The organism is Occultella aeris (genome assembly GCF_902703175.1).
Classification (GTDB): domain Bacteria; phylum Actinomycetota; class Actinomycetes; order Actinomycetales; family Beutenbergiaceae; genus Occultella; species Occultella aeris.
This window is the reverse complement of sequence record NZ_CACRYJ010000017.1, coordinates 1-57,671: the sequence shown is the minus strand read 5'-3', so window position 1 is coordinate 57,671 and position 57,671 is coordinate 1. Positions and strand designations below refer to the sequence as shown.

The window sequence follows — 57,671 nt, the reverse complement described above, 5'->3', positions numbered from 1 at the left end:
GGGCGATCGCGTTGACGGTGATGCCGTGCGGGGCGATCTCCTGGCGAAGCCGTCTACTGCTGCCTTCGCGGTGGCGTAGGGGGCGGAGCCGTTGCCGCCGCCGTTGGATCCCGCGAGGGAGGAGATGTTGATGATGCGCCCACCCTCGCCGAGGTGCCGCAGGGCGGCGCGGCTGACGTAGAACGTGGAGGAGACGTTCACCCGCCAGACCGCGTCCCAGTGCACGTCGGAGGTCTCGGCGATGGTGTGCCGGGCGAGCAGCCCGCCGGAGTTGTTGACCACCACGTCGAGGCCGCCGAGGCGGTCGGCGAGGAGGTCGACGGCGGCGGTCACCTGCTCGCTGTCGGTGGCGTCGAACCGGAGGCCGAGCACGTCCAGGCCCTCGTCGGCGAGCTCGGCGACGACGTCATCGGCGGACCGGGAGTGGGTGGTGAGGGCGACACGGGCTCCCGCGGCGGCGAAGCGGCGGACGATGCCGAGCCCGATGCCGACGCCACCGCCGGTGACGATGACGCGTCGTCCTTCGAGGGTGCGGGGCAAGGGGTGCTACTTAGGCGTCGTCCATCAGCCGACGATCGATCTGGCTCCTCACTCCCACCAGCTCGCCCAGCGCCAGCGACGGAGCAGCGTAGGGGCCTTCGGTCCGAGTCTCGCTGTCCCGCGACCGAGGCCTGAGTTCGTTCGCCGTTCCTGGGGGCGTTGGTGACGGAGTGGGCCAGCCGACCTCGATGAGGCCGGCTCCAGCTGTCCATCCCGCTGTCGTACGCGAAGCCGTGCGAGTCCGACGGCGAGTCGTTAAGCCGACGGAGGGACAAAAAGGAGCGCTGTCTAGTCCTACCTCCGACCGTGGTCAATCGGGTCGCAAGGCCCGAGAACTCGGGACGGGGCCGGTGGCCGATCGCTGGGTGCCGACAGCGTCGCCTCTCGACTCGACGGCAGAGCGTTCTTGACAATTAAGTCGCGCGGCGAACATACTGATCCAGCGACGCTCCCGTGAAGCGATCCGATGACGGACTGCCGACCGGAGCGCGTTGCTCGTTCTTTGGGCCGATTCGTCGCGCCCCGGAAGCGGAAGGTGCACCTTCTCAGCGTTCAAAGCCGCCCGTCTGACATTTGCTCCGCCCTTCGTCTAGCAATCCATCCCGAGGAGTCCCCATGTCCTTGTCTCGACGCACCGTCCTCGCTAGTTTCGGCGCCGCCGGCGCTGGCGTGATGCTGGCGGCATGCGGTGAGCAGCCTTCGACCAGTCCGAGCCCCGGCGGAACCGATGGCGGCCTGAGTGGCGAGATCACCGTGCTGACCCCGATCTTCACCGGGGCCACCGAGCGGAGAGCCGCGTACGACGCTGTGGTCGCTAGCTTCCAGGACCTGCACCCGGACGTTCGCGTGGTCACGGACCACACCGACTTTTCCAAGTTGAACGAGAAGTTGACCGCGTCGGTGGCCAGCGGCACGACCCAGGACGTGATCATGACCGGCGTCGGCTGGATTGAGCACTTCGCCGACCGGGGGATCTTTGCAGCGCTCGACCGCGGGGTCGTCGAGGGGGTTGACTACGTGGATCGGATCCTCGAGCCCTGCACGTTCCAGAACGAGCTCTACGCGCTCCCGTTGATTCTCGACACGCGTGCGGTGATCGTCAATCGGGCGATGTGGGAGGAGGCGGGCCTCAACGAGACGCCGACGACGTTTGACGAGTTTCGGGAGGCGGCCAAGGCACTGACCGCGGGATCCGGTTCCAGCAAGCGGTGGGGAATGATCCTCAATGGGATCGGCAGCCCATCACACATCTTGGCCATGCCGATGGGTGCGAACGGCGGACGGATGTTCAGCGAGGACGGCCGCACCGCGCTGTACAACTCGCCCGAGACGGTCGAAGCCATGCAGTTCCTCGTCGGCCTGATCGAGGATGGTTCCGCCACCTGGGACCTCAAGCCCGCCGAGGGCAGCCCGCATCCGTTCGTGACCGGCGCCGTGGGTATGAGTCTGTTCGGCGACCAGCACTGGAAGCCGTGGAGCGAAGCCAACCCGGAACTGTTGTCAGAGGAGGGAAGCCTCGTGTTTCGGATGCAGAACGCGCGTGAGTCGTCGTTCATGGGCGGCACGCTGGTATCGCGCAGCGCGACATCCCAGAACTCCGAGGCCGCCGACGCCTTCATCCGGCACCTCTGCTGTGGCCCGCAAGAGGTGCAGACCATCACGGAGGCGCTGAGCGCGGTGCCGCCGCTGCAGGAGGTGCTCGACGCGAGCCAGCCCTTGCAAGAGAACCGGTTCGTCTCCTTCGGTGTCGAAGGGCTGGAGTTCGCGACGTCGGAGGGCGGAACCCCGAACTACCTCGAGATCCGCGCTGCTGTGGTGCCGCTGCTGGAGGAGGCTTTCATCGGGTCCAAGGACGTGGAGACAGCCCTCAACGAGGCGAACGAGATCGCTCAGACGATGATTGATCGGGACGCGTGATCCGTACACTCCCGAGGGCAGCGTCGGACCGCCCTCGGCTCCACGCCTTCGGTGCACGCAAGAGCCGGCTACGGAGGAAGGAGGGGAGGGCTGGCCTGCTGCTGGCAGGTCCGGGCGCCCTTCACGTTCTGATCTGGGTCGGCCTTCCGATGGTCGTCGCTCTTGTCCTCAGCTTCACGCGCTACGACATTCCCGCGCCGCCCGAGTTCATCGGAGTGGACAACTATGTCGAGGCCTTCACCAGTCGGTCGTTCCAGCGCGCCGTCCTCAACACACTGTTCTTGACCATCGTCGCGGTGCCGACCGCGATGATCATCGCACTCGTGATCGCGGTTCTGCTCAATCAGGGCATGCGGTGGCAAGGGTTCTTCCGAACTGCCGTCTTCCTCCCGCATATCACCGCGACGGTCGCCGTGGCGGTCCTCTGGTTGTGGATCTTCAACCCGGATCACACCGGGCTGTTGAACAGGATCATCGGAACGATCGGCCTCGGTCCAGTTTCCTGGCTGGGATCGACCGAGTGGGCGATGCCGTCGGTGATCGTCATGTACATCTGGCAGAGCATCGGCATCAAGATGCTCATTTACCTGGCGGCCCTGCAGGGCTTGCCTCCGGAGGTGGGGGAAGCGGCACGTCTCGACGGTGCAAACTCTCTCGAGAGATTCTGGTACATGACGGTGCCGTTGCTTCGGCCAGCGACTTTCTTCGTGCTCGTGATTTCCGTCATCTCCTCCTTCCAGGTCTTCGACCAGATCTACATTTTGACCTCGGGAGGTCCGGCGAACGCGACAACCGTTATGACCTACCAGATCTACCAGTCGGCATTCCAAGCATCGCGGATGGGTTACGCGTCGGCGCAGTCGATCGTGCTCTTCGTCGTCCTGATCATCTTGGCGATCGTTTCGAGGCGAATCGTAGGAGGTACCGATGCGCACTAATACCCTGGAGGTGCGGCCTCGCCGCGAGGACCGTATCGCGGCTGACAGAAGCCGTTTGGCGCGGTCGCTCGCCTGGACGATCCTCCTGCTCGTGTCCTTGACCATGCTCGCTCCGTTCATCTGGATGGTGCTGACCGCACTCAAGACCGAGGGCGAGATCCTGCGAGGCGACGGGCTGTTGCCAACCGAGTGGCGATGGCAGAACTTTGCGGACGCACTCGATGCGGCGCCGTTCGGCATCTACGCACGCAACAGCCTCATCCTGGCCGCAGCGCACACCCTGATGACTGTGACTTTCGCGGCAGCTACCGGATATTCACTGGCGAAGCTCCGGTTTCGAGCTGCCCCGTGGATTTTCGGCGGTCTCTTGGCAGCCATGATGATTCCGGGATACGCCACCATCGTTCCACAGTTTCTGATGGTGCGGTTCATGCCCCTGTTCGGTGGCAACAATGTTTTAGGACAGGGAGGTATCGGCTGGATCGACAGTTGGTGGGGTCTGATCATTCCGGGCGGCGTGACCGCCTTCTCCATCTTCTTGTTCCGCCAGTTCTTTACATCGGTGCCCACCGAGCTGCTTGAAGCAGCGAGAATTGACGGAGTGGGCGAGGTGGGAATCTTCGTGCGAATTGCCTCACCGCAGGTGCTGCCAGCTTTCCTTACCGCGGGCTTGCTCTCCGCCGAGAACGCATGGAACAACTTCCTGTGGCCGCTCCTGGTCACGCGAAGCGAGGAGATGCGAGTCATCCAGGTAGGACTGGCCAGCTTTCGGCAGGAGACAACCGCGCAGTGGACTCTCATGATGGCCGGCACGACCCTTGCGATGCTCCCCATGATCGTGTTGTTCCTGCTCGCCCAGCGCTACTTCGTGCAGGGATTCGCACAGGTTGGAATCAAGTAGTGGGAGTCGTTGACGCTGATCGTGACGCTAAGCAAGCGATGATGTCAGGTCCCGCCGCGCACGCTACCGGCGGCGCGTCGCAGACCGTGATGGCGAACTGGCCCACGATTCGACCGAGGATCGAGGAGCTCTACCGGTGGCTGCATCGGCACCCGGAGTTGTCGAACCAGGAATGTCGGACCGCCCAGACCATCGCTGAGTTGTTGCAGAGCGCGGGGTTCGAGGTCCATGCCGATGTCGGCGGCACGGGCGTCGTCGGTATCCTCGCCAATGGGTCGGGACCGACCGTGCTGATTCGTGCAGAGCTCGACGGGCTGCCGGTGCGCGAGACGACCGGACTGGCATACGCAAGTCATGAGGTTGCGACGTCCGACGGCGTGGAAGTCGCCGTGATGCATGCGTGTGGCCATGACGTCCACATGGCTTGTCTGTTGGCGACTGCGGAGCTGCTGGCCACCCGGCCAGATCTCTGGTCGGGACGCCTGGTGGTGCTATTCCAGCCTGCCGAGGAGACCGGCGAGGGCGCCCGGCGCATGCTCACAGACGGCCTGAAAGGTCTTCTCGGCTCAGTCGACGTCGCGTTCGCACAGCACGTGATGGCACTCCCGGCGGGGCGCTTGTACCTTCGGGCCGGCCCCGTCCTGTCGGGAGCGGCGAGTGTGGCGGTCACTGTCTTTGGACGTGGGGGGCATGCGGCAGTGCCCCAAGAAACGGTGGACCCGATCGTGCTGGCGGCCGCGATCATCATGCGGCTCCAGACCATTGTTGCCCGGGAGATGCGCCCATGGGAGTTCTCGGTCCTCTCGGTGGGAGCCGTGCACGCCGGCGTCAGCGGCAACTCCATCCCCGATCGGGCCACGCTGGAAATCAACCTCCGAAGTTACTCCTCGCAGGGTCGAAGCCAGCTTCTCGCGGCCGTCGAGCGGATCGTTCGCGCCGAGTGCGCGGCCTCGGGGACGCCCCGTGAGCCCCTCTTCGAGTACCACGACACGTTCCCGGTCACCGTCAATAACCAAGAAGTCACAGACCGCCTTGGGTCGGCGTTCGCACAGAGTTTGGTGCGGGGGCAGGTTCGCGAACTCTCACGCCAAGCCGCCAGCGAGGACTTCGCGGCTCTCGCCGACGGATTGGAAGCCCCGTACTGCTACTGGGGACTGGGCGGCGTCACCTCATCGCTCTTCCGCGACGTTGACGCGCTGCCACCCGAACCGGTCGGGCCGATTCCCACGAATCACTCACCGCTTTTCGCGCCCGATCCTTCTGACACGCTCGAACTGGGCACTGAAGCACTCGTCGTGGCGGCGTTGGAATGGCTATGTTGAACGGTTTGGCCCAGAACCGTGGTCTCGCCCAGACCGCCATGCGGTGACAGACATCGGAGAGAGAATGAGCACTGAAGTGATGCCCCTGTCCTTCCGTGAACCGAGGCTGTTGGGGCGCACGGGCCTGTCGGTCAGCGCCGTCACGGTAGGCACGGGTCGATGGCGCCGACACGAGTTGGGTGCCGGGCCGTCCCTTGACGATGCCGTTGCAGTGATCGATGCCGTCGCGAGAGACGAAACAGTGACCGTCATCGACACCTCAAACAACTACGGCCGCGGTCAGAGCGAGCGCTGGGTCCGGCACGCCTGCGAGGCGGTCGGGCTCACCGGTCAGGTGCTCATTCAGACGAAGGCGGACCGCGACTATGCCAGCGGCGAGTTCTCGGCCAGCAGAATGCGCAAATCGGTCGATGAGAGCCTCGAACGCCTTGGTGTCGACCGGCTGCCCCTCCTGTTCCTGCACGATCCGGAGTACTCGACGGTAGCTGAACTCAGCAAGCCCGGTGGGGCGATCGACACACTGCTCGAACTGCGCGACGAGGGCATCATCAGAAGTCTGGGAGTGGCAGGCGGTCAGCTCGATGTGATGCTTGACCTCGTCCGCACGGGGTTGTTCGAGGTGCTTATCACCCACAACCGCTACACGTTGGTCGACCGATCGGCGGACCAATTGATCGGCGAGGCTCACAGGCGGGGCATGGGCGTGTACAACGCGGCCCCGTACGGCGGCGGCGCCTTGGCAACCTGGCCGAGGCGGACCGATCGGTACTGCTACCGGCAGGCGTCCCCCGAGCTCCTTCAGGCGGTCGACAACATCGGAGGGCTGACGGAGCGAGTCGGCATACCCATCGTCGCGGCCGCGCTGCAGTGGTCGGTTCGTGACCCGAGGATCGACTCGACGATCGTCGGCATGGAGTCCCGAGCCGACTATGAACGCACGATCGAGCTGCTCGAGGTTGCCATTCCGGAGGACATCTGGCGTCAGCTCGACGGCATGAGCGCCATTCGGTAGGGCATCTCGCTCTGTCCCCACAAAAGAGGAGAACAACGATGCAACGACGCACGTTCCTGCGCGCCGCAATGATCGGCGCTAGCACTGGCATCCTGGGCACAGGCCTCGGGATCGATGCACCGGCGCTAGCCGATCCGATCGCGTTTGCCGCGTTGCGCCAGCGCTGGCGCACTTACCTCACCGGCGGCACCGACTACGACCCGACTGATCCGGTTATCGCCAGCAAGATCGAGGACATTACCAGCACGGCTCAGGCCTTCTGGGACACGCTCAACACTGCCGCGAGTAGAACGTACCTGTGGACCGATCTCGCCAGCACCTCCAACTCCGCGCACGTGACCTCCAACTACAGCCGACTGCGATCGATGGCGACCGCGTACTGCACGCACGGCTCCAGCCTGCAGGGCAATGCGGGACTTCTCGCAGCCATCCACGGAGCGCTTGCCTGGATGCACGATCACCGGTTCAACACCACCCAAGCCACCTACGGCAACTGGTGGGATTGGGAGATCGGCGCTCCGACCGCACTCAACGACGTCCTCTGCCTGGTCTACGACCAGACCCCTGGCATCGACCGCACCACCTACCTGGCGGCTGTCGAACGGTTCAGCCCCGATCCGGCTATCCTGCACGCCGAGTACGCCCCGACAGCGGCCACCTCGGCGAACCGAGTCTCGATGTGCAAGGTCGTCGGCATCCGGGCAGCGATCGTGGAGGATTCCACCAAGCTCACTGCCGTCCGCAACGCACTAAGCGAGCCCTTGGCTTACAGCGACAGCGAGGACGGCATGCATCCGGACGGCTCGTACCTCTACCACCGATTCATCCCCTACAACGGCGGCTACGGGGTGCAGATGTATCAGAAGATCGGTGAGTTGATCGCCCTCCTGGACGGCACTACCTGGGAGGTCGTCGACCCCAACCGCGCCAACCTTGCCGACTGGGCGCGAATCGCATACGCACCGTTCCTATTCCGCGGCAGCCTGCTCGACATGGTCCGCGGCCGTGAAATAAGTCGCAACACCGCACAGGATCATCTCGCCGGGCACACGCTGGTCACTGCCCTGGTACAGGCCAGCGCCTTCCTGGACACAGCCAGCGCAAATGACGTCCGTCGGTTGGTCAAGCGGGTGATTCAATCTGACACCTACAGTGACTACTTCACCGAATCCGCCGCCCGGATCCCGGAGATTGAGGCGTTGCGCGCCATACTCGACGACCCGCTGATCGCCCCTTCACCTGAGCAGGTCGGCTATTTTCAGTATCCGTCGATGGCGCGCGCAGTCGCCCGCCGCAGCGAGTTCGCCATCGGTATCAGCATGCACTCTACCAGGGTGCACAACTTCGAAATGATCAACAATGAGAACATTAGAGGATGGCACACCGCCGACGGTGTCGTGTCACTGCACAACAGCGACCTAGGCCACTACAGCGGCGACTACTGGCCGACTGTCGACCCGATGCGACTGCCTGGTACCACCGTAGTTAGCGGCTCCACCACCACCACGCGACGGTTCAGCGACCAGGTCTGGGTTGGTGGCGCACAAATCTCCGGCCGTTACGGTGCCAACGGAATGTCACATCGGCCGTTCGGAGTAGACCTTGCTGCCAAGAAGTCGTGGTTCACGTTCGACGAGGAGGTCGTGGCCCTCGGCGCCGGTATTAGATCATCCGCCGCGCAGGCGGTTGAGACCATCGTGGAGAACCGCAAACTACTCGCAGCAGGCACCAACCCGCTGACCATCGACGGCACTGCGCAGCCGACAGCGCTCGGTTGGACGGCGACCCGATCGGCGTCGTGGGCGCACCTGGAGGGCAGTGTCGTCGGCGCCGGGATCGGCTACGTGCTTCCCGGCGGGGCCACTATCAGCGCCAAGCGGGAGACTCGCACCGGGCGGTGGAGCGACATCAACGACCGCAGCACCACCCCGACCAATCTGTGCACCAACAACTTCCTCACCATTTGGCTCGACCACGGCGTCGCGCCGACTGCAGCCGCCTACGCCTACTATGTGCTACCCGGCAAGAACGCGGCGCAGACCGCCTCGTATGCCGCCGCACCCGGTGTGGATATTCTGGCCAACACGACGCAAGTGCAGGCCGTTCAGGCGCCCAGTCTCGGCATCGTGGCGGCAAACTTCTGGACCGATCAGACCGTGACCGTTGGTCCGATCACCGTCGACCAGCGCTCCTCCGTACTAGTACGGGAGACCAACGGCGAGCTCGAACTGGCCGTCGCCGATCCCACGCACCTCAACCGCGGGCACATCGAGATCGAGCTGCAGTACGCTGCGACAGGTCTCCTGGCTGCTGACAGCCAAGTTCAGGTACTCCAGTACACGCCAGCAATCCGTGTTGCGGTGTCACTGGAAGACACCCACGGCCGGACTATACGCGCGCGGTTCGCCACGGCCTCACCCGGTGCGGCTCCGATCGTTTCCGCGCCGGCCCGGCCGACTACGACTGACGTGATCGTCGACAACAGCGACGCTGGATTCGTCGCGGAGAGCACCAACTGGCAGTCGCGCACGAACACGCCCGGCTACAGCGGAGCGGACTATCTTGTAGACGCCGGCTCGGGGGCGGACCCAACCATGTGGGCAATGTGGACGCCGTACATCAGTGAGCGAGGCCACTATGACGTGATGATGCGGTGGACCGCCGACGCTAACCGGCCCGACGCGGCTCCTATCGAGATCGGCCACGCTGGAAGTACTCCCTCGACCCGAACCGTCAACCAACGCAACAATGGTGGAGCCTGGATGACGTTGGGCAACTACGACCTCCTCGGCGGCACAAGCAACTACGTCAAGATCTTCGGTGGAGATGCCGGTTTCACCGTCGCCGATGCGGTCCGGTTCGTCCGCACGGGCGACGTCATCTCCGGGGAGTACGAGGCTGAGGACCTCCCAACGACCGTCAGCGGCGGGGTACTGACTTCACACGTCGACAGCTCCGCTAGCGGAGGCAAGTGGGTCAAATTCACACCAGCCGCCGGCGTCGGTGACTCATTGTCGCTCGAAGTCACAGTTCCGCGCGCGGGTCGGTTCCGACTACGCTTGGGCGGCAAAGCGCACAACACCCGTGGTCAGTTCCAGGCCTACGTGAACGGCTCAGCAATCCCGATCGGACCGGTTGTGGACCAGTACGCAACCACCGAACAAAGGCGCGTGCTCGACATCGGTGAGCACTGGTTCCGTACTGCCGGGGCGCACACGATCTCGCTTGCCATTACCGGAAAGCGCGCCGCCAGTCTGGGCTATTCGCTCGCCGCCGACGACCTGGTTCTGGTGGCGTTATGAGTATCTGACGACGGCCCAAACCAACTGCCACGAATTGTGCCGGCGCCTCTTCATAGCAACTGCCACCACGGATGCGCTGCGGACTATGTTCACCCAGCCAGCGCTCGGTTGAGGTGCTCGTGCACGAGCATGAACTACCTGTCGCCGAGGTAGGCGGCGTCGTTTCGTAGGAGTGCTTGAAGCTCTCGGGTATCGACGTCTCGGGGCGCGATGCCGTACCGGGTGGCCAGAGCCGCCGCCGTTCCCGCTGCCTGGCCCATCGCGAACGCCGGAGGCATCACCCGAATCGCCGCCAGCGCCTCATGAGTCGCGGAAACACACCGTCCCGCGGCGAGGACGCCGTCGAGCCGGGCCGGAACGAGTACGCGATAGGGGATCTGGTAGACGTTCGCCGTGGGGTCCTCTTCCAACCTGCCGCCCGCATCCGTCGGACTGTGGATGTCGACCGGATAGCCACAGAGCGCGATGACGTCGTCGAACTCTCGTCCCGTGGTGAGGTCGTCAAGGGTGAGCGTGTAGACCCCAGCGATCCGCCTGGTCTCGCGCACTCCGATCGTCGCAGCGGTGTCGATCAGGACAGCATCACGGAAACCCGCGATGCGATCTCGGAAGAAGGACATCAGCGCCTGCACCTGTCGCCTACCCTCCACCTCTGCACGCGTCAGGTCGTCCACACAGGTGCCGTCGACGCCCTGGACGCGCGTGGTGTTGACTCGCCACACACCAGGCTGAAGCGTGCGGTATATGCCGATTCCTCGCCGCTGGATGCTGTAGCGGCCCTCGGCGCGAGCGGCCTCGATCACGGAGGCAAAGGGACGTGTCTCGCCCGCCTGCCTCACATACGTCTCGACTGCGTCGTCGTCGACGTTGCCAACTCGGAAGAACAGAGTCATGGGTTGCGTGAGCCCATCCGAGTCACGACCGGTGCGGGTCTCACCACCGCCGCGCGCAATGACGTCGGCGTCTGCGGAGCAGTCCACCACGACCCCCGCCTGGATCGCCGCGAAGCCGGACTTGCCGGCGACAACGATGCCGGTAACGCGATCCCCAGAAGTCAGCGTCTCGACCATCGTCGAGTGGAGCAGAAGGTCTACGCCGGCCTCCTGGCACATGGCCGCTGCTTCCCACTTGAGTGCCTCAGCATCGAACGGCGTGACCTTGTCGTGGCCATAGGTGATGTAACCGCAATAGGCGCTGTTGGCGGGGACCTTGGAAGGGTGGATGGCGCCTCCATTGGCTTCCATCCGCAGCACGAGCTCCTCGAAAACCCCGCGAATCAACTGATGGCGCCCATCGAGGCTGTAGGAGGTCATGCACGGTCCAACGAGCCCTGCGGTGAGGTTTCCTCCGACGTAGCCGTAGCGCTCCACCAGCAGCGTCTTCGCCCCGTTCCTGGCACTGGACACTGCTGCCGCGATACCTGCCGGTCCAGCGCCGACCACGAGGACGTCCACGTTCGGACGGCGGACAGCCTCCACCTTGAATTCGAGGGTGTTCACCGAGTCACGCGACCTTCGCGGTTGCGGCGTGTGTCGGGCTTCGCCTGCAGGGTAGCCGTCTGATCCGATGACGTGTCACCCGGGCGCTGCTGCGCCGATCGACCAGGGTATATGTTCACGGGACGACTATATAGCCCTCTGCCGAGGCCGTGCGAGCGACTGGTCAGTGGGTGTGATCAGCGGGTGAGTGCACGAACGTAGGGTCGGCCAGAAGGTCGGTGAACGCGAAGTGGCTCGCTCCAGCGAGGACGTGGTCACCGCCGAGCTGCGGCGTCACGAGAACCGGGAAGGAATCGCTCTCCACGCTGCCCGTAGCACGGAGCGCATTCTCAAGCCGGAGTCGGTCTTCGTTGAGCAGCGTGGCGAAAAATCCACCGAGGATGACGAGCTCGGGATCGAAGGTGTGCACGGCGAGCCGGAGGGCGCGGGCGACGTAGTAGTACGTGGCCTCGAACGGGTCGTCACCCCGGTCGCTACTCACCCGATTGCGTAGAGCGGACTCGATCTGGGGCGCCGAGACCAGGCTGGTCAGACAGCCGACGGCGCCACACGTGCACTTCGGCCCTGATGTCGCAACGATCAGGTGACCCAGTCGTACGGCGTGGCCGCGTGCGCCCGAGAGCAGGTGCCCGTCGACGAGGGCGGCAGCGCCGATCCCGCCCGGGCCGCCGTAGAAGTACACGGCGTTCTCGGTCGCGCGCGCGCTACCCCAAAGGCGCTCGGCCGCCAGGCCGGCGATGGCGTCGTAGACGAGGCTCGTCGGGACTCCTGTTGCCGATTCGAGCATCTCCGCCAGCGGTACCTCACCCCAGCCAAGATGCGGCGCGCTCTCAACTCGCTGGAGTTCCTTGTTCACCCAGCCCGGAATCGCCGCGCACATGCCAACCAGACGTGAATCCGGTCGATCCTGCATCGCCCGATCGAGGAGGCGGCTCACCGTTTCGACCGTCCCCTGCGGCGAGAGCATGGTCTCGGAGGGTTCGAACCACCGTCGGACGACCGTGCCTCCGATCGTGTAGAGGCTCAGGTGCAGGCCGTCGGTGTCGGGATTGACCGCCGCGGCTAAGAACGCATCGGTTCCGCGAATCGTCGGGGAGGGGCGCCCCACGCGACGCGAAGCGATCGGCGCTCCCTGTTCGATCAGTCCGACACGCTCCAACTCGGCGACGGCCTCGGCAACAGCCGAGCGGGAGCGACCAGTGAGGCTAGGCAGGCGTGCCCTTCTGACCTGGCCGGCGCGGTGCACGGCGGTGAGCGTCACGGCGGCGATGTCGGTGATCTTCGCCAAATCTCCGTCAACGAGGTCGAACGTCCCAAGGCTGGTCACTGGATCACTCTGTCACACAGGCGTCGACATATGATCGCCAGGTAAATATACCGAGGCGCTGAAACTCAGGTCTACCGTGGGTGGGCGCGGGACGGGTGGTGGCCCCGGTGATCACAGCGACACGGCTGCGCGCACGGCGTGGTGGAGTGATCCTGTCTATGAGAAGTGCACCCCACCGTTGAGGTCGAGCACGGTCCCCGTGACGAACGCGGAGTCATCCCGCGCGAAGTACTCGGCCGCCGCAGCAACATCGTCCGGGAATCCGGCCCGCCCGACGGGGATCGAGGCGATCGTCTTCTCCTGGTCGGCCGGCGGCGTGAATGTCTCGTGGAACGGGGTGTCCAGGATTAGCCCGGGGGCGATTGCGTTGACGGTGATGCCGTGTGGGGCGATCTCCTTGGCCAGTGCTCGGGTGAAGCCGTCGACGGCTGCCTTCGCGGTGGCGTAGGGGGCGGAGCCGTTGCCGCCGCCGTTGGAGCCGGCCAGGGAGGAGATGTTGATGATGCGCCCGCCCTCGCCGAGGTGGCGCAGGGCGGCGCGGCTGACGTAGAAGGTGGAGGAGACGTTCACCCGCCAGACGGCGTCCCAGTGGACGTCGGAGGTCTCGGCGATGGTGTGTCGGGCGAGGAGTCCGCCGGAGTTGTTGACCACCACGTCGAGGCCGCCGAGGCGGTCGGCGAGGAGGTCGACGGCGGCGGTCACCTGCTCGCTGTCGGTGGCGTCGAACCGGAGGCCGAGCACGTCCAGGCCCTCGTCGGCGAGCTGGGCGACGACGTCGTCGGCAGAGCGGGAGTGGGTGGTGAGCGCGACGCGGGCGCCGGCGGCGGCGAAGCGGCGGACGATGCCGAGCCCGATGCCGACGCCACCGCCGGTGACGATGACGTGGCGTCCCTCGAGCGTGCGGGGCAGGGGCGGGTTGCTGGTGGCTTCGCTCATGGGTCGAAGGTACCGCCGTGGCGACCTGTCAGATATCTGATAGGTTGCGGAACGTGTCGAAGCCGATGCTGTTCGAGACCGTGCAGGCCCAGCTCCTGGAGTACATCACCGAGCAGGGCCTGGGCCCTGATGACGCGATGCCCTCCGAGGGGGAGCTCGCCGTGCAGCTGGACGTCAGCCGCGGGTCCCTGCGCGAGGCCACTCGCAGCCTGCAGTCGATGGGGGTGCTCTACGCGAAGGCCGGCAAGGGCCTGTTCCTGCAGGACTTCTCCCTCTCCCCGGTGATCCGGCTGCTGCCCTACCGGATGATCGCGAACGGCGCGAAGCTCAACGAGCTGCTGGAGCTGCGGGCGGCACTCGAGCGGGGCCTGATCCCGAAGGTGGCCGCGCGGATCTCCGAGGAGACCCTGGCGCGCCTGGACGCGATCGTCGACGAGATGGTCGACCTCGAGCAGCAGGGCCTGGCCTTCCCGGAGCAGGACCGGCTCTTCCACCGCACCATGTACGAGGCCATCGGCAACGACCTCATCCTCGACGTCCTCGACATGTTCTGGACGCTCATGTCCCGCATGCAGGCCGAGCTCCCGCCGCTGCAGTACCACGACCTCGCGGACCGGCACCGCGCCATCGTCGAGGCCCTGCGCCAGGGCGGCGACGCCGTCTCCGCGCTCGACCAGCATTTCGTCGACATCGACTACCGGCTCGACCGGCTCATGCGGCCCACCGACTGACGCTCCGCATCACCACCCGCCGGCCCCATCGAGGCCGGACGAAAATCCCAGGAGGGATCGCACCACCCATGACTCACCCACTCGAGCGCGCGCACGGCATCGTCCCCGCGCTGCTGACGCCCTACCTGGACGACGGCGCACCGAACCTTCCCGAACTGGGTCGCCTCACCGCGGCGCTGCTCGAGCGCGGCGTGGCCGGCTTCTACGTCGGCGGCAGCACCGGCGACGGCGTGATGCAGACGCCGCAGGAGCGGCTCGCCTGCATCGAGGTGGTCGTCGCCGAGACCGGCGGGCAGGTGCCGGTGATCGCCCACGTCGGGACGAACGCCACCCGGCTCACGCTGGACCTGGCGAACCGGGCTGCGGCCGCCGGGGTCGACGCAGTCTCGGCGATCCTGCCGAGCGTCCCGCTCACCCCGGCCGAACAGCTCGACTACTTCCGCACCGTCGCCCGCGGCTGCGACGTGCCGTTCGTCGCCTACAACTTCCCCGGCCGCACCGGGGTGAACCTCAGCGTGGAGTTCTTCGCCGCGCTTGCCGAGGAGCCGAACGTGGCCGGGGTGAAGTTCACCTCCCTGGACATGTTCGGGCTCCAGCAGCTCGCCCGGATCGGCGACGGCCGACTGGCTATCTGGAACGGGCACGACGAGGTGGCCCTCGCCGGCTTCGTCTCCGGTGCCTGCGGCGCGATCGGCTCCACGTTCAACGCCGCCCCGGAACTGTTCATCCGCCTGCTCGAGCAGTTCCGCACCGGCGACTACGACGCCGCCCGCACCACCCAGGTCGCCGTCTCGAACTACGTCCGCGACCTCGTCGCCACCGGGGTGCTGCCCACGCTGCGCGAACTGCTGCGCCTGCAGGGTTTCGCCATGGGCCACTCCCGCCACCCCCTGCACGACCTCGACGCCGACGGCGCCGCTCGCGTGCGCACCCTGTTCGCCGCGCACCCCGAACTCTTCACCCCATCCGGACACTGACTCACCGGCGCAGTTCGCTGCCGCCACCATGCAAAGGAGCTGTTGTGAACATCGTCGATCACCTCAACCTCACCCGCCGGCGCCTCCTGATCGGCGGCCTCGGCGCGGCCGGTCTCGGCGCGATCGCCGCCTGCACCCCCGGCGGCGGCAACGCCGCCGAGGAAGCGGAACAGACCGGGGACGGCAGCGCCCTGACCTTCTGGCACTACTACGGCGGCGGCGCCACCGCGCCGATCGAGGCACTGCTGGCCCGGTACACCGAGGAGACCGGTGTCGAGGTGACGCCGCGGCTGATCCCGTTCGGCGACTTCAACCGGACCCTGCTGCAGTCCGCCACATCCGGTGACCTGCCGGACGTCGCACTCGTGAACGCCTTCGACACTGCCCTGTTCGCCGACTCCGGCATGATCGTCGACCTGTCCGACCGGGTGCAGGAGTGGGGCGAGAGCGACCAGTACTTCTCCGGGCCGATGGCCACCACCACCTTCGACGGCGCCACCTACGCCGTCCCGCACGTCGCCGACACCTACTCCCTGTGGGTCAACAACGCCACCCTCTCGGCGGCCGGCCAGCAGGCACCCACCACCTGGACCGAGCTCGAGGCCGTGGCCACCGCAGTGACCGAGGGCCAGAACTTCGGCCTCGTGTTCTGCGGCATCGAGGGTGTCGAGGGGTCCACCGCGTGGATCCTGCGGTTCCTGGCCGCCGGCGGAGACAGCCGCCAACTCGACTCCGACGCCGGTCTCGCCGCGATGGAATCGTTCCTGCGCCTGAAGGACGCCGGCGCGATCTCCGAAGGGGTGCTCACCTGGAACGAGGACGACGTGACCCTCCAGTTCCAGAACGGCACCGCCGCGATGATGATCAACAGCGCGTCCTACCTGTCCTCGCTCGCCGAGGCCGGCGACGTCGACTTCAGCGTGGTGCCGATGCCCTCGGACGTCGACCAGTTCTCCTTCCTGTCCGCGGAGAACCTGACCATCACCAAGGACTCCGCGAACGCCGACGCCGCATGGGAGCTGATCGCCTGGATGCAGCAGCCGGACGTGATGAACGAATACCTGCCCGAGCGCAACAAGCTCCCGGTCCGATCCGACACCGCCGAGGCCGAGATCTGGGCGGACGAGACCCGGCAGGTGTTCATCTCCCAGCTGGACGTCGCCTGGGCCCCGGACGAGGAGGTCGCACCGGTCTCCGCGGAGATCTTCACCGGGATCCAGAACGCCCTCCAGGTCAGCCTGTCCGGGTCCGGCACGCCCGCCGACGCGCTCGCGGCCGCGCAGGCCACGGCGGACGAGGCGCTGGCCTGATCGATGAGCACCACCGTTCGCGCGGCGACCGCGCCCGCGAAGGCGACCACCCGCCGTCGACCCCCGAGGCACTGGAGCCGATACGCCTACATCGCCCCCGCCGTCGTCTTCGTGGCCGCGACCACGCTCTACCCGCTCTACTACAACATCTCGCTGAGCCTGTACGACGCCCCGATCCAGAAGTTCCTGGCCGGCACCATCGAGTTCGTCGGGCTCGCGAACTACGCCGAGGAACTGCGCAACCCGGAGCTGTGGACCGGGCTGCGGGTGTCGCTGATCTACACGATCGCCACGATCGCGCTGATGTACGTGATCGGGCTCGCGCTCGCGGTCTTCTTCAACCGGAAGTTCGTCGGCCGCAACGCCGTCCGGGCCGCGATCTTCCTGCCGTACATCCTGCCCTCGGTGGTGGCCGCGAACGTGTGGCGGTGGATCCTCGACGGCTCCTACGGGCTGGTCAACCACGCCCTGATGTCCGTCGGGATCATCGACGCACCGGTGTTCTGGCTCGGCCAGGGCAGCTCCGCCCTGGTCGCCGTGGTGCTCGCGACCGCGTGGACGATGGCGCCGTTCGCGATGCTGCTCCTGCTCGCCGGGCTGCAGAACATCCCGAAGGGTCTGTACGAGGCGGCCAGCCTGGACGGCGCCGGCCCGGGCACCCGGTTCCGGGCGATCACGCTGCCGCTGCTGCGGCCGGTGTCCCTGGTGGTCGCGCTGCTCGGGTTCATCTACACGTTCCGCACCTTCGACACGATCTTCATCATGACCAAGGGCGGCCCGGGGGATGCCACCACCGTGCTGCCGATCCTCGCCTACAACGAGGCGTTCGTGAACTTCGAGCTCGGCAGCGGCGCGACCATCAACACCCTGATGCTGGTCATCCCGACCGTGCTCGCCCTGTTCTACTTCCGCGCGACCCGCAAGGAGGACGCGCTGTGAGGACCCGCACCCTCGGCCTGTCCCTGACCGGGCTCGTCGTCGCCGTGGTCTACCTGATCCCGGTCTACTGGATGGTGGCGACGTCGCTGAAGGAGACCGGCGACGTGTTCAACACTCCACCGGACCTGGTGCCGAACCCGCCCACGCTCGCCGCCTACCGCGACGCCGTGTTCGGTGACTCCGCGGTGCTGCAGGGCATCTGGTCCTCCACGATCATCACCATCCCGACGCTCCTGCTCACCCTCGCGCTCGCGGTCCCGGCCGCGTACGGGCTGGCCCGGTTCAGCCTGCGGGTCAACGGCGTCGTGATGCTGCTCATGCTCGCCGCGCAGATGCTGCCGACGATCAGCCTCGCGCTGCCCATGTTCGCGATCTTCAGCGACTACGGCCTCGTGGACACCTACGCCGGGCTGATCATCGCGAACACCTCCCTGGCGTTGCCGTTCGCGGTGGTGATGCTGCGCCCGTACATGCTCGCGATCCCGCAGGACCTGATGGACGCCGGCCTGCTCGATGGGTGCACGGGCTTCCGGGCGTTCTGGAAGATCGGCCTGCCGCTGGTCCAGCCCGGACTGGTCATGGTCGCCACCCTCACGTTCGTGATGACCTGGGGCGAGTTCGTGTTCGGCCTGACCCTGGCCACCAGCGACGCGATCCAGCCGATCACCGTGGTGCTGAACCGGTTCGTGGCGCAGTTCGGCACTCAGTGGACGAACCTGATGGCCGTCTCCACGATCATCGCGATCCCGATCATCGTCATCTTCGTGCTGCTGCAGAAGTACGTGGTGGCCGGGATCTCCGAGGGCGGGATCAAGGACTGATGGCTACGCCGATGAGCGCGAGTGAGCTGCGCGGGGTGTGGGGCACCGTGCTGCTGCCGCTGGACCCCGATGATGGGATCGACCCCGGCCGCCTGCGCGCCGAGGTGGACTTTCTGACCCGCAGTGACCTGCACGGGGTCTATGCACACGGCACCGCGGGGGAGTTCCACACGTTGACCGAGGCGGAGTACGACCAGGTCAACGCCGTCCTCGCCACGGCGAGTTCCGCCGTCGGCAAGCCGTTCCAGATCGGAGCCAGCCACCCGCTGGCGCACGCGTCCCTCGCCCGGGTGCGCCGCGCCCGCGATCTCGAGCCGGCCGCGATCCAGGTGATCCTGCCCGACTGGATCCCACTGAGCGAGGCCGAGGTGCTGCGCTTCCTCGACCGGGTGGCGCAGGTGGCCGCGCCGGTCCCGCTCGTGCTCTACAGCCCGCCGCACGCCAAGACCCAGGTGGGCCCGGACCTGCTCGCGCGGATCGTGACCGAGGTGCCCGCCGTCATCGGGATCAAGACGCTCGACCGTGACGACGCCTGGTTCGCCCGGATGCGTTCGCTGGCCGGCCGGTGCGCGCTGTTCGTGCCCGGGCACCGCCTCGCCTCCGGCCTCGCGCGCGGCGCCCACGGTAGCTACTCCAACATCGCCGCCCTCTCGCCGCGGGGTGCGGCCGCCTGGTGGCGGCAGATGCAGACAGACCCCGACGGCGCAGCGGACGTCGAGCGTCGCATCGCCGAGTTCTTCGCGGCGCACGTCGCGCCGCTGGCCGCCCGCGGCCTTGGCGACCCGGCGCTCGACAAGTTCCTCGCCGCCGTCGGCGGGTGGGCCGACGTGGGCACCCGGGTGCGGTGGCCGTGGGTCGGGGCGGAGGAGTCGGTGGTGGCGCCGGCCCGGGCTGACGCGTGGGCGTTGCTGCCCGAGTTGGTCATCCACTGATCGGCATGCCCGAAGTCACTGCGGCGCATTCACCCAGTCCACCAATCACTCGGAGCACGCCTTGACGGCGCGTGAAGCCGGCTGGTTGGATTCCGTTCCAACTCGATTTGCGTCATGGTCGGCGATGCCGGTCGGGCAGACTTGGCCGCACGCCCCCGATCCAGGAGATGAGAGACCCGTGGTGCAGCGCAGCGAGGCGCAACGATGACCGAAGCCAAGATCGTCTCGGTGGAGACCTTCGTCCTCTCGACCCGGTTCGCACTCGTGCGGATCGAGACCGATGACGGCCTCGTCGGTTGGGGCGAGCCGGTCCTCGAGGGGCGTGCGCACAGCGTCGCGCGGACCGTGCAGGAACTGACCCCGCAACTCATCGGCGAGCCCGCCCACGTGGAGCGGCTCTGGCAGCGGATGGTCAAGGAGGGGTTCTACCGCGGTGGACCCTCGCTCGGCTCCGCGGTCGCCGGGGTGGACCAGGCCCTGTGGGACCTGCTCGGCAAGCGCGCCGGCCTGCCGGTGCACGAGCTGCTGGGTGGCCCGGTGCGGGACACCCTCACCATCTACGCGCCCTGCCATGGCGACACCCCCGAGCAGTTGCGCGAGCGGGCCGCCGAACTGGTCGACGCCGGCTACCGGCTGGTCAAGACCGCCCCGGGTGGGCCGCGGGAACGGTTCGAGAACCCGGCCGGCATCGCCAACGAGGTGGCTCGGATGGAGGCGCTGCGCGACGTCCTCGGGGACGAGCGCAGTTTCGCCATCGACTTCCACGGGCGCCTGAGTGCGCCGTCGGCGAAGCGGCTGCTGGCCGCCCTGGAGCACACCGCGCCCACGTTCGTCGAGGAGCCGGTCGCGCCGCAGTACCAGCACGAACTGGGCCGGCTCACCGGCTCCACCACGATCCCGATCGCGACCGGTGAGCGACTCTACGACCGCTGGCAGGTGGCCCCGGTGCTGGAGCTCGGCATCTCGCTCCTGCAGCCGGACGTGTCCCACTGCTTCGGCATCTCCGAGGCCATGCGGATCGCCGCCGTGGCCTCGGTGCACGACGTCGCGCTCGCTCCGCACTGCGCGACCGGACCGCTCGCGCTCGCCTCCTGCGTGCAGGTCGGGTTCGCCAGCCATGACGTGGTCTTCCAGGAGTGCCAGCTGAGCGTGCACGACCGGAGCGTGAACCCGTTCCTGTCGATCGTGGACGCCGATTCGTTCCGGTACGCCGACGGGGCGCTGCTGCGCCCGACCCGGCCCGGGCTCGGTGTGGAGGTCGACGAGGAGCGGGTGCGCGCCTGGGCGGCGAACCCCGAGGACGTCCCGCTCGCGCGGTGGCAGCAGCGCGACGGCAACCATGCCGAGTGGTGACACACCCTCCGTGCTCGATCGCGCCGCCCCGTCCCACGTCGTCGCCGGCCGCTCCGGCGTCGGACTGACCAGCCCGGTCCCGTGGCGCGCCCGGGTGCCGGCCGGGGACGGCCTGCATCGGCTCCCGCTGGAGCACCCGCTGGTGGGGCAGGTGGTCACCGCCGGCGCCGAGCTCGCCTGGGCGGTGCTCCCGCAGGGACTGCCCGACGGCGTCGCTGACGCCGCCGAGCTGCCTCACCTCGAGGACCTGTGGGCCGGTACCGCGGTCGCGGTCGATCTGGTGCTTGCCGACGGGACGCGGCTCTCGGAACTGGGGGCCGTGGACCAGTACGGGGCCGGCCTCACCCCGGACGCGCAGGCGGCGGCGCGGCGGACCTGGGTGGACCAGTGGAACCTGCGCCGGGTCGGTCTGGACGCCGCCGTCGGGCGGACCATCACGGCCGTCGAACTCGTGGTCCGGGCGAACCCGCGGCGCGAGCTCGTGATCCACCTGGACTCCGTCGACCTCCGGCCCGTGACCCCGCTGCCGGACGATGCCCTCGAACGGGTCCGCACCACCCGCGGCTCACAGAGCACCAGCGCGTTCTCTCGGGGCAACACCGCGCCCCTGGTCGGCGTTCCGCACGGGTGCCTGTACGCCGTCCCGATGACCGACGCCGGCTCCCGCCGGTGGATCTACAGCTGGCACGACGGCCGGCCCGGCGACCCGCGGCCCACCCTGCAGGCGGTGGCCACATCACACCTGGCGAGCCCGTGGATCGGCGACCGGGGCGTCTTCCAGGTGATGCCGACCACCGGTAGTTCGAACGAGCGTGCCGAGCGGTCGCTGGCGTTCGACCACGCCACCGAGACCGACCGGCCGCACGTGTGGGCGGCCGGCCTCGAGGGCGGTATCGGCATCGAGGTGACCGCGGGACCTTCGGTGATGGCGGTCCGCTCGACCTTCCCGGCCGGCAGCGACGCCGCGATCGTCCTCGACCACCTCGGCACCATGCGGGACGTCACGATCACCACCGAACAGGAAGCGGTCGTGGTCACCGGACTCCTGGTGGACGACGCCGACCAGATGCGCGCCGGGGCACCGCCGCACCACGTGCACGTCCGGGTACCCGCTGCATCCGGTCACGACCTGAGCGTCACCGACGGGCACCTGCGCGGCCGGATCGCCGTCTCCCCGAGCACGCCGGTCACGGTGCTGGTCGCTCTCTCCACCGTCGACGACGGGACCGCCGCCGCGCACGTGGCCCGCGTCGGGAGCTTCGACGGACTCGCCGACGAGGCCGCGGCCGCCTGGCGCGCGCTGCTCGGGACCGTCGAGATCGACGGCGCGACCGACGATCAGCAGATCGCGCTCGCGTCCGGTCTGTACCGGCTGGGTCTGTACCCGACCCGGCAGGACGAGCCGACCGGTGACGGCGCCACGACGTGGCGCAGCGTGTACGGGAGCCGGATGACGCCGTCCGTGCGAGCCCCCGAACTCGGCGAACGCCCCGAGACCGGCTCCGGCTGGTACAGCGCCACCAACGGGTTCTGGGACACCTACCGCACCGCGTGGCCGCTGCTCGGGCTGCTCACGCCGACGACGGCGGGACTCGCCGCCCAGGGGTTCGTGGCACATCATCTGGACTCGGGCTGGATGCCGCGCTGGAGCGCGCCGTCTCCGGCCGACTGCATGACCGGGACCACGAGCGACACGGTGCTCGCCGACCTGATCGGCTACGGCGTTCCGGGGATCGACGTGCGTCAGGCCTACGCGAGCGCCCTGACGAACGCCAGCGTCGCGCCGTCGGACGCACGGGTCGGACGCAAGGGCCTGCACCCCGGGCTGTTCCGCTCCTTCGTGAGCACCGCCGTCGAGGAGGGGATGTCCTGGACCCTGGACGCCGCCCTCAACGACTGGTCGGCCGCGCGGATCGGGCGCACGCTCGCGGCCGGACTGCCGCAGGGAGGCGAGCGCACGCAGGTCGAGGCCGAGTGCGAATGGCTGGAGCGGCGTTCGCTGCTCTACCGGGAGGTGTTCGACCCGGACCGGGGGTTCTTCGTGGGCCGGGACGACGACGGCGGCTGGCGGGTCCCGGCTTCCGGCTTCGACCCCGACCAGTGGGGGCACGACTACACCGAGACGAACGCGTGGGGCACGGCCGTCACGGTGCCACACGACGGCGCCGGCCTTGCCGCGCTGCACGGTGGCGAAGCCGGTCTCGGCGCCGTCCTGGACGCGATCCTGGCCCGCCCGGAGACCGGTTCGCCCCGCAACGCCGGCACCTACGGCGACGTCATCCATGAGATGACCGAGGCCCGGGACTGCCGGATGGGGATGCTCGCGCTCTCGAACCAGCCCGCCCACCACATCCCGTTCATGTACATGCACGCCGGCCGCCACGACGACGCCCACGCCGTCATCGCGGACGCCCTCGACCGGCTCTTCGTCGGGTCCGACCTCGGCCAGGGATATCCGGGCGACGAGGACAACGGTGAGATGTCGGCGTGGTGGATCCTCACCACGATCGGGCTGTACCCCCTGGTCCCGGCATCGGGCACCTGGGTGCTGACCCCGCCCCGGGTGGCCCGCACCGTGCTGCGGCCGGCCGGTGGTGCGACGGTCGAGATCGTGGTGACCAACCCCGGTGAAGGGGGCCGGTTCATCCGGTCGGTCACGATCGACGGCGAGCCCTGGCACCAGATCTCCGTGCCGCACTCCGTGCTCGCCCGCGGCGCGCGGATCGAGGTCGAGCTCGCCGAGGAACCATGCGGCTGGGCGGCCGGCTCCCGACCGGTCTCCGCCTCCGCCGTCCACGGCTTCACCGAACCACTGCGGGACGTGACCGCCGGCGCACACAGCACCCACCCGGGCCTGGTGGACGACCTCGCGGCCGGGCCGGTCCACCTCGACGCCGGCACCGCCGTAGAGATCGAGCTCGCCGAGCCGGCCGAATTCGGGGACCTGATGACCGTCACGCTCGCCGGGACCGGCGACCTCGGCTGGACCCTGAGTGCGCTCGGCCCGGACGGCTGGCGCGACGTCGACGTCCGCGCCGAGGAACCCTTCACCCGCACCGCCCAGACCCGCGTGTTCCGCACCGCGGGCGCCGCCGGGACCGTGACCAGGCTCCGGTTCGTGCCGGACCGGACTACGTCGCTGCTCCAGCTCGAGGTGTTCGCCCGATGAGGTCGTTCCCCGCTCGTGCACCCCGGCCACGGCGCCCTCGACGTGCTCGCCCCGGCGGGCGTCGCCGAGCGTCGCCGACCTCGGGTCGCTGACGTGGTGGGAGAGCTGCGATGGCCACCAAGCGAGTGAGTAATCTCGATGTCGCTCGCGCGGCCGGGGTCAGCCCGACCACGGTCTCGCACGTCCTGACCGGCAACCGGCCCGTCTCGGCGCAGGCGGCCGCGCGTGTACGCGCAGCCATCGACGAACTCGGCTACCGGCCGCACGAGCTGGCGAGAAGTCTGCGTACGCAACGCTCCCTCACGCTCGGGCTGGTGGTGCCGGACATCACCAACCCGTTCAACATGCACATCGCCCGGGGTCTGCAGCAGGCGGTCCTCGATCAGGGCTACTTCGTCCTCGTCACCGACTCCGCTGCGGACGCCGGCTCCGAGCACGCGCTGATCGACCGACTCCTGACCCGGGTCGACGCGATCGCCTTCTCCGGCCACTACGACCACCCGGACGAGCTCAGGGACGTGCTCGCCAGGGGCATGCCCGTGGTGTGGCTCGGCGGCTGGGAGCGGGCGCGCGAAGGGTTCGACACCGCCACCACCGACGACTACGGCATCGGTGTGCACGCCACGGAGCATCTGATCGGGCGGGGCTATCGCCGGATCGCGTTCCTCGCGACCCGTGAGGAGTCGGGGCCCGGCCACCGCCGGGTCCAGGCCTACCGGGACGTGTGCGCCGCGAAGGGGCTGCCCGTCGAACCCGCGCTGGTGCTGCACAACGAGGTCACGAAGGAGGCCGGCGCCGAGGGCGTGCGGACGCTCATGGGCCTGGCCGAACCGCCGGACGCGATCATCGCGACCAACGACATCGTCGCCCTCGGGGCGCTCTCGGAACTGATGCGCGAGGGCGTCGACGTGCCGGGCCAGGTCGCTCTGATGGGGGTCGACGACATCGACGCCGCCTCGCTCACCACACCGACCCTGACCTCGATCCCGCTCAACGGCCTGGCTCAGGGCCGGGCGATCGGACGCCTGCTGCTTGACCGCATCGCGGGCGAGGCCGCTCCGACCGACCTCGTCTTCCCCGCGGCCGACGTGATCCAACGCGAATCGACCTGAGTAGCCCATGACTTCGGAGGAACCCATGACATCAGCAGCCATGGACGCAACACTGACCGCACGGGCGCTCGGCCCGGCCGCAGACGGCGAGGTATGGGCGCGCCTGCGGACGCACGCCGCCTCGATCCCCCAGGTCGAGGGCGTGCGTGCGCACGCCACGGCTCTGCGAGCCGAACCGATCAGCGAGCTGCCGCCGTCGGTCTATCTCGAGTACGAACGAACCGGGGACCGTGCGCACCACGGCGACCTGTACTTCCAGCGCCGTCGGCGGCTGGCCGCGCTCGCGCTGTCGGCGCTGCTGGACCCGGCCGAGGACGTCGGCGAGCTGGCGGCCACCATCGAGGCGATCTGCACCGAGCCGCAGTGGGCACTGCCGGCCCACCTGGCCGGTGCGGCCACGGTGCCGCCCGGCCTGGTGGTCGACCTGTTCGCCGCGGAGACCGGTTCGGCGCTCGCGGAGATCACGACGCTGCTGGCCGGCCGGCTCCCGGAGGCGGTGGTTGCCTCGGCGCGCGAGCACGTGCGCAGGCGGGTCCTCGACTCCTACGCCAGCCACACGTTCTGGTGGGAGGACGCCGCGAGCAACTGGGCGGCGGTGTGTGCCGGTTCGGTCGCCCTGGCCGCCCTGCAGCTGTGCGAGGAGGACCGGGTGCGCGCGATGGCCCCGCGACTGCGGGCCAGCCTGCGCCGGTCCCTCGACGGGTACGGCGACGACGGCGTCTGCGTGGAGGGCTTCGGGTACTGGAACTACGGCTTCGGCTACTACCTGCTGGCGACCGAGGCCCTGGACGCCGCGATCGGCCCGGACCCCGAGGGCGAGGCCCCGCGGGCCGCCGCGGCGGCACGCTGGCCGAGCCGGGCGTTCCTCACCGGTGGCGTGGTCGTCCCGTTCGCGGACACCCACCCGACCGACACGGTGAGTGTTGGCCTGGTCGCGGCGACCGCCCGGCGATACGGGCAGGTGGGCCGGCCCGACCCCGGCGTCGCGGACACGGCGCTGATCGACGAGTGCGGGCGATGGGCACTCGCCCTGCACGGACTGTGCCGGCTACCGGCCGCCCTGGCCGACGACCCGTTCGCCGACACCCCCGAACGGCCGCTGTGGTACCCGGACGCCCAGTGGCTGGTGATTCCGCAGGGATCCCGGAGCCCGATCGGGTTCGCCGCCCGCGCCGGTGACAACGCCGAACCCCACAACCACAACGATCTCGGCTCGTTCGCGATCGCTCTCGACGGCGAACCGCTGCTCGGTGACGCGGGCCGCGGCATCTACGACCGTGAGTACTTCGGCCCGCAGCGCTACGACAACCCGGCCGCCGGGTCCCACGGCCACCCGGTCCCGCTGCTCGACGGCGTCCGGCAGCAGGACGGGGCCCGCGCCCGGGCCGAGGTACTCGCGGCGGAGTCCGACGGCGAAGGCGAGCGTCTCGTGGTCGACCTCACCTCGGCCTACCCGCACCCGGCTCTGACCCGCCTGGTCCGGACGGTGGCCCGAGCGGGGGCGAGCGTGACCGTGCGGGACGAGGTGCTCGCGCAGGCACCGGTGCGCCTCACCCAGCGCCACATCTGCCAGGTCCGACCGCAGGTGGCCGGCCCCGGGCGGGTCCTGGTGCAGGGCGAGCGGGGCGCGGCCGAGCTGGTGCACGACCCGACGCTCCTGGTCGAGGTCGGGGCGTTCGACGTCGGGCGCGGGAGTTTCGAGCACCCGGTCTTCTACGTCGACCTGTCCGTGGCCGAACCGAGGGTCGAGGCCGACCTGGTGACGACCGTGCACGTCTCGCGGGTCTGAGCGGTCACCTACACCACCCCTTCGACGGCACCACGCTCAAGAGTTCGATCTGCCCACCAGCCCGAACTGGTAGGCCGCGATCACGGCCTGCACCCGGTCACGAACCCCGAGCTTTGCCAGGATCCGTCCGACGTGCGTCTTCACCGTGGTGGTCGACAGCTCGAACCGCTCGGCGATCTCGGCGTTGGACAGTCCTTCCGCCACGCAGCCCAGCACGTCGAGCTCGCGTGGGGTGAGTTCGCGCAGACGCGGATCGAGCTCGCCGTCGGCACGCTTCGCGTCAGCGCCGGCCGGCAGGTGCGCGGCGAACAGGTCGAGCATGCGACGCAGGACCCGCGGGGCGACGACCGAGCTCCCCGACGCCACCGTGCGGATCCCCTCGACGAGTTCGTCCGGCCGGGCGTTCTTCAGCAGGAAGCCGCTGGCACCCGACCGCAGCGCCGCGAACGCCAACTCGTCGACGTCGAACGTGGTCAGCACGAGCACCTGCGTCGACGGGTGCTCCACGGCGAGCCGGCGGGTGGCCTCGATGCCGTCCATGCCCGGCATCCGGATGTCCATCAGCACGACGTCGGGCGCGAGGGCCGCGACCTGCTCGAGGGCAGCCAGGCCGTCCGATGCCTCGCCGACCACCTCGAGGTCGGGCTCGGTCTCGATCACGAGGCGGAAGCCCATCCGTAGCAGGGCCTGATCGTCGACGAGCAACACGGTCGTCATCGGATGACCTCGTCGGCCCGGTCCCACGGCAGCACGACGTGCACGCGCCAGCCGCCGTCCGGCAGCGGGCCGACCTCGGCCCGGCCGCCGAGAAGCGCGGCGCGCTCGCGGATGCCGACGATGCCCCGGCCGGTCCCACCGCCGGTGCCCGGCCGGGTGCCACCGGAGTCGAGCACCTCCACCTCGACCGCCGAGCCGCTGCGCCGGACCGAGACCCGGACCGACGAGGCGCCCGGGGCGTGCCGGAGCACGTTCGTCAGGCTCTCGGTGACGATGCGCACCACCGCCAGCCGCAACGACGTGTCCTCGGGCAGAGGGCTGTCGAGTCCGGTCGCGGTCACGGGCAGCCCGGCCACGCGGAAGCGCTCGACGGCGGTGGCCAGGTCGGTCTCGACGGGCGCAGGTCGGTCGTCGCTGCCGTCGGCGCCGCCGGCGCTGTCGGGGTCGAGGGCGCCGAGGACGCGCTGCATGTCCGACAGGGCCGTGCGGCCGGTGTTCGAGAGTTCACGCAGGGCCTCCCGCGAGCTGTCCGGGGCACGGTCGAGCGCGGCGCCCGCACCGTCGGACAGTGCGACCATCACCGAGACGCTGTGCGCGACGACGTCGTGCATCTCCCGGGCGATGCGCGCGCGCTCGGAGGCGCGGGCGAGCGCGGCACTGTTGTCCCGGTCCCGGGCCATCGCCTCGTACCGTTCGACGAGGCCCTGGGCGTGCGCGCGGCGGGCCCGCGCCGCCGAGCCGGTCGCCACCCCCAGCAGCAGGAGCGCGAGGAGCAGGGAGATTGACGCCGACCGGCGGCCCGCGGAGTACGGCGGTTCGGTGAGCTGACGACCCGGGTCACCGTCCGGTATCACGATCGGGTCGCTCCAGAGGAGGATCTCGGCCAGCCCGATGTCCTGCCACCACAGCAGCGCAAGCGCGACCGTGACGAACACGGCCGCACAGGTGAGCCAGGTGGTTCGAGCCGAGTGTCGCAGCGCGACGTTGTGGAGCGCGCACGCCAGGCACACGCCCAGAACGCCCAGGACACCGACCGTGACGAGTGAGACGACGGCCACCATGGTCAACGCCACCGTGATGGTCAGCGGCCGTGCTCGCCGGGCGATCAGTAGTGCGGCGCCTTGAACGGCACCAGCGAACGTGCCCGCCGGGACCAGCCAGGCCACGTGCGCGTCCGGCAGGTACATGCCCAGGCCCGTCGCCCCCTGGATGGTCAGCGCCACCAGCAGCGCCGTGACGGTCCCGAGCAGGAGCACGGACACGACGAGGCAGACGTCGGCGATCCGGGGGTGCGCGGCGAACACGCGCCCGACCGGCCCGCGCCGCTGGACCTGCGTCTCGGTCAACGGCAGTGCTGAGCCCGCTGCACGCTCGGAGCGTGGGTCGACCCGCGACGTCCTCACGTGGTCACTCTCCCATTGTTTCGCCGGCGCCTCGGGTCCTGCGGGCCCACTCGACGCTCAGGCAAGGTCGTGGCGGCGGAGCCGATAGCCCGCGGCGATGAGCAGGCCGGCGACCCAGAGCACGAGGACGACCCCGCCGCCCCACGGGCCGAGCTGCGGCCCCAGGGTCGTCGCGTCCAGGGCGGTGAGGGCGGCGTCGTCCATGGTCAGGCGTGCTCCGGCACCCGGCAGCAGGGCGCGGATCGTGTCGGTCACGCGTCCCGGGTTCACCGCGAGCAGGTGATCGAAGACGACCAGCACCAGCACGCCCGTGACGAGCGCCGCCGTCGGACGGCGCAGCAGGGCCCCGACGCCCAGCCCGACCAGGGCGACACCGACCAGGAAGCACACGTAGCCCACCAGGACGCGAACGGTCTGAGCGTCGGTGAGGTCGACCGTGAGCCCACCGGCGTCACGGTGAGCGATCGTCACCAGGAACGAGGCGAGGAGGGCGCCGACCGCGGTCACGAACGCGACCACCACCGTGATCAGCGCCTGCGCCAGGAGTACCGGCAGGCGCCGGGGCACGGCGGTGAAGGTGACCCGGAACGTGCCGACGCTGTACTCGCCGGTCCCCACCAACACACCCAGGACCAGCGTCCCGAGCTGGGCGAGCAGGTACCCGGAGACGATGAGCGAGGCACCGGACTGGCCGGAGCCCGGCCGGACGAACAGGCCCAGCGCGAACGCGAGCGAGGCCGCCGCCAGGATGGTGCCGACCACGGTCCAGAGGGTCGAGTGCACGCTGAGGACCTTGGTCCACTCCGCGGTCAGGACCCGGGCGAACGTGACCCCGGGCCGCGTCGGCGCCGCCACCGTCATGTCGCGTCCCGGGTACGCAGCCGGACCGCGGCCCCGGCGAGCGGTACCAGGATCCAGGCGCCGAGGACGGCGCCCCCGCCCCATGGACCCAGGTCCGGAGCGCCTTCGACGGCACCGATGTCCGGGGTGGTCAGGAGCGATCCGGCGCCGCTGGGTAGCAGCGTGACGATGGTGTTGACCACGGCCGCGGCAGGCGGCGGGCCCGACTCGACCGGGGCCATCGGGTCGGTCGAGAGGTCGGTTGCGAGCATCAGCACGATCGGCAGCACCAGGGTCACGGCGATGGCGGTGACGACGGCGCGGGCGGAGTGGCGCAGGAGCGCCCCGACAGCCAGTCCGAACAGCGCCATGCCGACGAGGTAGAGCGTCATCCCGGCGAGGACCAGCGGGGTCCCGTCGCCCGTCAGGTCCACGGCGAGCCCTCGCGAACTCGCGGCAGGCACGATGCCGAGCACGGCGGCGCCGACGGCGACGAGTGCTGTCACGAGCGCGAACCCGGCCGTGGCCACGACCTGCGCGGCGAGGACCGGCAGCCGCCGGGGGACCGCCGTGAAGGTGGAGCGGAAGGTGCCGGTGCTGAACTCTCCCGTCCCCACGAGGACCCCGAGGATCATGAGCCCCAGCGGCGCGAGCACCAGGCCGGAGGTGAGGGAGCCGAGCGGGTCGAATCCCGGGTCCACCGATGACGCGTTCGCCGACAGGTAGGTGAGGGCCCCGGAGACCACGACCGCGACGGCGCCGAGCAGGTACGAGGACCGCAGGCTCGTCAGCTTGGTCCACTCCGAGGCGAGGACGCGGCCGAAGGTCGGCCCGCGCCCGGCCGTGGGCCGACGAGAGGCAACCTGTGTGGAGGAGGATGCTGCGGGGGCGCTCATCGGGTGCTCCCAGTGCTCGGGAGCGTCGCGGAGTCCTCGGCGCTGCGGCCGCGGTACTGCACGGAGTCGGCGGTGAGTTGCAGGTAGGCGTCCTCGAGCGAGGCCGCACCCGCGGAACCGTCGATGATCTCCTGGACCGAGGCGTCGGCGAGCAGTCGGCCCTTCCCGATGATGACGACCCGGTCGGCGCACAGGGCGAGCTCGTGCATGAGGTGGGAGGAGAGCAGGACGGTCCGCCCCTCGTCCGCGAGCTCGCGCACGAGCCGGCGGACCCAGAGGACGCCGTCGGGGTCGAGCCCGTTCACCGGCTCGTCGAGGATCAGCGTTCCCGGATCGCCGAGCAGCGCACCGGCGATCCCGAGCCGCTGCCCCATGCCGAGCGAGAAGGTCCCGGCCCGCCGGCCCGCCACGGACTCCAGTCCGGTCATTCCGATCACCTCGTGGACACGGTTGCGGGAGATGCCGTGGGTTTGGGCCTGCGCAAGCAGGTGCCGGAAGGCCGTCCGCCCCGGATGCACGGAGCGGGCGTCGAGCATGACACCGACGGCGTGCAGCGGTGCGGCCAGATCGGCGTAGTGCCGGCCGTCCACCGTCGCGGTGCCCGAGGTCGGACGCTCGAGCCCTACGACGACCCGCATGGTGGTCGACTTCCCGGCACCGTTCGGGCCGAGGAAGCCGGTCACGGTCCCCGAACGCGCCGTGAAGGTCAGCCCGTCCACGGCCGTGGTGGTCCCGTAGCGCTTCGTCAGCGACGCCACCTCGATCATCTGCACTCCTGTCGTCGACGGATCGGACCCGCTTGGCCCATCCGTCAACGACGCTACGGACACCGCCGCAGTTGCCTCGACCTCCCGGCAGGCGATATCGGTGCAGGGGACGCGTCGTCCCTCCGGAGGACGACGTCCACCGCCGGACCCATGCCGGATTCGATCGGCACCGCGGTGTTGACCTTGACCTAAGGTCAGGGTGCACGCTGACGGCATGAACACCACACACACCTCAGAAACCAGCGAATCGGCACGTTCGACCTGGACCGGTATGGTGCCGGTCGAGGACACGGCCCTGGCCGTCACCGACACCGGCGGTCCCGGCATCCCCGTGGTCTACCTCAACGGCGCGTACGCCTCCCAGCGGCACTGGCGCCGCGTCGTCGCCGACCTCGGGCCGGGCCTGCGGCACATCACCTTCGACGAACGGGCCCGCGGGCGATCGAAGAGATCGGCGGACTACTCGTTCGAGGCGTGCGTCCGTGACATCGATGCCGTCCTCGACGCGCGGGGGGTGGAGCGGGCGCTGCTGGTGGGCTGGTCCTACGGGGCCCTGCTGGGGGTGCACTGGGCGAGCCGGAACCCGGACCGCGCCATTGGCGTCGTCGGAGTCGACGGCCCGTACCCGGTCGGCTGGACCGACGAGGCCGGCCACGACGAGATCCGGAAGGTGTTCCGGCGGATGAAGCCGATGATGCCGCTGGTGCGCCCGCTGGGCCTGGCGGCGCGGTTCTCCGCGGAGCTGCATGCTGAGCTGGCCATCGAGTCCCACCAGCTCCACGCAGCTCTCGAACCGGTTCTCGACGGCATGACGGTGCCGGTCCGGTACGTCGTCGCCTCCGGAGAGGCGCTGGGCAGCCGCGACGACCTGCAGGAACAGATGCGCAAGGCCATCGACCCGGTGCTGGGCCGCAACCCGCAGCTGAAGGTGAGCGCGAAGGTGACCAGCAATCACGGGAGCATCCTGCGCAAGGATTCCCCGGCCGTGGCCGCGGCCGTGCGGGAGGTCGCCGCCCTCGACCGGCGGGATCATTGAGGGCATGACCAGTGGACTCACGATCGGACAGGCGGCAGCGTTCGCCGGCGTCACGGTGAAGACCGTGCGGCACTACCACCGGCACGGGCTCGTCGACGAACCCGGACGCGACAGCTCCGGGTACCGGCGGTACGGCTCGACCGAGCTGCTGCGGCTGGTCCAGGTGCGGACCATGGCCGCCGCGGGCGTCCCGCTGGCCGAGATCGGCTCCCCGATCGACGCAGACGCTGAGCGGTTCGCCGCAGCCCTGGCCGATGTGGAACGCCGGCTGACCGATCGGATCGCGGACCTGGTGGCGCGCCGCGACACCCTGTACCGGCTCGCCGACGGTGACCGGGCCCTGCTGCCGGACCGTGCCTGCGCAGTCCTGGACCGGATGCGCGCTCTCGGCTTCGGTCCTGACTATGTGGCCGCCCAGCGGGAGGCCCTGGTGCTGGCCCGGGCGCTGATGCCGGACGTGTTCGAGGCTTTCCTGACGCCGTTCGAGACGTTGCTCGATGACCCCGAGTACGTCGACCTGACCAAGCGCGCCCTGGAGGCAGAGGCGTGGGAGCCGGACGACCCCCGCCTCGAGGAACTCGCCTCCGCCATGGCCGACCGCTACCTCGCCAACCCCGCGCTGCTGGAGATTCCCGCCGGTCCGCAACCCTGGGCGGACTCCACCAGGTACGGCCTGGTCAACCACCACGGGGAGGACCAGGCGTCGAACTCTGCCCGGCTGACCGCGCTCACCGAGGCCAAGCTGCGCTCCGCAGGCATTCCGGTCCCCCACCAGTGACGGTCCTGCTCAAGGCTGCGCGAAGTCGCCGGCTCAGCCCGCGCGGCCGCCGAACGGCAGCATGTTCACCGGGTACACCGGGACCTCCTCGACCCGGCGACCCGGGGATGGCGCCTGTACGCGCATGTTCGAACCGGAGTAGATCGCCATGTGGTAGATCCCGGACGGTTGGCCGTTGCTCGACCAGAAGAGCAGGTCGCCGACCTGGAGGTCCTCGAGCGCCACGCGTCGGGTGGCATCCCACTGGGCCCTGGTGGTCCTGGGCAGCCGCACGCCGGCCTGCTCGAACGCCCGCATGGTCAGGCCCGAACAGTCGTACCCGCCGTCGGCCGGGCCGGCGCCACCCCAAACATAGGGGACACCCAACTGGGTGCGTGCCCACTGCAGGGCCCGGGCGCCGGCGGCGCTCGGCGCCGGGGTGACGTAGGACGCGGCGATCCGGTGCATCTCGCCGGTGTACTCGATGAACCGGCGCACGCCGAGGGAGTCGACACCATCGCCGTTCCAGTCGCCGACCAGCGTGGTGTCGCTGACCCGGCCGTAGGCGAGGGAGCGGTCGGCGGGACCCGAGCGGATGGTGTTGGCGATGAAGTACAGGTTCGAGCGGCGCACGGCGAAGGTGTCGGTGCGGTTGCCGTCCCAGTCGCCCACGTACACGTCGTCGTCGGCGCGGCCGTAGTAGGCGATCGAGTCGGCATTGCCACCGGCGATCGTGTTCTTGACGTGGTAGGCGTTGCCCCGGCGCACGGCGAGGGTGTCGATTCCGTCGCCGTTCCAGTCGCCGACGAGCACGACGTCGCCGGGGCGGCCGTAGAAGATCACGGCGTCGGCGGCGCCGCCGGTGAGGCTGTTCTTGATGTGGTACTCGTGTCCGCGGCGCACGGCGAGGGTGTCGATTCCGTCGCCGTTCCAGTCGCCGACGAGGACCACGTCGCCGGGGCGCCCGTAGGTGAAGGTGACCTGTGCGCCACCGGTGGTGTTCGAGTTCCGGACGGAGAAGGTGTTGCCGGTCCGGTAGGCCAGCGTGTCGATTCCGTCGCCGTTCCAGTCACCCACGAACACCTCGTCCAGGGCGCTGCCGTAGGAGAACTGGCGGTTCGCCGTCGCGGAGAAGCTGTCGGAGAGGTAGTAGTCGCTGCCCGCGCCGCCGATCGCACCGCCCTTGGCCTGCGCCGCCGGCATCCCGACCACCGACAGCGCCACCACCATCAGTGCCACCACGAGCGCCGAGGACCTGTTCTTTGTCATCACAGGACGAAGTATGGGTGGGGGAGACCTCCGGCGTCCAAATCGGGCGCCCGCGCCCGTCGACAGGCGGCAAATGCCCAGCGGCCCTGGATGCGGATCTCCCAGATCTCGGCCGGGTCCGTATAGACGCCCGTCGAGCCGCCCACGGCACGGCGCGGCGCTCGTCGAAGGTGTCATCGTGCGGCTCATACGCTGGACGAGCCGCACGATGACACTCTCGTCGTCCGGGCCAAGGGGCCCGACGGGCTCAGACCACCGCGGGTGCCTCGCGCACCGGTCGGCTCGCGCTGAGCCAGCCCAACAGCCGGTCGGGGCGGTCGGTGATGATGCCGTCCACGCCCCATTCCAGGGCCCGCGCCCACGAGTCGACGTCGTTCAGCGTCCACACGAACACGCTCATCCCGGCGTCGTGGATCCGGCCGACCAGGCCTGGGTCGGCGAGCAGCACCTCGTGGCTCGGGTTGCACCCGGCCACGCCCAGCTCCGCGCAGAACGCCAGGAGCTCGGGGTTCGACGCAGCCTCCTTCGAGATGAGCAGGTCCCGGCGCAGGTCCGGGGCCGCCTCCGCGAGCGAGCGGAGCGTCTGCGGCCAGAACGTCTGCGCGATCGTGCGATCGGCGATCCCGGCGTCGGTGAGCACGCCGACGATCCCGGCGGCCTGCGCCGGGGTGTAGTCGCCCTTGAGCTCCATGAGCAGGTCGGTGCCGGGATGGGCGGCCACGAACGCGGCCACGTCGGCGAGCAACGGAACCCGATGGGAGGCGAACGTCGGCGAGAACCACGCTCCGCCGTCGAGCGCCGCGGCCTGCTCGGCGAGCAGACCGGCCACCGGGCCTCCTCCGTCCGTGGTGGCGTCCACGGTCTCGTCGTGGATCACCACGCCGACCTCGTCACGGCTGAGCCGCACGTCGATCTCGACGAGGTCGGCCCCGGCCCGCCAGGCACCCTCCACCGCGGGCAGGGTGTTCGGTGGCGCCATCGCGGTGTTGCCGCGATGGGCGATCACCAGCGGGCCATGACCGCCGGGGCGACTCACAGGTAAGGCTCCACGTTGTCCTCGAAGGCCACGTCCAACTTGGAGGAGACGTCCGGGAACACGTCCTCGGGGTTGGCGCCGGCCAGGACGAGCTCCTCGATGCCGTCGGTGATGATCTGGTCACCGCCCGGCGTGAACACGCGGACCCAGTCCTGGACCCGCGTCTTCTGCTGCAGCTGGTCCACGGACGTGCGGAACTGCGGGGTCTCCTCGTAAACGGCGGCCATGATGTCGCCCTCGACCGCGGAGGTACGCACCGGCATGTACCCGGTGGACTGCGAGAACAGGGCGGTGTTGTCGGTCTCGGTGAGGAACTTCAGGAACATCGCCGCGGCGAGCTGCTGCTCGGGGGTACGTGAGGACGGGATGGCCAACCCGGCGCCGCCGGTGGGCACGTTCGGGGCGTCCACCGGGCCGTTCGGCAGGAATGAGGTGCCGAGCTCGAACGGGGCCGCGTCCAGGTGGCCCTTCAGGGAGCCGGTGGACCCGATCAGGCAGGCGAAGATGCCGGCCTGGAAGTCCGCGTTCGTGTCCGAGCCGAGACCCGCGAACGCGGTCTCACCGTTGTACATGTCCCGCACGAACGCGCCGGCGGTCAGGGCCTCCTCGGTGTCAAGGGTGACCGTCCAGTCGTCGCTCATGTTGCCGCCGAGGCCCCAGATGACGTTGGAGAACCACCAGCCGGCCCAGGACGGGCCGATGCCGAGGCCGAGGGCCTGGCCGTCCGCCGGGACCTGGGCCTGCAGCGCGGGCGCCCACTCCTGGAGCTCGGCCCAGGTCTCGGGGCCGCGGTCCGGCAGGCCCGCGGCCGCCCAGATGTCCTTGTTGTAGTAGAAGAGTGGGGTGGAGCGCGCGTACGGGGCCGCGTAGTGCTTGTCCTCGTACTCGTAGTCGCTGTAGAGCGTCTCGACGTAGTCGTCGGTGTCCACCTCGAGGTGAGCGAAGACATCATCGATGGCCATGATCTGGCCGTTGACGTAATACCGGAACCACCACACGTCCGAGGCGATGACCAGGTCCGGCAGGTCGTCGGTGCCGGAGGCCGCCTGGAACCGCTGCGCGATCTCGTCGTAGTTCGCGCCGGCGGTGACGTGGTTGATCTTGATGTCCGGGTATTCCTCGTTGAACGCCGCGATGTAGGACTCCTCGAGCTCCTTGGTGTTCCCCGGGTGGTTGGACCACCAGGTGATCTCCGTGGCCGGCTCGATGGAGGCCCAGTCGGTCGCCTCGCCCTCCTCCTCGCCGCCGCCGCCGCCGACGGACGGGCCGCTGCAGGCGGCGAGCAGCCCGCCGGCGGCACCGAGGCCGCTGAGCTGGAGCAGGCTACGGCGGGAGGGGGTCCACAGCGGTGTGGTGCGACGTGACGTCGTCATGGTGCGCTTCCTTCTTCTATGTGGGGGGATGAACAGACGTGGTTCTTGGGATGCGGGTGGATCAGCCCGTGACGGCGCCCGCGGTGAGACCGGAGACGAGACGACGCTGCAGGACCAGGAAGATGAGCAGCATCGGCGTGGTCACCACCACCGTGGCGGCCATCAGGACGCCCCAGTTCTGCAGGCCGTCGAGGCTCTGCAGCAGCGTCAGCCCGACCGGCAGGGTCATCGTGTCCGTGTTGTCCGTGACGAGCATCGGCCACAGGTAGTCGTTCCACTCCGCGACCAGGGAGATGAGCCCGACGGCGGCGATCGTGGGCATCGACATCGGCACCACGAACCGCCAGAGCCGGCGCCAGTGCCCGGCCCCGTCCATCTGCGCCGCCTCGAGCACCGAGATCGGCAGCGACCGGAAGTGCTGACGGAACAGGAACGTGCCGAACGCACTCGCCAGCCCCGGCACCAGGATCCCCTGGTAGGTGTTCAGCCAGCCGAGCGAGGCGATCAGGGTGTAGTTCGGGATGATCGTGATCTGGGACGGGATCAGCAGCGCGAAGATCACCACCACGAACGCGACCCTCTTGAACGGGACGTCGATGAACACGAGCGCGTACGCGCAGGTCAGGCCGAGGAAGACCTTCAGCCCGGCGCCGGCGATGGTCAGTCCGACACTGTTCAGGGCCATCCGCCCGATCGGGATGGACGTGGCGACCTGCTCGTAGTTGGCCCACTCGAACGCCTCCGGCAGCCACTGCAGCGGCACCGAGTAGATCTCGCCGGACTCCTTGAAGCTGGCGAGGAACATCCAGATCAACGGCACGGACATGACCAGGATCGCGGCGATCAGGGTCAGGTACAGACCGGCGTCCAGGTGTGCACGGAATGGTCGACGGCGGCCCTTGGGCTGGTCCGTCCCGGCCGGCGTGGGTGCGTCGACGCGTTCGTCCACTGTGGTGCTCATGCGTAGTGGACCTTTCGTTCCATGAACTTCAGCTGGATGCCCGTGATCACCAGCAGGATCACGAACAGGATGGTTGCGGCGGCCGATGCGAAGCCGGCGCGGCCCGTCTGGAAGCCCTCGACGTAGATCTGGTACATGAGCGTCGTCGTCGAGCCGAGCGGTCCGCCGTCGGTCATGGCCTTGATCAGGTCGAAGGACTGCAGCGAGCTCAGGATCGTCGTGATCAGCAGGAAGAAGGTCACCGGGCCCAGCAGCGGCAGCACGATCGACCAGAACGTGCGCGTCTTGCCGGCACCGTCGATCGCGGCGGCGTCATGCAGGTCCTGCGGCACGCCCTGCAGCCCGGCCAGGTAGATCAGCGCGACGTACCCGACGTGCTTCCACAGGTAGACGATGATGATCATGATCAGGGCCCACGGCGAGGTGGTATACCACTGCGGGGAGCTGAGCCCTACTGCCTTCAGCAGTGTGGAGAGCAGGCCGTAGCGCGGGTCGAAGATGTACAGCCAGAGCATGCCGACGGCGATCCCGGAGAGCACGTAGGGCGCGAACGCCACGGTGCGGGCGATGCCCCGTCCGAAGATCTTCTTGTTCAGCAGCAGCGCCAGGCCAAGGCCGAGCACCAGCGAGCCGCCCACGGTGGTCACGGCGAAGATCGCGGTGGTGCCCATCACCTGCGGGGTGTCCGGGTCGGTGAACCAGCGGATGTAGTTCTCGAAGCCGATGAACCGCGCCACGCTCGAGCCCATGTTCCACTGCAGCATCGAGTAGTAGAAGCTCAGCAGCAGCGGCCGGTACACGAAGATCAACAGCAGGGCGATGTTCGGCCCGGCCAGCAGGGCGAAGAAGCCCAGGTTGCGTATCCGCTTGCGGCGCTGGGCCGCACGGCGCTGCGTCGAATGGGGCTGGCTCGGCGTCGTCGCGATCGGGGTGGCGGTCTGCGCCGTCATCGAGGGGACACCGTGAAGTCGTAGCGTCGGGGCGCCACGGGGTCGGTCGTGCTCATAGTCGCTCCTTTGGGACATGCAAGGAGACCGCCCCTGGCGGTCCGGCAAAGCCTTTGCACGATAGCGCCGCGAGCAGGTCATGTCGAATGAATCTGCGCGACTTGCATCCAAAACGTCACAATCGATCATTCGTCGCGCGTTCAACCATTGTTCACCTACGGGCCCGCTCCGGTCCCTACCCTGGAGATCAGCAGGGTGCACTGGGGTGCCCGAAGGGAATGACGTGAGACAGCAGCAGCGCCTCGACCAGATCCTCGCGACCATCAGCACGCAGGATCGGATCAGCGTCGAGGAGATCGCGGACCTGTTCGGGACCTCGCTGGCGACCGCTCGCCGCGACCTCTCGGTACTCACCGACCAGGGCCTGGTGACGCGCACCCACGGCGGTGCCATCGCCGTCGCCAGTGCCTACGAACTCCCGATGGCGTACCGGATCGCGAGGAACGCCCACGCCAAACGGGCCATCGGCGCGACGGCCGCGGCACTCGTGAGCGCCGGGGACGTCGTGGGGCTGACCGGTGGCACCACCACGTCAGAGCTGGGCCGAGCCCTGGCGTCCCGGGGTGACCTGGTGCCGAAGGTCGGCACCGGCGTCACGGTCATGACGAACGCCCTGAACATCGCCTACGAGCTCGCCATCCGATCCCACGTGAAGCTGGTGCTGACCGGGGGAGTGGCTCGCTCCCAGACGTTCGAGCTGGTCGGGCCGATCGCCGCCGCCACCCTGTCCGACGTCGTCATCGACGTTGCGTTCGTGGGCGTGGACGGGCTCGATGCCCAGTGCGGCGCCACCACCGCCGACGACGCGGAGGCACACGTGAACCACCGCATGCTGAGCAGCGCGCGGCGTGTGGTGGTGGTGGCGGACTCCACCAAGTTCGACCACGCGGCCTTCGCGCGGACCTGCTCCCTGGAGGAGATCGACACGCTCGTCACCGACGCCGAGCCCGGCCCGGGGCTGGCGGAGGCGCTGGCGCGCGCCGACGTCGAGGTGATCGTCAGCGGGCCGCGGGGCCGGGGCTGACTCGACGAGCGTGCGGTCTTGCGGCTCATCCACCGGGTGAGCCGCAGATTGGCACGTTCGGGGTCCAGGTGTCGGTGCGAGAGAGTGGTTCTGCGGCGGATGCGCCGGATGGGCCGAACGATGACACCGTCAGTGATCGGACGTGACAGCGCGCCGCGATACTGGTTCGCGTGAGCCGGCCGTCGTCGCCGGCCCGGGAAGGGATCCGTGACCATCATCCGCAACGTCCGCCCGTGGGGCGGACCGCCCAGTGACATCCACCTCACCGACACCCAGATCACGGCGATCGCGCCGCACGACCCGGCCACCGCCGTCGGGCAGGATGCCGGTGCCGCCGCCGACGGTGACGTCATCGACTGCGGCGGCCGGCTCGCGCTGCCGAGCATCGTGAACACGCACGCCCACGTGGACAAGTCGTGGCAGGGGCTGCCGTGGCAGTCCTACGGCGGCGAGGGCGGCACGGACGGCCGGATCCGGCACGAGCGGGCCCGCCGCGACGAGCTCGGCATCCCTGGGGTGGAGATCACCACCGCAGTGCTGCGCGAGTTCGTGCGGCACGGCACCACCGTGATGCGCACGCACGTGGACGTGGACCTCGGCGTCGCGCAGCGGGGGATCGACGTGGTCCGGGAGGCCGTGGCCTCGTTCAACGGCGCCGTCGAGGCGCAGATCGTCGCGTTCCCGCAGGACGGCGTGCTCCGGCGCGAGGGCGTGCTGGACCTGCTCGCCGAGTCGGCACGGGCGGGCGCGGAGTACATCGGTGGCCTCGACCCGGCCACCATCGACCGGGACCCGGTCGGCCAGCTGGACGGCATCTTCGCGATCGCGGCCGAACACGGCTGCGGGATCGACATCCACCTGCACGACCCGGCCGAGCTCGGCGCGTTCCAGTTCGAGCTGATCCTGGAGCGGACCGCGCGGTACGGGCTCGCCGGCCGGGTGAACGTGGCGCACGGGTTCGCGATTGCGCAGTTGCCGGCGTCCCGGCGCGCGGACCTGCTCGCCGCGATGGCCGAGCTCGACGTCACCATGACCACGGTGGCGCCGATGCGGGTGCCGCAACTGCCGCTGCACGAGTTCGACGACGCGGGGGTCGCGTTCGGCTTCGGCACCGACGGCATCCGGGACCTGTGGTCGCCCTACGGGACGGGGGACACCCTCGGGATCGCGTGGCAGTACGGCCGCGCCGCCGGGATCGTGCGCGACGAGGACCTGCTCCGGGTGGTGCGGATCGCGACGTCGGCGGCCGCCCGGTTCGTGGGACGCGACGTCCACGACCTGGTCCCGGGCTCGCGCGCCGACCTGATCCTGCTGGACGCGGAGAACCCGATGGACGCGCTCGTGCGCACGCCGCCGCGGGACCTGGTCATCGGCGGGGGCCGGGTGCTGCACAGCAGCCTGTAGGCCAGCAGCCGGGATGGAGGATGATCGGCCGTGCCACCTGGGACGGGGGTGGTCGGCGCACGACCTCAGTCCGTGCGCCGCGCCGCGAGGTCGAGGAGCTCTGGAGTGAGGTCCGCCAGCGCCGTCCGCTCGACGATGCTGCTCGGCAGCACCGTCCCGCCCAAGTGCGCCACCGAGTCCTCGAGGTGGCGCGCCCACACCTGCTCGACGAGCACAGCGATCACGACCTCCCCGGCGTCGAGGGTTGTTCCAAGCCCGTCGAGCAGGTCCGCCGGCACGCCGCGGCTGGCCCGGCGTCGCTCGGCGGGATCGAGCCGGAACGTGAGCAGCCGGGCAAGATTGCCCCCTCCGGGCCCGCCGTGCGCGGCGGTGCCGAAGATCTCGCCGGAGTCGGCATCCCGCCCGACGAGGAGCACGTCGATCACCCGGACCGCGCCGTCGGCCTCGAGCCGTTCCAGGGCGCCGATCACCTGACCCTCGAACGGGGTCCGGATGCCGAATCGGTAGGCGAGCAACTGGACGCGGGGTTTCATGGTCGCTCCCGGCGGTGGGTGATCGGGTCGAGGTTCTGCACCCACCGTGGCACCAGTGGCCCCGGTGGGCATCCCCCGGGATGGATGAGACCGGCTCCCGGGCCCGTGGCTGCTGCCGTCATTGCATCCGCCGGTTGGGTGTGCTCAATCCTGCAGCCCGGCGAGCCGCTCGGCCAGGACCGGCTGCCGGGCCGGCGGGGCCAGGGCGAGCAGTTCCTCGATCAGCCGCCCTGCGCGCCGTCGCAACTCTCGGCCGAGCCGCTCGCGCCGCTGCCGCCGGAACGTGCGCCATGCTCGGCGGGGCTCGTACGCACGGTGGACTTCGCGGCCGGTCCGCCCTAGTCGCGCGCCATGAGGACGCGCAGGTCGGCCTCGTCGTCGGCGATCAACTCGCCGGAGAGATCGACCGTGACCTGGTGGATGGTCCCGGTGAACGCGAACGGAGGGTCGTACTCGGCCGCCGGGGCACCGAAGTCGGAGCCGCAACTCAGGCCCTCGAGCTCGAAGAACAGCGGTGTCGTATGCGCGAACTCGGCAGCGCCGACGAGCGTGCCGTCGATGTAGAGCTCTGCCCGGCCGGGTACCCCCTTGCCGTGCGGGATGTCCGGAGCGCCGGTCGGCTCGAACTCGTAACGCAGCAGATGGCGGCCCTCGGTGAGCGCGCCGTCCGGTGCCCTGACCTCGAACCGGTCCAGGCCGACGTAGTTGTAGAGGAAGGTGAGCCGGCCGTCCTTGACGTAGAAGCTGTACCCGCCGGCGTCGCCGCCCTGGGCCAGGAGCACGCCCTGGGCGCCACCTGCCGGGATCTCGACGTCCGCCTCGATCGAGTACGCGCGGTTGAAGACCTGAGGTGCCGCGAACGCGGGCACCACCGACCCGCCCGGGTAGTAGACGAACCGGCTGCGCGGCTTCGACGTCTGCGGGCGCTCCGTGGTGAGCCGGGTCTGCAGCGAGCCGTCGAGCGGGAGAACCTTGTACTTCTCCGCCTCGGCCCACCACCGGTCGACGAGGTCGCGCAGGACGTCCGGGTGCGCTCCGGCGAGGTTGTGCGACTCGGCAGGGTCGTCACTCATCCGGTAGAGCTCCCAGCCGCTGCGGTCGAGCTCCTCCAGCACCTCGGGTGTGATGGGGCTGCCGAAGGTTCGGTTCTTGAGCGCCGCCGTCGTGTAGTCGGGACCCGGCCACGGGCACACGGCCCGCCAGCCGTCGTGGTAGATCGAGCGGTGGCCGAACATCTCGAAATACTGGGTGACGTGTTCCGACGGCGCCTCGGACACGTCGAAGGTGTGGGCGAAGCTGACGCCCTCGAGCGCGCTCTGTGGCACGCCGCGGATGGTCTCAGGGGGTTGGATGCCGAGGGCGTCGAGCACCGTGGGCACCATGTCGATCGCGTGGGCGTACTGCGTCCGGACCTCGCCTCGGGCCGCCATTCCCGCCGGCCAGGCGAGGACGAAGGGGTCGGTCGAGCCGCCCCGGTAGGTCTCCCGCTTCCAGCGCCGGAAGGGTGTGTCCCCGGCCCACGCCCACCCCCAAGCGTAGTGGTTGTAGGACGACGGGCCGCCGAGGTCCTCGATGTGCGCGAGGTTGTCCTCGAAACTCTCGGGCACCATGTTGAAGAACCGCATCTCGTTGAACGAACCCGTGACGCCGCCCTCGGCGGAGGCGCCGTTGTCGGAGATGATCATGATCAGCGTGTTGTCGAGCTCGCCGATCTGCTCGAGCGTGTCGAGGATCCGGCCGAGGTGGTGGTCGGCGTGGGAGACGAACCCCGAGAACACCTCCATCATCCGCGCGTAGAGGCGCCTCTCATCCGCCGAGAGCGTCGACCACTCGGGGACGTCCGGGTCCCGCGGCGAGAGCGGGGCGTCGGGCGGGACCAGCCCGATCTCCTTCTGGTTGGCGAACACCGTCTCGCGATAGGCGTCCCACCCGTCGTCGAACCTGCCCCGGTAGCGGTCGGCCCACTCCGCGGGGACGTGGTGGGGTGCGTGTGCTGCCCCGGGTGCGTAGTACATGAAGAACGGCTTCTCGGGCGCGTTGACGTGGGCGTCGACGACGAACGTGATCGCCCTGTCCGCGAGGTCCTCGCTCAGGTGATAGCCCTCCCCGGGACTCTTCGGAGCGCGGGTCGGGGAGTTGTCCAGCGTGAGATCGGGGTACCACTGGTTCGTCTCGCCGCCGAGGAACCCGTAGAAGCGCTCGAACCCGCGTCCCAGCGGCCAGCGGTGGAACGGACCTGCCGGGGTGTTCTCCTCCGAGGGTGAGAGGTGCCACTTGCCCAGGCAGAACGCGTTGTACCCCTCGGGCACCAGCATCTCGGCCAGCATGCCGTTCTCGAACGGCATCCGGCCGTCGTAGCCCGGGTAGCCGGTGGCCAGCTCCATGATGCAGGCGACGCCGCTCGAGTGGTGGTTGCGACCGGTGAGGATGCTCGCGCGCGTCGGTGAGCACAGGGCGGTCGTGTGCATGTTCGCGTAGCGCAGGCCGGATGCGGCGACACGGTCGATGTTCGGGGTATCCACGAGGCCGCCGAAGCAGCTGAGCTGGCCGTACCCGACGTCGTCGAGCACGACGAAGAGCACGTTCGGGGCGCCCTCGCGCGCTCGTACCGGAGCGGGCCAGGCCGGGCTGGACTCCGATACCGTGCGCCCGATCCGTCCGGGGAAGTCGCTGCCCACGGGGTACTCGACGAGTTCGCTCATGATGACTCCGGTGTCGTGGTGCCGCGGTCGGCTGGCCTCTCACGAGTGTCGTCGGACTCACGGCGGCGGGCATCACACAGCCTGTGTGAGCGGGCAGCCGGGCCGGGTGGATCACTGCGGATCCGCTAGTCCGGCTGGCTGGCCAGCTCCGCCAGGCCGCGCACCAGCATCGTCACGAGCGCGTCGAAGCTGGTGTCGAGGTCCCTCGAGAGTCCGAACCCGCCCTCCAGCTCGAGCAGTACGAACCCGTGGATCGCCGAGCGGAATGCGCGGACGGCGTCGATGGCGCGATCGGGTGGGAAGTCATAGCCGCGCAGCGCGTTCATCGTGACGGCCAGGGCCTGCCCGCTCGCCTCGCCGAGCGCCGCATCGGCGGGGTCGTCCGGGTCCGCGGCGTGCTGGGCGGCCAGGTAGCGGGCCGGGCTCGCCTCGGCGTAGGCACGCAGGCCGCCGGCGAGGGCGACGACGGCGTCCGCTCCGGCGCGCCCGACGCTCGCCTCGCTGAGGGCATGGGTGAAGTCGCGGACCGACGCCACGGCGACGTCGCGGCGCAGGTCCGCGAGCGAACCGACGTGTTTGTACAGGCTCGGCGTCGAGACGCCGTGCCTGGCTGCGACCGCGGCCAGGGTGAGGTTGTCGAAGGCCCGGGGGCCGCCGTCGTCGATGATGGCGAGCGCGGTCTCGGTCAGGGTCTGCCTGCTCAGGCCCGCCCTAGGCAAGTGGGCCGCCAGCCAGCTGCGGGGCCGGGTTCTGGGTGGTCGGACGGACCTTCGACAGGAAGGACAGCGCCGCGCGAGCCACGAGGTCGGGGCGCTGCGCCTGCGCGTAGTGGCCCGCGTCCTCGATCAGGGCGCCCTCGCCACTGATCGCGGCCGTGGCCCAGATGAGCTCGTCGGCGGGGGAGCGGAAGTCCGGGTCGTGGTCGCCGATGAGGACGAGCGCGGGCGTGGCGACCTCGGGCAGGCGCACCTCGACCTCCGAGTGGTCGAGCTGCACGGCCAGGTGGCGCAGCGACCGGAGCCGGCCCGGCTCGCCGAGGCTGCTCCGGATGGCGCGCACGTGCTCGTCGAGCCACGGCGCCTTCGTCACCTTGTTGAGGCCGGCGTAGTAGGAGCCCCAGAACGCGGCGCCCCACGGACGGGCGAACATGACCCGGTAGACGAGCCGCATGGCGGCCTGGGCGAGCCGGTTGCTGATCGGCTCCCGCAGGAGCGGGCTGACCAGGACCAGGCCGGCGACGGCGTCCGGGCGCTCGGCGGCGGCCCAGGCGGCCGCGGAGGCGCTCATCGAGTTGCCGATCACGATGGCGCGCTCGCCGAGCTCTTCGGCCAGGGCGAGGATGTCGGCGCCCGTCGCGGCGTCGCCGTGGGTTCTGAAGGTGGTGTCGCTGTCGCCGTGGCCCCGCAGGTCCATGACGGCGAGGCGGTAGCCGGCCTCGACGAGCGGCCCTTCGAGGTCGCGGTAGACCGAGCGCAGGTCGCCCATGCCGGGGACGGCGATGACGAGCGGACCGGTGCCGGTCACGGTGTAGGCGAGCCGGCCCTCGGGCCGGGTGAGATGACGGATCTCGGCGGAGTTAGTAGCCATAGCCAAAAGGTTAATGACCGTAGCCACTGGAGTCAAGGGGATGGATGACCGCAGGTGTGGCCGAGTCGCGGTGGGGTCGCCCCGGGGTCGCGTTGACAGCCTTGTGCGAGCGGAATACTGTCTGTCGTGAAGACATTCACTCGTGAATGAATATGCAGGGCGGTGCCCTGCCGTCGGATCCAGCCGAGGAGTTCCATGACGCCCGAGTCGCAGCGTCGCCGAGCGATCATCAACACCGACGCCAAGAACGAGGCTGATGACCAGTTCGCGATCGTGCACGCGCTGCTCTCGCCGACCATCGACATCCGCGGCTTGGTGGCCGCCCACTTCGGGACTGTGCGATCGCAGCGCAGCATGGAGGACTCCCGGGACGAGATCGACCTCATCCTCGAGTTGCTCGCCCTCGATCGTCCGGTCCCGGTTGCGAACGGCGCCGCCCACGCGATCCCGGATCCGGCCACACCGGTGGACTCCCCGGGGGCCCGACTGATCATCGACGAGGCCCACCGGTCCGGCGAGGGCACGCTGTACGTCGCGTTCCTCGGCCCGTTGACGGACATGGCGAGCGCCCTCCTGCTGGAGCCGAGCATCCAGGACACCGACACGGTGGTGATCTGGATCGGGGGACATCACTACTACGACCCGATCTACCCGCTGCAGCCGAAGGTCGAGTTCAACCTCTCCAACGACATCGCGGCGGCGAACGTCGTGATGGCATCGCGCCTGCCCGTGTGGCAGGTCCCGAGCTCGGTCTATCGGCAGGTGGCCGTCGGCTACGCGGAACTGGACGTGCGGGTAGCGCCGCACGGACACCTCGGCCGGTACCTGGTGGATCAGCTGCACGAGTGGAACGCGACCTACCACGCCGGCCCGATCGAGCACCGGTCCCTCGGGGACTCGCCCGCGATCGGTCTCATCCTCAACCCGGGCAGCGCGCACTTCTCGTCCCGCCCCGCGCCCGTCTTCGCCGAGGACGGATCCACTCGGCGCAGCCACGAGGGTGCCCGGAACGTCCTGGTCGCGGAGTCATACGACACCCGCTGGCTCCTCGAGGACATGTTCCACAAGATCGCCCGCCACGCTCCCGCCGACGGGGCCCGGCGATGATGACCGCACATGCACCCCAGGTGCGTGCCTGGCGGGAGACGCGCACCGCCGTCGAAACGGCCTCACCCACCGAGCAGGCCGCGCTCCTCGCGGAGCAGTCCCGGCTGATCCGCCGCTCGGTGCTCGCGATGATCGGACGGGCGAAGGCCGGCCACATCGGTGGCGACTTCTCGGTCACCGACATCCTTGCAACCCTCTACTTCGGGGTGCTCCGGATCGACCCGGCCCGTCCGGATGCGCCGGTCCGGGACCGGTTCATCATGTCCAAGGGGCATTGCGCCGCCTCGCTGTACTCCGTGCTCGCCTACTCGGGCTACTTCGATCCGGCCGAGCTCGACACGTTCATGGGCCCGTACTCGGCCCTGAACGGACATCCGAACCGCACCAAGGTGCCCGGGGTCGAGACGAACACCGGCCCGCTCGGGCACGGCCTGCCGGTCGCGGTCGGGGAGGCTCTGGGCACCCGCCTGCGCGGCCACGACAGCCGGGTGTTCGTGGTCTGCGGTGACGGGGAGCTGCAGGAGGGCAGCAACTGGGAGGCGCTCATGTCCGCCGCCCACTACCGGCTGGCGAACCTGACCCTGGTGATCGACCGGAACCGGCTCCAGCAGGGGGCCCGGACCGAGGAGACCAACGCCCTTGACCCCCTCGAGGACAAGCTCGCCGCGTTCGGCTGGGAGGTCCGCGAGGCGGACGGCCACGACCACGCCGCCCTGCTCGGCGCGTTCGCACCCGGGGCCGGGCCCCGACCGGTGGCGGTCATCGCGAACACCATCAAGGGCAAGGGCGTCACCTTCATCGAGGACCGCGTCGAGTGGCACCACAAGGTACCCACGCCCGAACAGATCGACCTCGCCCTGAAGGAGCTGGCATGACCGTCGCCGACACTGCCGCCCTCACCTACGACAACCGGACCGCGTTCGCCGAGGAACTCCTCGAGATCGCCCGCGTGGACGAGCGCGTCGTCGCGGTCTGCAACGACTCCGTCGGCTCCTCGAACCTGGTGGGCTTCCGCCAGGAGTTTCCGGACCGGCTCATCAACGTCGGCATCGCCGAGCAGAACATGGTCGGCGTGGGCGCCGGGCTCGCGGCAGCCGGGCTCATCCCGTTCGTCTGCGCTGCGGGCCCCTTCCTCACCGGCCGCTCCCTCGAACAGGTCAAGGCCGACGTCGCCTACAGCGCCCACAACGTGATCCTCTGCGGCATGAGCCCCGGGATGGCCTATGGCGAGCTCGGCCCCACCCACCACTCGGTCGAGGACCTCTCCTGGCTGCGCGCGCTGCCGGGCCTGGATATCGTGGTCCCCGCCGACCGGCACCAGACCCGCCAGGCCGTACGCCAGGCCGCCGCCGAGCCGCGACCCACCTACCTCCGCGTCGGCCGACACAAGGTCCCGGACGTTACGGCGCCCACCGACCCGCTGGAGCGTGGCCGCTTCCTGCTCGCCCGCGACGGCGGTGACGTCACCCTGATCGGCACCGGCACCCTGGTCTCCCGGACGCTCGCCGCGGCCGCGCTGCTCGCGGCGGACGGCATCGAAGCGCGCGTCCTCAACGCGGCCTACATCGCGCCCCTGGACGTCGAGGCCATCCGTGCGGCCGCCGCCCAGACCCGCGCCATCGTCACCGCCGAGGAGGCGAACATCTCCGGCGGCCTCGGCGCGGCCGTCGCGCTCACGGTCGCCGCGCTCGGCCGCGGCCCGGTGGTGAGAGCCCTGGGGCTGTCCGAGTTCGCACCGACGGGGAGCAACGACCTGCTGCTGGAGCACTTCGGCCTCACCGCGCCCGCGATCGCGGCTCAGGCCCGCGAGGCACTTGCCGGATGAGGACGGGGCCCCGCGATCCGGGCAACGGCTGTTGGCCCGGGGCTGGTTCAGGCCCGGAGCCCCGCCGCTGCCTCGGTGACCCGGTGCCGCAGTGGCACGCCGGCGATCCACCGCTCCAGCTCGTCCACGACGAGCCGGCCCAGGCGGCGGCGTTCCAGGCCGACGCTGCCGGCGACGTGGCCGGTGAGCTCGACGTTCTCGAGCCGGTACAGCGGAGAGTCGTCGCCTGGCGGTTCGGGCCAGGTCACGTCGAGTACCGCACGCAGGTCGTTGCGTGAGCGGAGCATCTGCACGAGTGCGCTCTCGTCCACCAGAGCACCGCGCGCGGTGTTGATCAACGTTGCCCCGGCAGGCATCCGGCGCAGCTCGTCCAGACCGATCAGATGGTCGGTGACGCCCGGTAGCCACGGGGCGTGGACACTGAGAACCTGGCTGCGCTCGAACAGCTCGGCCAGGGAGTCGAGCCGGTGCACGCCGTGCTCCGCCGCCACTGCATCGTCGAGGTAGGGGTCCCAGACCAGGATCCTGTGATCGAAGCGATGCAGCCCTGCGGCCACCTTGCGGGCGATCGAACCGAAGCCGACGAGCCCGACCTGCCGCTCGTAGATGCCGAGGTCGGCATGCGAGGGCAGGAGGGTGTGTGTCGCGCGAAGGTGCGCCTGGCTGCGGTGCTCACCCTTGAGGGCCAGCACGGTGGTCGCGATCACGAACTCGGCCACCGGGTCGTTGTTCGCATCGGCTGCGGAGACCACGGTGATGTCGCGTTGCCAGAAATCGTCGGAGATGAGGTGGCGGATCGACCCGGCGCTGTAGAGAATCAGGCGCAGGGACGGCATCGACCCGAGCAGGTCGGCGTCCAGGGCCGGCGTCCCCCATCCGGTCAGCAGCACCTCGACCTCGGCGAGGCGGGCCGCCCCGCGCAGCGCGTCAGCCGAGCTGTGCATCCGATCGATGGTCACGAGTGCGTGCATTCGGGCCAGGTCCTCGGGTGCGAGAACGGAGGCGAGCGCGCCGGGGTCGAGGAGGCCGGCGGCGACAGGCCTCGTGGAGGGGGCGGTCATGGGCGGTCCTCACTCCGGTCGCGAGGTTTCGACGGGGTTCCGGCGGGCGTGACGCTCGCGTGCCGGACGCCGGCGAGCCGGGCCAGCGCGAGCTCGTCGAGCTCGGAGTGCGGTGCCCGGACCCCACCGGCCTCGAGACCCTGCCAGCGCAGCAGTTGCTTGATCGTCGCGACGTTGTACCGACCACCGTGCTCGGCCCGGAGGGCTTCCACGGGGCCCACGAAGTCGCGGACGAGGCCTCGCAGGAGCGCAAGGTCGCCGTCGGTGACGGCCCGGTGCACCGCCAGGGCGATGTCTGGACGGGCGTTGGCGATGCCGGAGGTGAACGACGTCACGCCGAGCGCGCCGAAGGAGGCGACCGCGGACTCCGCGAGCCCGTTGACCCACGTGCACTGCTTGCCGGCCGGTCCGCCGAGGAGGGTGGCCAGGGTGTGCAGGTCGTTGCGGGCGTACTTGACGCCCACCACGGCGGGCAGCGCGGTGAGGTCGGCAAGGTGGGCCGCCGACAGACGCATCGAGCGGACGTAGAGCACGATCGGGAGTGCAGCCGCCTGCGCCACCTGCCGGTAGAAGGCCGCCAGCCCGTCCGCGTCGCCGAACGGGTCCGAGGGTTCGTGCACCATGGCGGCGTGGTAGCCCACCGCCTGCGCGACCTCGATCTCGCGCAGGAGGGTCCCGGATGCGCCGCAGACCCCGGCGATCAGGGTGACCGGCGGCTCGACCCTCGCCACCGCCTGCAGCACGGCGCGGCGTTCGGCCGGCTCGAGCTGCTGTACCTCGGCGGTGTTGCCCAGCGCGGTCAGCACCGGGATCCCGGCCTCGGCGGTGCGGGTCGCGATGTCGGCGACGGCCCGTTCGTCGATGCGGCCGGTGCCATCGCGATAGGCGGTGACCAGCACCGCGGTGACGCCATCGAGCGCGATCCTCATGCGGCACCGTCCGTGGTTGAGTCGATCTCGATCTCCGAGGAGGCCTGACGGGCCTGAGCGCTGAGACCACCGTCGACCGTGATGACCTGGCCGGTGATGTAGGCGGCGTCGGTCGAGGCGAGGAACGCCGCGACACCTGCAACGTCGTCGCCACTGCCGGCGTACCCGAGCGGGATCGGCGCGACCTCCCGTTCCTGGACGGACGCCTCCAGCGCCTGGAACCGAGCATTCGAGATGGCGCCAGGGGCGATCGCGTTGACTCGGATGCCGTGCGTCGCCAGTTCGAGCGCGGCGGCCCGGGTGAAGGCCTCGATGGCACCCTTGCTCGCGTCGTAGGCGACAGCCGACCGGTGCGCCTTCGTCGCACCGACCGACGAGATGTTGATGACGTTGCCGCCTGGGCCCATCCGCTGCGCTGCCGCGTGGGTGCACAGGTAGGTGCCGCGGGCGCCGACGTCGAACTGTCGGTCCCACTGCGCCAGCGTGAGATCGAAGAACGGGACCCGTCCCAGCAGTGGCACGGCGGCATTGTTGATGAGCACGTCGATTCCCCCGAGCTCGGCGCAGACCAGGGTGAGCATCTGATCCACCTGGTTCGCATCGGACACGTCCGCCGGTACCGGGACCGCTGTGTGCCCGGCCGCACGGAGCTCGTCCGCGAGGTCCTCGGCCTCGCCAGGGACCACGCCGTTGATGGCGACGTGGGCGCCTTCGGCGGCGAACCGCTCGACGATCGCGCGCCCGATGTTGCGGGAACCCCCCGTGACGAGCACGCGGGTGGCTCGGAAGCGCTCCGGGTGGTTCACGAGGTGCTCCCGACTCGGTCGACGATGGCGGTGGTGGCCCCGCGCTCCCAGCGCAGCGGCCCGGCCACCTCGCGCAGCCGCTCGGGGTCGAGCTCGAGGCCGAGTCCGGGCCCGGACGGTGGCTGGAGCGCGCCACCCGAATAGGTCACCGGCCTCTCGACGACGTCCGAGCGGTACAGCAGCGGCCCCACCGGGTCGCTCGCAACCGTCACGCACCCGGTGGCCACGCCGAGGTGGGCCGCCGCAGCGGTGCCGATCGACAGCTCCTGGGTGGTCCCGATGAGGCAGTCCAGACCGGCAGCCTCCGCGATCGCGATCACCTGCAGCGCGGGCGTGATGCCACCGAGCGCGAACAGTCCGACGTTGAGCACGTCGACCGCCCGCTCGGACACCAGCCGGAGCGCGCTCGCCGCGTCGTACACGTGCTCGCTGACCGGAACGAGTCCGCGACGGCGCACCTCGGCGAGCCCGGCGACATCCCCGGCCCGCGCGGGCGCCTCGACAAGGGCGTAGCCGATGTCGCGGGTGCGCTCGATGAACCGGAGCGCGGCCGTGCCGTGGAGCAGGTTGGAGAAGTCCAGCGACTTGATCTCGATCCGGTCGCCGAACCGGGTGCGCAGCGAGCGCAGGAACAGCTCGTCCAACTCGAGGTCGCCGCCGACGTAGACGCGGAACATGGTGAAGCCTTCATCCAGCCTCCCCGCCACCCGCTCGAGGTTCTCCTCGACGTCCCCCCGGGCGCGCTGGCGGAATACCGGGTAGGCGACCGGAAGTTCGGTGCGGACGGCGCCACCGAGGAGTGAGCTGACGCTGCGGCCGCTCATCTTCCCGCGGAGGTCCCACAGGGCGGTGTCGATACCGCAGCGGATCACCGCGCCCTTGTCGTACAGCGATCCGGCCGAGGGGAACGCCTCGTCGAGCAGCTGGGAGATCCGGTTCGTTGCCCAGGGGTCGGTCCCGGCGAGCATGGACTGCAACGTGCCGGTCAGGTCGCCGACGTCGGGGTGGAATCTGGGTAGATGCTGGAAGTCCGACATCTCACCGATGCCGGTGCACCCATCGTCCGCCTCCAGCTCCACGATGACGTGGCCGCAGACCAGCCCGGTGGTGCGGGCGACGTTCACCGGGGTGAGCCGCACCGCGGTGATCGCGGTCACCGGCCGAGTCCCGCGATGCTCGTGGCGGGCTCGGGCCGGTGCACTCCACGCGGGCGGTAACCGAGGGCTCCGGACAACCCCAGGAGGTCAGCGAGGAGCCAGATGATGCTGAGCCACATCTCGGTCCCCTGCAGGCCGGGCTCCGCGTCCGCTCGTGCGCTGCCGATGCCGGTTCCCGCGCTGAAGCCGAAGCCTTCGCCGTCACGCCACCGCGTCAGGCAGTCGTTGAGCAGTCGTTCGGCGAGCTGCGTCTGCTCGTGGGTCCGGTAGCCGTGGGCACGGACGAGCCACAGCGGGTGCGCGACGTCCAGGACGTTGCAGGCGTTCTGCCGCTCGGGGGTGAAGTAGCGGGCATCACGGGCGTGCCGCAGCACGGTGTCCACCACCCGCTCCGCGTGCGGCACCGCGATCCCGAACTGCGCGAGGGTGCCGCGTGAGGCCCGGTAGAACCCGTTCACCGGCTGCAGCAGGCCACCCTTGCCGCCTTGTCCCCACATCCCGGTCTGTGGGTCCGCACGGCAGACCAGCCATCCGATCAGTGCCTCGAGCTGACCGGGCGGCCCGGCGGCGTCCTGACGGCCGTTCCAGAGCAGGGCCGTCCCGAGCGCGTCGACCCAGTGGCCGGCCCGCCATGCCTGCTCCGGCCACGGCAGGTCGTCGAGGAAGGTCACGATGTCGTCGGCGGACAGCCCCGCCACAGCGTGGACCGGCGTCGGGAACGAGCTGCCGAGGATGTCGAGCGCGTAGCCGACGCTCAGCACGTGGTAAGCGGCGTCGGGGTCGGTGAGGTCCGGAGGCGTCCCGGTGTCGGGGCGCCCGAGCTCTCCGACCAGCCCGGTGCGGGGGTCCTGCCAGCCGCGGAGCATCGCGACCGTCTCCTCGCGCGAGCGCTGCGGTGGCGATGCTCCGGTGAGCAGGTCGGCGATCTCGACCGCGTCGCACTGGGCCCGCACGGTGGCCGGGCCGCCCGGCTTGTCGGCGAACAGCCCGGTCTCGGCGTCCCAGGCCCGGGCCAGCACCTGCGTGGCCTGGTCGCGGGCGAGGTCACCGAAGGCGTGCAGTGACTGCTCCAGGTCGGTCGCGGGCCTGGTGGATCCCGACGCTGCGGTGGCGTCGCTCGGCGCCAGGGCGGGGACGCGCCAGCGCAGCACCCGGGCGGGATTACCGCCGACCACGGCGCCGGCGGGCACGTCCTTGGTGACGACCGCGCCGGCGGCGATCACGGACCGGTCCCCGATCCGCACCCCCTCGAGGATCACGCAGTGCGAACCGATCCACACGTCGTCGCCGATCTCGATCCCACGTTCGCTGATCGGCTGGCGGAACACCTCGATGTCCGGGTCGGTCATCGTGTGGTTGAAGCCGATGACGGAGGTGTGCGCACCCACCCGGACCGCACGGCCGAGTCGCACCGGACCCCGGACGATCGAGTAGGCATTGATCGTGCTGTGACTGCCCATCTCGATGGTGCCCGTGACCAGTGCACCGGCGGCGATGTAGCTGCTGCGGCCCATCACGAGCTGGTCGCACTGGATGGAGGCGAGCGCGGAGATGAAGCACTTCTCCGCGAATCGGTGCTCGGGACGCCTTTCGGACATCGCGCGCTGCACGCCGAGCTGGTCGGCCTGCTCCTGGTCGTCGGCCTCGGCCCAGAAGCGCCACGGGGCGAACTCGAGGTCGCGGTTCATGCCGTGACCTCCTCGGCCGACCGGGCAGCCAGCAGGTGCTGGAGCAGATCGGGTGGACCGACGGACGCGTCCGCGGCGTCGCGGCGGGTGAACTCCTGATCGGCGACGACCGCACCGAGCACCAGGTACGCACCCGGCCCGGGGGTGAACATGTGTCGACCCGCGGTGAAGGCGAACGCATGCACGTCGATCAGCAGCCGCTGGGCCTCGTCGGACCGCGCGGCCGGGATGGACACCTCGATCGCGGACCGCAGCACGGGGTCGAGCCCGCCCTGGTCGTCCGCGTGGGTGTTGACCTCGAGATCGGGGACCTGCAGCCACTGCGGGTCCGGGCTCTTGACGTAGCCCACGAGCAGATGGGCGTCGGCGGGCAGGTCAAGCTCCAGGTCGGCCGGCCCGTTCGCCGACCGCTCGACGGGCATCCGGAACGCCCGGGTGCCGGCGAGTTCCGGGGCGACCCGTTCGATCAGCATGCTCCGGTCGCTGAAAACGGACTGTCCCACGTCGAGGTCGAACGCGGTGCCCGGCCGGACCTGGACCGGTGCGGCGCGGAACGGGACCACATCCGCACCGGGACCCGAGCCCGGCAGCGGCCAGCCCCGCTCGGCGACCGAGCGGACGGCCGCGGTGAGGGCCGCGCTCTCCTCCTCGAACTCGGGCAGGCACTCGCGCCAGTGGCCGTAGGCCCTGCCGTCGCGGAACGGCACCCGTCGCTGCGGGGTGCGCATGCTGTTGGCGTAGAGATACGTGGCGTCGGTGAGGTCGGCCAGGTCGCGGTAGTGGGCCACGCTGGCCTCGATCAGTTCGGCGGCATGCTCGAGCTCGGCGATGTCGGTCCGCTCGCCACGGAACGCCTGCGAGCGCGCTCGCAGGATCAGGGCCCCGGCTTCGATCCGCAGCGCGTAGAACTCGGCGAGCAGGGCGAGGGCGTGCGCGTCCTGGCGCAGCCGGGCGAACTCCCCGGCAGCGAGCCGCACGTGCGGGCGGCCCGAGTCCGCGGCCCGGGTGGCGAGCGCGGCGAAGTGGCGGACGTCGGCGGCCACGTCGATCGGCGTCTCACCGAGATGCGCCTCACCCCGCAGTTCGCGCTCGACGTACTCCTGCAGCCGCTCACCGCCCGGTGCGTGGGACTGCCACAGATCGGGCCAGGTCCGGTGGGCCTCCGGCTCGAGGAGCTGACTGAGGGTCATCCCCAGGCTCAGGGTCTGCCGGTTGCCCTCGGTGATGCCGACCCGGCGGACCAGTAGCGGTGCGATCTGGCCCATCGCCTCGTAGGTGGCGAGCGCGGCGGCGCCGGCCTCCTCGCTGCCGTACTGCTCGGCCAGAACGGCCGTCCAGTAGGTCTGTTCGGCGCTGGGGTCACGGTCCGCCCGCCAGGCGTAGCGGAGCCAGGCATGGAACCAGATGGCGTCCCGCTCGATCTGCCGCAGCCGCGGTTCGGCGCGGTCGGGCGACCACGGCCAGTCCCAGTAGAACAGCGGATACAGGTGCAGGCCCTGCGCGTTCAGGCGGTGCTTCATCGCCTGCGCGCTGCGTTGGATGAAGCCGACGGCACCGAATCGGAACGGTTCGAGGTTCGCCAGGATGTGAACGTTCGCGATGTGCGTGCTGCCGAGCGAGGCGAGGAACCTGTGCTGTTCCTGCCACTCGCCGCGAGGGTTCCAGGTGGTGAGCGACTCGCCGTTGTACTTGGCCTCGGTGTACAGCCGGGGATAGACCTCGCGGGCGGCTGTCACGACCGGATGCGGGTCGATGGCGTGCCCACGCAGGATCAACGGCGGCAGTTCGGCCAGGCCGGCGGCGTCCACCCCGTCGAGCACGCCGGGGATGATGGTCTCGAGCAGCCACTCCTGGCCGTAGAGATCGCCCTGCAGCACCTCACCCAGGCACGTGTACAGACCGATGTTGGGATACCGGGCGACGAAGGCGCCGATCGCCGCCCGGGTGTACCGGCTCGTGAGTGGCGTCGGCCGGGGCTGCCGCAACGGGATGCCGTGGTGCTCGGCGAACGGCAGCGGGATATGGATGTTGTAGAACTTGACGACGATCCAGATGCCCCGGCGGTCGGCCTCCTCGGTCAGCCAGCTCAGGGTCGCGGCGTTCAGGGCGAGTTCGTCGTCGGTCACCTCCTGCGCCTCGGGGTAGTCGGGCAGGGCCACGAACGAGGAGAACGGGTGACCGCTCCACAGGTAGATCACGTTCGCGCGGTGCTCGAACAGTTCGTCGAGCACGGTCAGCCAGTGCTCGCGATCGTAGAACCACTCGAACCGGTCCGGCGTGATCGGGTACTCGTAGACCTGGCGCGGCGGTTCCACCTCGGTCTTCTGCAGCCCGATCGCCGGGCCGCGCAGGGTCATGTCCGGAGTCTCACCCCGGTCCAGGTCGCGAGGCACTCCGCCGGTGCGGGTGATGACGCGAGCCAGTTCCTGGCAGCCGTACAGGACGCCCGCGTCGTCGCCTCCGGTGACCACCACGAGCCCGCCGGGCAGGTGCGCGAGGTAGAACCCGCCCTCGCCAGGGGCTCCGGTGTTGTAGAGCAGGACGTCCTGCTCCTCGAGGGTGCCGATCGGTGAGTCCGCGCTGCGCACGCCCACCAGCATCCGCAGGGTGTCGCTCGAACGGGGCGCCAGCTCGGGGTCACGACGCACCGTGGTCCCGGTGGCCGTGAGCGCGCGCGTCACCAGGTCGAGCCCGTGGGCGATCCGGGCGCTCTCGTTCGACGCGAGCGTGATTGCTGCGAGGTCCATCCTCAACTCCTGATCGATCATTTGATTCCGGTGGTGGCGATTCCGTCCACCAAGTACTTCTGGCCCGCGATGAAGAAGCCGACGACCGGGGCCAGGGACAGCGTCGACATCGCGAAGATCTGCCCCCACGAGCTCAAGCCCTCCGCGTTCATGAACTGCCGCAGCGCGAGCGGCACCGTGTAGAGCTCGGGGTCGGTGAGGTAGAGCAGCGG

Annotated in this window: 45 protein-coding genes and 3 pseudogenes (1 of these 48 running past the window's edge); 23 read left to right on the top strand and 25 right to left on the bottom strand. The window is 69.7% G+C overall.

The features are described 5' to 3' along the window. Nucleotides 1-540, bottom strand: a pseudogene (locus tag HALOF300_RS05950) (SDR family NAD(P)-dependent oxidoreductase) (it extends 200 nt beyond the left edge of the window). Nucleotides 541-1,155: 615 nt separating this feature from the next. On the opposite strand from HALOF300_RS05950, the gene HALOF300_RS05945 reads away from it, so the two are divergent. From HALOF300_RS05945 to HALOF300_RS05920, 6 genes are all read left to right on the top strand, one after another. Continuing rightward, nucleotides 1,156-2,457, top strand: a complete 1,302-nt coding sequence (locus HALOF300_RS05945; RefSeq protein ID WP_156740031.1) for an extracellular solute-binding protein — start codon at nt 1,156-1,158, stop codon at nt 2,455-2,457. After that, nucleotides 2,454-3,395, top strand: a complete 942-nt coding sequence (locus HALOF300_RS05940) for a carbohydrate ABC transporter permease (protein WP_197522347.1) — start codon at nt 2,454-2,456, stop codon at nt 3,393-3,395. Before HALOF300_RS05945 ends, HALOF300_RS05940 begins: the two co-directional genes overlap by 4 nt. Continuing rightward, the gene (locus HALOF300_RS05935) at nt 3,385-4,296 is read left to right on the top strand and encodes a carbohydrate ABC transporter permease (protein ID WP_156740030.1); all 912 of its coding nucleotides are present in this window, start codon (nt 3,385-3,387) and stop codon (nt 4,294-4,296) included. Before HALOF300_RS05940 ends, HALOF300_RS05935 begins: the two co-directional genes overlap by 11 nt. A 41-nt stretch (nt 4,297-4,337) precedes the next feature. Further along, on the top strand, nt 4,338-5,618 hold the full coding sequence (locus HALOF300_RS05930) for an amidohydrolase (RefSeq protein ID WP_231955083.1): 1,281 nt from the start codon (nt 4,338-4,340) through the stop codon (nt 5,616-5,618). A 64-nt stretch (nt 5,619-5,682) separates the two neighbouring features. Then, the gene (locus tag HALOF300_RS05925) at nt 5,683-6,630 is read left to right on the top strand and encodes an aldo/keto reductase (RefSeq protein ID WP_156740029.1); all 948 of its coding nucleotides are present in this window, start codon (nt 5,683-5,685) and stop codon (nt 6,628-6,630) included. Between the two features lie 38 nt (nt 6,631-6,668). Next, entirely contained in the window at nt 6,669-9,932 is a 3,264-nt protein-coding gene (locus HALOF300_RS05920; RefSeq protein WP_156740028.1) for a polysaccharide lyase family 8 super-sandwich domain-containing protein, read from the top strand. A gap of 134 nt (nt 9,933-10,066) precedes the next feature. Here HALOF300_RS05920 and HALOF300_RS05915 read toward each other — a convergent pair whose 3' ends face one another. The 3 genes from HALOF300_RS05915 to HALOF300_RS05905 form a co-directional block, all read right to left on the bottom strand. Further along, nucleotides 10,067-11,431: an FAD-dependent oxidoreductase gene (locus HALOF300_RS05915; protein WP_156740027.1), complete on the bottom strand. Its 1,365-nt coding sequence runs from the start codon at nt 11,429-11,431 to the stop codon at nt 10,067-10,069. 163 nt (nt 11,432-11,594) lie between these two features. Continuing rightward, a complete protein-coding gene (locus HALOF300_RS05910; protein WP_156740026.1) occupies nt 11,595-12,758 on the bottom strand; it encodes an ROK family protein in 1,164 nt (387 codons plus the stop codon). Between the two features lie 156 nt (nt 12,759-12,914). Then, a complete protein-coding gene (locus HALOF300_RS05905) occupies nt 12,915-13,694 on the bottom strand; it encodes an SDR family NAD(P)-dependent oxidoreductase (RefSeq protein WP_156740025.1) in 780 nt (259 codons plus the stop codon). Between the two features lie 53 nt (nt 13,695-13,747). On the opposite strand from HALOF300_RS05905, the gene HALOF300_RS05900 reads away from it, so the two are divergent. The 10 genes from HALOF300_RS05900 to HALOF300_RS05855 all read left to right on the top strand — a co-directional run bounded on the left by HALOF300_RS05900 (nt 13,748) and on the right by HALOF300_RS05855 (nt 26,827). After that, nucleotides 13,748-14,425 carry a FadR/GntR family transcriptional regulator gene (locus HALOF300_RS05900; RefSeq protein ID WP_156740024.1) on the top strand — a complete coding sequence of 226 codons (678 nt, stop codon included), beginning with the start codon at nt 13,748-13,750 and terminating at the stop codon, nt 14,423-14,425. Nucleotides 14,426-14,493: 68 nt separating this feature from the next. Further along, entirely contained in the window at nt 14,494-15,402 is a 909-nt protein-coding gene (locus HALOF300_RS05895; RefSeq protein WP_156740023.1) for a dihydrodipicolinate synthase family protein, read from the top strand. A 44-nt stretch (nt 15,403-15,446) separates the two neighbouring features. Beyond that, complete coding sequence (locus tag HALOF300_RS05890; RefSeq protein WP_197522346.1) at nt 15,447-16,712, top strand: ABC transporter substrate-binding protein; 1,266 nt, start codon at nt 15,447-15,449, stop codon at nt 16,710-16,712. A gap of 3 nt (nt 16,713-16,715) precedes the next feature. Continuing rightward, entirely contained in the window at nt 16,716-17,651 is a 936-nt protein-coding gene (locus HALOF300_RS05885) for a carbohydrate ABC transporter permease (RefSeq protein ID WP_156740021.1), read from the top strand. Next, nucleotides 17,648-18,472, top strand: coding sequence for a carbohydrate ABC transporter permease (locus HALOF300_RS05880; RefSeq protein WP_197522345.1), 825 nt, complete (start codon nt 17,648-17,650; stop codon nt 18,470-18,472). Before HALOF300_RS05885 ends, HALOF300_RS05880 begins: the two co-directional genes overlap by 4 nt. An 11-nt stretch (nt 18,473-18,483) precedes the next feature. Beyond that, complete coding sequence (locus tag HALOF300_RS05875) at nt 18,484-19,404, top strand: dihydrodipicolinate synthase family protein (RefSeq protein WP_197522344.1); 921 nt, start codon at nt 18,484-18,486, stop codon at nt 19,402-19,404. 204 nt (nt 19,405-19,608) lie between these two features. Continuing rightward, complete coding sequence (gene dgoD / locus HALOF300_RS05870) at nt 19,609-20,757, top strand: galactonate dehydratase (protein WP_156740019.1); 1,149 nt, start codon at nt 19,609-19,611, stop codon at nt 20,755-20,757. Between the two features lie 10 nt (nt 20,758-20,767). Further along, a complete protein-coding gene (locus HALOF300_RS05865) occupies nt 20,768-23,926 on the top strand; it encodes a GH92 family glycosyl hydrolase (protein WP_156740018.1) in 3,159 nt (1,052 codons plus the stop codon). 110 nt (nt 23,927-24,036) lie between these two features. Continuing rightward, nucleotides 24,037-25,038 carry a LacI family DNA-binding transcriptional regulator gene (locus tag HALOF300_RS05860; protein WP_156740017.1) on the top strand — a complete coding sequence of 334 codons (1,002 nt, stop codon included), beginning with the start codon at nt 24,037-24,039 and terminating at the stop codon, nt 25,036-25,038. A 25-nt stretch (nt 25,039-25,063) separates the two neighbouring features. Then, nucleotides 25,064-26,827, top strand: a complete 1,764-nt coding sequence (locus tag HALOF300_RS05855; RefSeq protein ID WP_197522343.1) for a heparinase II/III domain-containing protein — start codon at nt 25,064-25,066, stop codon at nt 26,825-26,827. A 36-nt stretch (nt 26,828-26,863) separates the two neighbouring features. On the opposite strand, the gene HALOF300_RS05850 is transcribed toward HALOF300_RS05855, so the two are convergent. The 5 genes from HALOF300_RS05850 to HALOF300_RS05830 are packed head-to-tail and all read right to left on the bottom strand — an operon-like array spanning nt 26,864 to nt 31,450. Then, nucleotides 26,864-27,544, bottom strand: coding sequence for a response regulator transcription factor (locus HALOF300_RS05850; RefSeq protein WP_156740015.1), 681 nt, complete (start codon nt 27,542-27,544; stop codon nt 26,864-26,866). Then, nucleotides 27,541-28,947 carry a sensor histidine kinase gene (locus tag HALOF300_RS05845; protein ID WP_156740014.1) on the bottom strand — a complete coding sequence of 469 codons (1,407 nt, stop codon included), beginning with the start codon at nt 28,945-28,947 and terminating at the stop codon, nt 27,541-27,543. Before HALOF300_RS05845 ends, HALOF300_RS05850 begins: the two co-directional genes overlap by 4 nt. A gap of 57 nt (nt 28,948-29,004) precedes the next feature. Then, on the bottom strand, nt 29,005-29,808 hold the full coding sequence (locus HALOF300_RS05840) for a hypothetical protein (protein ID WP_156740013.1): 804 nt from the start codon (nt 29,806-29,808) through the stop codon (nt 29,005-29,007). Beyond that, nucleotides 29,805-30,683, bottom strand: a complete 879-nt coding sequence (locus HALOF300_RS05835) for an ABC transporter permease (RefSeq protein WP_156740012.1) — start codon at nt 30,681-30,683, stop codon at nt 29,805-29,807. The genes HALOF300_RS05840 and HALOF300_RS05835 overlap by 4 nt, the downstream gene beginning before the upstream one ends. Further along, a complete protein-coding gene (locus tag HALOF300_RS05830) occupies nt 30,680-31,450 on the bottom strand; it encodes an ABC transporter ATP-binding protein (RefSeq protein WP_156740011.1) in 771 nt (256 codons plus the stop codon). The genes HALOF300_RS05835 and HALOF300_RS05830 overlap by 4 nt, the downstream gene beginning before the upstream one ends. Before the next feature lie 214 nt (nt 31,451-31,664). Here HALOF300_RS05830 and HALOF300_RS05825 point away from each other — a divergent pair, with 214 nt between their 5' ends. Next, a complete protein-coding gene (locus HALOF300_RS05825) occupies nt 31,665-32,486 on the top strand; it encodes an alpha/beta fold hydrolase (protein ID WP_231955079.1) in 822 nt (273 codons plus the stop codon). A 4-nt stretch (nt 32,487-32,490) separates the two neighbouring features. After that, nucleotides 32,491-33,264, top strand: coding sequence for a MerR family transcriptional regulator (locus HALOF300_RS05820; RefSeq protein ID WP_156740010.1), 774 nt, complete (start codon nt 32,491-32,493; stop codon nt 33,262-33,264). Nucleotides 33,265-33,297: 33 nt separating this feature from the next. Here HALOF300_RS05820 and HALOF300_RS05815 read toward each other — a convergent pair whose 3' ends face one another. From HALOF300_RS05815 to HALOF300_RS05795, 5 genes are all read right to left on the bottom strand, one after another. Beyond that, complete coding sequence (locus tag HALOF300_RS05815; protein ID WP_156740009.1) at nt 33,298-34,512, bottom strand: C40 family peptidase; 1,215 nt, start codon at nt 34,510-34,512, stop codon at nt 33,298-33,300. A 247-nt stretch (nt 34,513-34,759) separates the two neighbouring features. Continuing rightward, nucleotides 34,760-35,548 (bottom strand): glycerophosphodiester phosphodiesterase, encoded by a 789-nt coding sequence (locus HALOF300_RS05810; protein WP_231955077.1) that lies wholly within the window; start codon nt 35,546-35,548, stop codon nt 34,760-34,762. Next, nucleotides 35,545-36,921 (bottom strand): ABC transporter substrate-binding protein, encoded by a 1,377-nt coding sequence (locus HALOF300_RS05805; RefSeq protein WP_156740008.1) that lies wholly within the window; start codon nt 36,919-36,921, stop codon nt 35,545-35,547. Before HALOF300_RS05805 ends, HALOF300_RS05810 begins: the two co-directional genes overlap by 4 nt. Before the next feature lie 61 nt (nt 36,922-36,982). Then, nucleotides 36,983-37,882, bottom strand: coding sequence for a carbohydrate ABC transporter permease (locus HALOF300_RS05800; protein WP_156740007.1), 900 nt, complete (start codon nt 37,880-37,882; stop codon nt 36,983-36,985). Then, complete coding sequence (locus tag HALOF300_RS05795) at nt 37,879-38,832, bottom strand: carbohydrate ABC transporter permease (protein WP_156740006.1); 954 nt, start codon at nt 38,830-38,832, stop codon at nt 37,879-37,881. Before HALOF300_RS05795 ends, HALOF300_RS05800 begins: the two co-directional genes overlap by 4 nt. A gap of 280 nt (nt 38,833-39,112) precedes the next feature. Between HALOF300_RS05795 and HALOF300_RS05790 the strand changes: the two genes are divergently transcribed. Beyond that, entirely contained in the window at nt 39,113-39,913 is an 801-nt protein-coding gene (locus HALOF300_RS05790) for a DeoR/GlpR family DNA-binding transcription regulator (protein WP_156740005.1), read from the top strand. A 207-nt stretch (nt 39,914-40,120) separates the two neighbouring features. Beyond that, nucleotides 40,121-41,317 carry an amidohydrolase family protein gene (locus HALOF300_RS05785; protein ID WP_156740004.1) on the top strand — a complete coding sequence of 399 codons (1,197 nt, stop codon included), beginning with the start codon at nt 40,121-40,123 and terminating at the stop codon, nt 41,315-41,317. A 65-nt stretch (nt 41,318-41,382) separates the two neighbouring features. Here the strand turns inward: HALOF300_RS05785 and HALOF300_RS05780 are convergent, their stop codons facing one another. The 4 genes from HALOF300_RS05780 to HALOF300_RS05765 form a co-directional block, all read right to left on the bottom strand. Then, the gene (locus HALOF300_RS05780) at nt 41,383-41,850 is read right to left on the bottom strand and encodes a hypothetical protein (protein WP_156740003.1); all 468 of its coding nucleotides are present in this window, start codon (nt 41,848-41,850) and stop codon (nt 41,383-41,385) included. 338 nt (nt 41,851-42,188) lie between these two features. Continuing rightward, entirely contained in the window at nt 42,189-44,552 is a 2,364-nt protein-coding gene (locus HALOF300_RS05775; RefSeq protein WP_156740002.1) for an arylsulfatase, read from the bottom strand. Between the two features lie 125 nt (nt 44,553-44,677). Next, entirely contained in the window at nt 44,678-45,271 is a 594-nt protein-coding gene (locus HALOF300_RS05770) for a TetR/AcrR family transcriptional regulator (protein ID WP_197522342.1), read from the bottom strand. Beyond that, a complete protein-coding gene (locus HALOF300_RS05765) occupies nt 45,264-46,139 on the bottom strand; it encodes an alpha/beta fold hydrolase (protein WP_197522341.1) in 876 nt (291 codons plus the stop codon). The genes HALOF300_RS05770 and HALOF300_RS05765 overlap by 8 nt, the downstream gene beginning before the upstream one ends. 195 nt (nt 46,140-46,334) lie before the next feature. On the opposite strand from HALOF300_RS05765, the gene HALOF300_RS05760 reads away from it, so the two are divergent. From HALOF300_RS05760 to HALOF300_RS05750, 3 genes are read left to right on the top strand one after another with little or no spacing between them, the layout of a single operon-like run. Continuing rightward, nucleotides 46,335-47,246 (top strand): nucleoside hydrolase, encoded by a 912-nt coding sequence (locus HALOF300_RS05760; protein ID WP_156740001.1) that lies wholly within the window; start codon nt 46,335-46,337, stop codon nt 47,244-47,246. Beyond that, on the top strand, nt 47,243-48,121 hold the full coding sequence (locus HALOF300_RS05755; protein WP_231955075.1) for a transketolase: 879 nt from the start codon (nt 47,243-47,245) through the stop codon (nt 48,119-48,121). The genes HALOF300_RS05760 and HALOF300_RS05755 overlap by 4 nt, the downstream gene beginning before the upstream one ends. Continuing rightward, a complete protein-coding gene (locus tag HALOF300_RS05750) occupies nt 48,118-49,071 on the top strand; it encodes a transketolase family protein (RefSeq protein ID WP_156740000.1) in 954 nt (317 codons plus the stop codon). The genes HALOF300_RS05755 and HALOF300_RS05750 overlap by 4 nt, the downstream gene beginning before the upstream one ends. Before the next feature lie 47 nt (nt 49,072-49,118). On the opposite strand, the gene HALOF300_RS05745 is transcribed toward HALOF300_RS05750, so the two are convergent. From HALOF300_RS05745 to HALOF300_RS26925, 7 genes and pseudogenes are all read right to left on the bottom strand, one after another. Further along, nucleotides 49,119-50,132 (bottom strand): hydroxyacid dehydrogenase, encoded by a 1,014-nt coding sequence (locus HALOF300_RS05745; protein ID WP_156739999.1) that lies wholly within the window; start codon nt 50,130-50,132, stop codon nt 49,119-49,121. Continuing rightward, nucleotides 50,129-51,061, bottom strand: a complete 933-nt coding sequence (locus HALOF300_RS05740) for a dihydrodipicolinate synthase family protein (protein WP_156739998.1) — start codon at nt 51,059-51,061, stop codon at nt 50,129-50,131. The genes HALOF300_RS05745 and HALOF300_RS05740 overlap by 4 nt, the downstream gene beginning before the upstream one ends. Then, entirely contained in the window at nt 51,058-51,867 is an 810-nt protein-coding gene (locus HALOF300_RS05735; RefSeq protein WP_156739997.1) for an SDR family NAD(P)-dependent oxidoreductase, read from the bottom strand. Before HALOF300_RS05735 ends, HALOF300_RS05740 begins: the two co-directional genes overlap by 4 nt. Further along, the gene (locus tag HALOF300_RS05730; protein WP_156739996.1) at nt 51,864-53,024 is read right to left on the bottom strand and encodes a mandelate racemase/muconate lactonizing enzyme family protein; all 1,161 of its coding nucleotides are present in this window, start codon (nt 53,022-53,024) and stop codon (nt 51,864-51,866) included. Before HALOF300_RS05730 ends, HALOF300_RS05735 begins: the two co-directional genes overlap by 4 nt. Before the next feature lie 1,136 nt (nt 53,025-54,160). Further along, nucleotides 54,161-54,316 (bottom strand): annotated as a pseudogene (locus HALOF300_RS27685) (DapH/DapD/GlmU-related protein); the annotation flags it as partial. A gap of 392 nt (nt 54,317-54,708) precedes the next feature. After that, nucleotides 54,709-57,459 carry a hypothetical protein gene (locus HALOF300_RS05720; RefSeq protein WP_156739994.1) on the bottom strand — a complete coding sequence of 917 codons (2,751 nt, stop codon included), beginning with the start codon at nt 57,457-57,459 and terminating at the stop codon, nt 54,709-54,711. A 17-nt stretch (nt 57,460-57,476) separates the two neighbouring features. Beyond that, nucleotides 57,477-57,671: pseudogene (locus HALOF300_RS26925) on the bottom strand (carbohydrate ABC transporter permease); the annotation flags it as partial.

Bases quoted from the DNA above. Each gene is read 5' to 3' on its own strand.
- HALOF300_RS05945 (WP_156740031.1), top strand. From the start codon at position 1,156: ATGTCCTTGTCTCGACGCACCGTCCTCGCTAGTTTCGGCGCCGCCGGC.
- HALOF300_RS05935 (WP_156740030.1), top strand. From the start codon at position 3,385: ATGCGCACTAATACCCTGGAGGTGCGGCCTCGCCGCGAGGACCGTATC.
- HALOF300_RS05930 (WP_231955083.1), top strand. From the start codon at position 4,338: ATGTCAGGTCCCGCCGCGCACGCTACCGGCGGCGCGTCGCAGACCGTG.
- HALOF300_RS05925 (WP_156740029.1), top strand. From the start codon at position 5,683: ATGAGCACTGAAGTGATGCCCCTGTCCTTCCGTGAACCGAGGCTGTTG.
- HALOF300_RS05920 (WP_156740028.1), top strand. From the start codon at position 6,669: ATGCAACGACGCACGTTCCTGCGCGCCGCAATGATCGGCGCTAGCACT.
- HALOF300_RS05905 (WP_156740025.1), bottom strand. From the start codon at position 13,694: ATGAGCGAAGCCACCAGCAACCCGCCCCTGCCCCGCACGCTCGAGGGA.
- HALOF300_RS05895 (WP_156740023.1), top strand. From the start codon at position 14,494: ATGACTCACCCACTCGAGCGCGCGCACGGCATCGTCCCCGCGCTGCTG.
- HALOF300_RS05885 (WP_156740021.1), top strand. From the start codon at position 16,716: ATGAGCACCACCGTTCGCGCGGCGACCGCGCCCGCGAAGGCGACCACC.
- HALOF300_RS05875 (WP_197522344.1), top strand. From the start codon at position 18,484: ATGAGCGCGAGTGAGCTGCGCGGGGTGTGGGGCACCGTGCTGCTGCCG.
- dgoD (WP_156740019.1), top strand. From the start codon at position 19,609: ATGACCGAAGCCAAGATCGTCTCGGTGGAGACCTTCGTCCTCTCGACC.
- HALOF300_RS05860 (WP_156740017.1), top strand. From the start codon at position 24,037: ATGGCCACCAAGCGAGTGAGTAATCTCGATGTCGCTCGCGCGGCCGGG.
- HALOF300_RS05855 (WP_197522343.1), top strand. From the start codon at position 25,064: ATGACATCAGCAGCCATGGACGCAACACTGACCGCACGGGCGCTCGGC.
- HALOF300_RS05850 (WP_156740015.1), bottom strand. From the start codon at position 27,544: ATGACGACCGTGTTGCTCGTCGACGATCAGGCCCTGCTACGGATGGGC.
- HALOF300_RS05840 (WP_156740013.1), bottom strand. From the start codon at position 29,808: ATGACGGTGGCGGCGCCGACGCGGCCCGGGGTCACGTTCGCCCGGGTC.
- HALOF300_RS05835 (WP_156740012.1), bottom strand. From the start codon at position 30,683: ATGAGCGCCCCCGCAGCATCCTCCTCCACACAGGTTGCCTCTCGTCGG.
- HALOF300_RS05830 (WP_156740011.1), bottom strand. From the start codon at position 31,450: ATGATCGAGGTGGCGTCGCTGACGAAGCGCTACGGGACCACCACGGCC.
- HALOF300_RS05825 (WP_231955079.1), top strand. From the start codon at position 31,665: ATGAACACCACACACACCTCAGAAACCAGCGAATCGGCACGTTCGACC.
- HALOF300_RS05820 (WP_156740010.1), top strand. From the start codon at position 32,491: ATGACCAGTGGACTCACGATCGGACAGGCGGCAGCGTTCGCCGGCGTC.
- HALOF300_RS05815 (WP_156740009.1), bottom strand. From the start codon at position 34,512: ATGACAAAGAACAGGTCCTCGGCGCTCGTGGTGGCACTGATGGTGGTG.
- HALOF300_RS05805 (WP_156740008.1), bottom strand. From the start codon at position 36,921: ATGACGACGTCACGTCGCACCACACCGCTGTGGACCCCCTCCCGCCGT.
- HALOF300_RS05800 (WP_156740007.1), bottom strand. From the start codon at position 37,882: ATGAGCACCACAGTGGACGAACGCGTCGACGCACCCACGCCGGCCGGG.
- HALOF300_RS05795 (WP_156740006.1), bottom strand. From the start codon at position 38,832: ATGACGGCGCAGACCGCCACCCCGATCGCGACGACGCCGAGCCAGCCC.
- HALOF300_RS05780 (WP_156740003.1), bottom strand. From the start codon at position 41,850: ATGAAACCCCGCGTCCAGTTGCTCGCCTACCGATTCGGCATCCGGACC.
- HALOF300_RS05775 (WP_156740002.1), bottom strand. From the start codon at position 44,552: ATGAGCGAACTCGTCGAGTACCCCGTGGGCAGCGACTTCCCCGGACGG.
- HALOF300_RS05765 (WP_197522341.1), bottom strand. From the start codon at position 46,139: ATGGCTACTAACTCCGCCGAGATCCGTCATCTCACCCGGCCCGAGGGC.
- HALOF300_RS05760 (WP_156740001.1), top strand. From the start codon at position 46,335: ATGACGCCCGAGTCGCAGCGTCGCCGAGCGATCATCAACACCGACGCC.
- HALOF300_RS05755 (WP_231955075.1), top strand. From the start codon at position 47,243: ATGATGACCGCACATGCACCCCAGGTGCGTGCCTGGCGGGAGACGCGC.
- HALOF300_RS05750 (WP_156740000.1), top strand. From the start codon at position 48,118: ATGACCGTCGCCGACACTGCCGCCCTCACCTACGACAACCGGACCGCG.
- HALOF300_RS05745 (WP_156739999.1), bottom strand. From the start codon at position 50,132: ATGACCGCCCCCTCCACGAGGCCTGTCGCCGCCGGCCTCCTCGACCCC.
- HALOF300_RS05740 (WP_156739998.1), bottom strand. From the start codon at position 51,061: ATGAGGATCGCGCTCGATGGCGTCACCGCGGTGCTGGTCACCGCCTAT.
- HALOF300_RS05720 (WP_156739994.1), bottom strand. From the start codon at position 57,459: ATGGACCTCGCAGCAATCACGCTCGCGTCGAACGAGAGCGCCCGGATC.